Here is a 55,477-nt window from a genome sequence, read left to right as displayed (position 1 = left end):
CCTTCTATGAAGGCCTGTTCCAGTTCGACAAGGACCTGAAGGTGCAGAACGTGCTCGCCGAGAGCTACGACGTGTCGAAGGACGGCCTGGTCTACACCATCAAGCTGCGCACCGGCGTGAAGTTCCACGACGGCACCGATTTCAACGCCGAGGCCGTGAAGTTCACGCTCGACCGCGTGCTGAACCAGGACAACAAGCTGCTGCGCTACAACCAGTTCAACCGCGTGGGCAAGGTCGAGGCGCTGAACCCGACGACCGTGCGCATCACGCTGAAGGAGCCCTTCGGCCCCTTCATCAACTCGCTGGCCCACGCCTCGGCCGCCATGATTTCGCCCACCGCGCTGAAGAAGTGGGGCAACAAGGACATCGCCTTCCACCCCGTGGGCACAGGCCCCTTCGAATTCGTCGAGTGGAAGCAGACCGAAGCCGTCAAGGCCAAGAAGTTCGACGGCTACTGGAAAAAGGGCTACCCGAAGATCGACACGGTCTCGTGGAAGCCGGTGCTCGAGAACAACACGCGCGCCGCGATGCTGCAGACCGGCGAAGCCGACTTCGCGTATCCCATTCCCTATGAGCAGGCCGATCTGCTGAAGAAGAGCGACAAGCTCGAAGTGGTGGCCACGCCGTCGATCATCACGCGCTTCCTGGCATTCAACATGCTGCAGAAGCCCTACGACAACGCCAAGGTGCGCGAAGCCATCGGCTACGCCATCAACAAGGAAGCGCTGGCCAAGGTCGCGTTCGGCGGCTATGCCTTCCCCGCGCAGGGCATCGTGCCGCAGGGCGTGAAGTACGCCGAGAAGATGGCTCCCATTCCCTACGACCTGAAGAAGGCCAAGGAGCTGATGAAGGAAGCCGGCTACCCCGACGGCTTCGAGTCGGTGCTGTGGAGCGCCTACAACAACACGACCAGCCAGAAGACGATCCAGTTCGTGCAGCAGCAGCTCGCGCAGATCGGCATCAAGCTGCAGGTGCAGGCGCTCGAAGTGGGCCAGCGCACCGAGCAGGTCGATGCATGGCCCGATCCGAAGACGGCCAAGGTCCGCATGTACTACACGGGCTGGTCGTCGTCGACCGGTGAAGCCGACTGGGGCCTGCGCCCGCTGTTCGCCTCGGAAGCCTGGGCGCCCAAGCTGAACAACATGTCGTTCTACAAGAGCGAGGTGGTGGACAACGCGCTGGCCAAGGCACTGGTGACGGTCGACGAAAAGGAACGTACCGCCCTCTACAAGACCGCGCAGGACGAGATCCGCAAGGACCTGCCGCGCGTGCCGATGGTCACGGAGCAAAACCTGTCGGCGCATGCCAAGCGCCTCTCGGGCGTGTTCGTGATGCCCGACGGCAACATCAACATCGACGCAATCTCCGTAGCGAACTAAGCCTCGCCCCCTCACCCGCCAGGGTGAGGGGTTGACCGCCTGCACCCCATGCTGAATTACTTTCTCAAACGACTGTTGGGCCTGATCCCCACGCTGCTCATCGTGGCGGTGCTGGTGTTCCTGTTCGTCCACATGCTGCCCGGCGACCCGGCGCGCCTTGCCGCCGGCCAGGAGGCCGACGAGCAGACAGTGGCCATGGTCCGCGCGGAGCTCGGGCTCGACAAGCCGCTGCCGCAGCAGTTCGTGAGCTTCTTCACCCACATGCTGCAAGGCGACTTCGGCACCTCGATCCGCACGCGGCGGCCGGTGTCGATGGAGATCGGCGAGCGCTTCTTCCCGACGGTGATGCTGACCATCACCAGCATGGTGTGGGCGGTGATCTTCGGCATGGGCATCGGCATCGTCTCGGCGGTGTACCGCAACAAATGGCCTGACCGGCTGGGCATGACGCTGGCCGTGTCGGGCATCTCTTTTCCCGCTTTTGCCCTGGGCATGCTGCTGATGCAGATCTTCTCGGTACAGCTCGGCTGGCTGCCCACTGTGGGCGCCAGCACCTGGAAACACTACATCCTGCCCTCGATCACGCTGGGCGCGGCCGTGGCCGCCGTGATGGCGCGCTTCACGCGGGCCTCGTTCGTCGAGGTGATCCAGGAAGACTTCGTGCGCACCGCGCGCGCCAAGGGCGTGCGCGAATCCAGCGTGGTGTTCAAGCACACGCTGCGCAATGCGCTGATTCCGGTGGTCACCATGATGGGCCTGCAGTTCGGCTTCCTGCTGGGCGGCTCCATCCTCGTGGAGGCGGTGTTCAACTGGCCCGGCCTCGGCCGCCTGCTGGTCGATGCCGTGCAGATGCGCGACTACCCCGTCATCCAGACGCTGGTGCTGCTGTTCTCGCTCGAATTCATCCTGATCAACCTGGTGGTGGATGTGCTCTATGGCTACATCAACCCGACCATTCGCTACAAGTGAGCAAGCAGCCATGACGCAAGCTTCCGGCGTGCCTGCCGAAACCCTCATTCCCACGACACCTGTCGCGGCCGTCCAGATCGCGGGCAAGGTCCGCACGCCCTGGGGCGAATGCTGGCGCCGCTTCAAGAAGCAGCCGGTGGGCATCGTTGCCGCGCTCTTCGTGCTGCTGCTGGTGTTCGTCGCGGTGTTCGCGCCGTGGATCGTGCCCTTCGACGCGGAGAACTTCTTCGACTACGACATGCTGAACACGGGGCCTTCGGCCACGCACTGGTTCGGCGTCGATCCACTGGGCCGCGACATCTTCAGCCGCATCCTGATGGGTGCGCGCATCTCGCTGATGGCGGGCTTTCTTTCAGTGCTGGTGGGCGGCTTCGTCGGCACGGCCTTCGGCCTGCTGGCGGGCTACTACGAAGGCTGGTGGGACCGCATCGTGATGCGCGTCTCTGACGTGCTGTTCGCCTTTCCCGGCATCCTGCTGGCGCTGGGCGTGGTCGCCATCCTGGGCAGCAGCATGACCAACGTGGTGGTGGCTGTGTCGGTGTTCAGCGTGCCGGCGTTCGCGCGTCTCGTGCGCGGCAACACGCTGGTGCTGAAGCAGCAGACCTACATCGAGGCCGAGCGCAGCATCGGCGCTTCAGACTGGACCATCATCGTGCGGCACATCCTGCCGGGCACCATCTCGTCGATCGTGGTGTATTTCTCGATGCGCGTGGGCACCTCGATCATCACGGCCGCCAGCCTGTCGTTCCTGGGCATGGGCGCGCAGCCGCCAACGCCCGAATGGGGCGCGATGCTCAGCGAAGCCCGCGCCGACATGGTGACCTCGCCGCACGTGGCGCTGTTCCCCAGCCTGGCCATCTTCTTCACCGTGCTCGCCTTCAACCTGCTGGGCGATGCACTGCGCGACGCGCTCGATCCGAAGATCGACCGCCAGTAATTTCCGTTCTTCTCCTTCATGTCTTCCAGCAAGCAGCAAGCCCCTCTCCCCTTCATCGGCAACCTGCTCCAGGGCGAACGCAACACCATCACCGACGTCGCGGGCGTCACCGTGGGCCACCAGACGCTCAGCGACGGCCCCGTGCAAACGGGCGTGACGGTGATCCGGCCCCATGCCGGCGACCCGTTCCGCGACAAGGTGCCGGCCGCTGCCGTAGTGCTCAACGGCTTCGGCAAGAGCGTGGGTCTGGTGCAGGTGGCCGAGCTCGGCGTGCTCGAAACGCCGATTGCGCTGACCAACACTTTCTCGGTCGGCACGGTGGCCACGGCGCAGATCCGCCATTGCGTGGCCGACAACCCCGAGAGCGGACGCACGCTGCCCACGGTCAACCCGCTGGTGTTCGAGTGCAACGACGGCTTTCTGAACGACATCCAGCGCATGGCCGTGACCGAGGCCGACTACCTGCAGGCGCTGGCTGATGCCGGCGTCGACTTCGAGCAGGGCTCGGTCGGCGCGGGGCGCGGCATGTCGAGCTTCCAGCTCAAAGGTGGCATCGGTAGCGCATCACGGCGGGTGTCCGCTCGCGAAGGCGGCTGCCACACCGTAGGCGCACTGGTGCTGGCGAACTACGGACGCCAACCGCAACTGGTGCTGGCCGGGCATTCGGTAGGCGACCGGCTCGCGAAGCTTCAGGCCGCGCGCAGCCTGCCGGCGGTGGACGAGGCCGAGAAGGGCTCGATCATCATCGTGGTGGCCACCGACGCGCCGCTCGACGCTCGCCAGTTGCGCCGCCTGGCGCTGCGCGCGGGTGCCGGGCTGGCCCGCACGGGCTCGGTCTTCGGGCATGGCAGCGGCGACATCGTGCTGGCCTTTTCCACCGCCTACACGGTGCCCGACCGCGTCGAGCGACCGATGCCGGCCGTGGCGATGCTGCACGACGGGCTGCTCGACGGGCTGTTCCAGGCCGCGGCCGACAGCACCGAGCAAGCGATCATCCATGCCCTGTGGCGCGCAACGCCTGTCACCGGGCGCGACGGCAACCACCGCGCCGCGCTGGGCGACGTGCTGCCCGCCTCCGCCCTTCTTTCTACCCACGCCTGACTGCGAGCCGCTCCATGAAAGTCCTGATCTCCACCGACATCGAAGGCGTCGCCGGCGTCTATCACTCCGAGCAGGTGCGCCCGGGCAACCCCGAGTTCGAACGCGCGCGCCTGCTGATGACGCAGGAAGCCAACGCAGCGATTGCCGGCGCCTTCGACGCAGGCGCCACCGAGGTGCTGGTGAACGACTCGCACGGCGGCTTTCGCAACATGCCGCCCGACCTGCTCGATGCGCGTGCCCGCGTCGTGCAGGGCAAGCCGCGCTACCTGAGCATGGTGGCGGGCGTGGAAGAAGGCGTGGACGCTGTCTGCATGGTCGGCTACCACTCGCGCGCGCAGGGGCGCGGCATCCTGGCGCACACGATCAACAGCTTTGCCTTTGCCGGCATCTCGCTCGGCGGGCAGGAACTGGGCGAGGCCGGGCTCTATGGCGCACTGGCCGGGGAATACGGCGCACCGGTGGTGATGGGCAGCGGCGACGACGTGTTCATCGCCGAGAACCGGCCACTCTTTCCGCACGCCACCTTCGTCGAGACCAAGAAGGCCACGGGCTGCACCAGCGGCATTTCGCTGTCGCCCGAGCAGTCGCGCCGGGCGATTCGTGCGGGGGTGGAAGAAGCGCTGGCCGCGCGTTCGAACGCGAAACCGCTCGTTTTCAAGGGCCCGCAGACCGTGACGCTGCGCACCCAGTCGCCCGCGCTGGCCGACCTGTTCTGCCAGTGGCCGACCTTCGAGCGCATCGATGGCGTCACGCTGCGCTTCACGGCCGATACGGTGGAAGCGGCAGTGCGCATGCTGAACTGCTGCTCGGCGATGTCTTCGATGCTGCGCTGACGCGCCAGCCCCTCTTCAGGCCTGCATGGCGAAGCGGATGGCCGCGCGGCCAGGAACCCGCTCGCCCATCCGGGCCTTGTCCGGTTCCTAGAATTCCCGGGTCCGGCAACTCTTTTCCGGCCATCTCGCCTTATCCGGAATAAGCATCAAACCGTCCCGCAACCCGCATGGATGCTGGCGAATAAGCTTATCCGCATAAAGCGCGAACCAAAAAATAGTTTGTTTCCATAAGGCGGGCTTTCAGAATCTCGGCTTCTTGCTGGGGCGCTGGACGCACCGCACTTCAAGACATACGCACGCACGATGTACCAATACACAGAATTCGATCGCCAGTTCGTCCACCAGCGGGCTGCCCAATTCCGCGACCAGCTGGAGCGCTGGCAAAAGGGCAAGCTCGCCGAAGACGAGTTCCGCCCCCTGCGGCTGCAAAACGGCTGGTACGTGCAGCGCTACGCGCCGATGCTGCGCGTGGCCGTGCCTTACGGTGAGCTCTCGAGCCGCCAGATTCGCGTGCTGGCCCGCATCGCCCGCGAATACGACGAGCCCGAAGCCGAGGTCTACAAGAAGGCCATCGAAACGCAGGGCCTGCTCGGCAGCCACAAGCTCCCAACCCACTACGCCCACTTCTCGACGCGCCAGAACGTCCAGTACAACTGGATTCCGCTGGCCAAATCGGCCGACGTGATGGACCTGCTGGCTTCGGTCGACATGCACGGCATCCAGACCAGCGGCAATTGCATCCGCAACATCACGAGCGATGAGCGTGCCGGCATTGCCGTCGACGAAATCGCAGATCCGCGCCCGTTCGCGGAAATCATGCGCCAGTGGAGCACGCTGCACCCCGAGTTCGCGTTCTTGCCGCGCAAGTTCAAGATCGCCATCACGGGCGCCACCGAAGACCGCGCCGCCACCGGCTGGCACGACGTGGGCCTGCACGTGGTGAAGAACGAAGCCGGCGAAATCGGCTTTCGCGTGCAGGTGGGTGGCGGCATGGGCCGCACGCCCATCATCGGCACCGTGCTGCGCGAGTTCCTGCCGTGGCAGCAGATCATGAATTACCTCGAAGCGGTGATCCGGGTCTACAACCGCTATGGCCGCCGCGACAACATCTACAAGGCGCGCATCAAGATTCTGGTGAAGGCCGAAGGCCAGCGCTACATCGACGACGTGGACGCCGAGTACAAGCAGATCCTCGAACATGACGGCGCGCCGCACACCATCACGCAGGAAGAGTACGACCGCGTGGCCGCCTCCTTCGTGCCGCCGACGCTGGCCACCCGCGTGCTGCAAAGCGCCGAGAAGACCGACGCCGAACTGCGCGCCCACGCCGCAGACGACGTGCAGTTTGCCCGCTGGCTCGCCCGCAACGTGGCGCCGCACAAGAACCCTGCGCTGCGCGCCGTCACGCTGTCGTTCAAGCGCCTGAAGCAGGCGCCCGGCGATGCATCGGCCGACCAGCTCGACACGCTCGCCCAACTGGCCGACCGCTTTTCGGCCGGCGAAGCCCGCGTGACGCACGACCAGAACGTGGTGCTGCCCTGGGTGCATGCCGAAGACCTGCACGCGCTGTGGCTCGCCGCCCGCGCCGCCGGCCTCGCCAGCGCCAACGTGCACCTGCTGACGGACATGATCGCCTGCCCCGGCGGCGACTTCTGCGCGCTGGCCAATGCGCGCTCCATTCCCATCGCGGAAGCCATCACCGAGCGTTATCAAGACCTCGACGAGCTCGACGACCTTGGCGAGATCGATCTGCACATCAGCGGCTGCATCAACTCGTGCGGCCACCACCACAGCGGCCACATCGGCATTCTTGGCGTCGACAAGGACGGCAAGGAGTGGTACCAGGTCACCCTCGGCGGCTCCGACGGCTCCGCGCTCAGCGGCACGCCGCAGGCCGGCAAGGCTGTCGGCCCCTCGTTCTCGGCGGCCGAAGTGCCGGGCGTGATCGAGGCCGTGCTCACCACCTACCGCGACACCCGCGAAAGCGGCGAGAACTTCATCGACACGCTGCGCCGCGTGGGCCCGGACCCGTTCAAGGCCGCCGCCAACGGTGCGCGTTTCAAGGTGGAGGAAGCAGCATGAACAAGAAGCTCAACATCCTTTCCGCAGAGGAACACATCGACGACGGCGACCCGAAGGTGCTGCAACTCGCCAACGATGCCGACCCGCTCGCCATCGAGGTGTGCCTGGCCGATATCGAGCGCATCGACCTGAACTTTCCGAAGTTCACCGATGGCCGCGCCTACAGCCAGGCCTTCCTGCTGCGCCGCCGCCTCGGTTTCACGGGCGACATCCGCGCCACCGGCGACGTGCTGATCGACCAATTGGTGCAAATGGAACGCACCGGCTTCTCCAGCGCCGTGCTCAAGGAAGGCGTTGACGCCTCCGACGCGCAGCGCCAGTTCGACCGCTTTGCCGCCTTCTACCAGGGCGACGCAGTGCAGACCGCGCCGCACTTCGCGGCCGGCAACTGAGAGCGAATGGGAACCTTCGACATGAGCATTGCCACGGACATCGACTTCGCACGCATCAACACCGAGCTCGGCCGCAACGCCGAAGGCCTGGTGGACTGGGCGATCGGCCTGGGCCAGCCCGCGATCATCACCACCAACTTCCGCCCTTTCGAGGCCGTGATCCTGCACATGGTCACGCGCGCAAAGCGGAATGTTCCCGTGGTCTGGATGGACAACGGCTACAACACCGAGGCCACCTACCGCTTTGCCGACGAGGTGACGAAGCAGCTGGGCCTGGACCTGCACATCTACCTGCCGCGCCGCTCGCGTGCACATCGCGAAGCAGTCGAGGGCCCGACCCCGGCGCTCGACGATCCGCGCCATGCCGCCTTCACTGAAGAAGTGAAGCTGGAGCCCTTTGCCCGCGCATTGCGCGAGACGGCGCCGAAGGTCTGGTTCACCGCACTTCGGGCCACCGACACGGCCGTGCGCGCGCAGATGGACCCGGTCAGCGTCAATCCCGATGGCCTGATCAAGGTCGCGCCGCTGCTGCACTGGTCTTCCAAGGAGTTGTACGAGTACTGCGAGGCGCACGGCCTGCCGAACAACTTCGACTACGTGGACCCGACCAAGGGCGAAGACAACCGCGAGTGCGGATTGCATCTCTCGCACTGAGAGCCAACGGCTCACCCAACGCCTCACTGATCATCCGCACCCAGCACCTCATCCGATGAACGCCCGTACCGAAACCGAACTGCTGCTGTCGCCGGCGCACCTGTCCAACACGCACCTCGATGCGCTGGAGGAAGAAACCATCTTCATCCTGCGCGAAGTGGCGGCCGCCTTCGAGCGCCCCACCCTGCTGTTCTCGGGCGGCAAGGACTCGCTGGTGCTGCTGAAGTGCGCGGAAAGGGCCTTCGGCGTCGGCCGCATTCCCTACCCGCTGCTGATGATCGACACCGGCCACAACTTCCCCGAAGTAACGGCCTACCGCGACCAGCGCGCGAAGGAACTGGGCGCCGAGCTGATCGTGCGCAGCGTCGAAGATTCAATGAAGCGCGGCACCGTGCGCCTGGCCCATCCGGGCGAGTCGCGCAACGCGCACCAGTCGGTGACGCTGCTCGAGGCGATCGAAGAATTCCGCTTCGACGCGCTGATTGGCGGCGCCCGCCGCGACGAGGAAAAGGCGCGCGCCAAGGAACGCATCTTTTCGCACCGCGACAGCTTCGGCCAATGGCAGCCCAAGGACCAGCGCCCCGAGCTGTGGACGCTGTTCAACACCCGGCTCGCTCCGGGCGAACACTTCCGCGTGTTCCCGATCTCGAACTGGACCGAACTCGACGTGTGGCAATACATCGAGCGCGAGCATGTCGGCCTGCCGTCGATCTACTACACGCACAAGCGCGAAGTGGTGGAACGCCGCGGCCTGCTGGTGCCGGTGACCGAACTCACGCCGCCGCGCGACGGCGAAACGGTGCAGGTGCGCGACGTGCGCTTTCGCACCGTGGGCGACATCACGACCACCTGCCCGGTCGAGAGCCTCGCGGCCGACGCGGGTGATGTGGTGCTGGAGACGCTGTCGGTCGATGTCAGCGAACGCGGCGCTACCCGGATGGACGACATGACCTCCGAAGCATCCATGGAAAAACGCAAGAAAGACGGTTACTTCTGATGAGCGCGACGACGACTGCTACCCCTGTGAACACCGCTACCGCCAATGTGCATGGCGACACCGGCACCGCCCTGCGCTTCATCACCTGCGGCTCTGTCGACGACGGAAAGAGCACGCTCATCGGCCGCCTGCTGGTCGACAGCAAGACCGTGCTGCAAGACCAGCTGGCCGGCGTGCAGCGCGGCGGCGAAACCGACCTTGCCCTGCTGACCGATGGTCTCTCGGCCGAGCGCGAGCAAGGCATCACGATTGACGTGGCGTATCGCTACTTCTCGACCGCCAAGCGCAAGTTCATCATCGGCGACGCGCCGGGCCATGAGCAGTACACGCGCAACATGGTCACGGCCGCCTCGGCCGCCGACGCCGCCGTGGTGCTGGTCGATGCGACCAAGCTGGCCTGGGCTGCCGAAGTGGAAGACGGCACCGTGGTCAAGCGCGAACTGCTGCCGCAGACGCGCCGCCACACGCTGCTGTGCCATCTGCTGCGTGTGCAGTCGATCGTGTTCGCAATCAACAAGCTCGACGCCATCGACGACGCCGGCCTCGCCTTCGAACGCATCTCGACCGCGCTGAACGCCTTTGCCGAAGCGGCCGGCGTGCAGGTGGCAGGCATCGTGCCGATCTCGGCGCTCAAGGGCTGGAATGTGGCCACGCGCCATGCCGACTGGGTCGGCTACGAAGGCCCGAGCCTGCTCGAGCTGCTCGAAGAGCTGCCCGTCACGGCACAGGACGAGGACGTGCCTTTCGCCTTCCCGGTGCAGTGGGTCGAGAAGTTCTCTTCTTCCGCCGACACCTCGCAGGGCCGCCGCGTGTTCTGGGGCCGCGTCGCCTCAGGCCATGTGGAACCCGGCCAGCGCGTGACCGTGCTGCCGAGCAACCAGACCGCCACGGTCGCGCAGGTGCTGAGCCACACGCGCCAGCCGAAGGCGGTGCATGCGGGCCACAGCGCCGGCATCGTGCTCGACCGCGAGGTCGATGTGTCGCGCGGCGATTGGCTGCTGGCGCCCGGCGCCTTCGAGCCAGTGCGCGAGATCACCGCCACCGTGGCCTGGCTCGACGACGAGCCGCTGGTCGCGGGCCGCGTGTACTGGGCGCTGCAGGGCCACCGCTGGGTCAAGGCCAAGGTGGCGCGCATCGTCGATCGCGTGAATATCACGACGCTCGAATCGGAGCCCGCGACGCAGCTGGAAGCCAATGCCATTGGCGACGTGGTGCTGGCATTGCAGCAGCCGCTGGCCGTGCTGCCCTTCACGCAATCGCGTGCGCTGGGCTCCCTGGTGCTGGTCGATACCGCCTCCCACAAGACCGCTGCTGCCGTGCTTGTGCAGCCCGCCGCCGCAAAGGCCTAAAATCTCGGGTTTCCCCCGATCTCACACTGACGTTAAAAGACAAATGACTCACGTCGTCTCCGAAGCCTGCATCCGTTGCAAATACACCGACTGCGTGGACGTTTGCCCCGTCGACTGCTTCCGCGAAGGTCCCAACATGCTGGTGATCGACCCGGATGAATGCATCGACTGCGCAGTCTGCATCCCCGAATGCCCGGTCAACGCGATCTACGCCGAGGAAGACCTGCCGGCCAACCAGATCGCCTTCATCAAGATCAACGCCGAGCTGGCGCTGGCCGACGGCTGGAAGAGCATCACCAAGCGCAAGCCCGCCCTGCCTGACGCCGAAGAGTGGAAAGACAAGACGGACAAGATCGGGGAGCTGGTGCGCTGAGCACCTTGGCTACCCCCATCGAAACCGACGCCCTGATCGTCGGTGCCGGCCCCGTGGGGCTGTTTCAGGCCTTCCAGCTGGGCCTGCTCGAAATCTCCTGCCATATCGTCGACGCACTGCCCGCCGCGGGCGGCCAGTGCGTGGCGCTGTATGGCGACAAGCCGATCTACGACATTCCCGGCACGCCCGTGACCAGCGGGCGCGACCTGGCGCAGTCGCTGTTGCAGCAGGTGGCGCCGTTCAAGCCGCAGTTTCATTTCGGCGAGCAGGTTGCCACGCTGGAGCGCCAGGCTGACGAGCGTTTGCTGCTGACTACTTCGGCCGGCAAGGCGTTCCTTGCGAAGACGGTGTTCATTGCCGCCGGTGTCGGGGCCTTCGTGCCCAAGCGCATCGCAGTCGAAGGCATTGCGCAGTTCGAAGGCAGCTCGCTCTTCTATCACCCCGATTCGCTGGACCGCTTTGCCGGGCAGACGGTGGTGGTGAACGGCGGCGACGACATCGCGCTGGAAACCGCCATTGCGCTCACGGCCACGGCGAAGCAGGTCACGCTGGTCCATCGGCGCGATGGCTTCCAGGCCGATGAGGCCAATATTTCGGCCATGCGCGCCCTCGTGGCCGCGGGCAAGCTGGCCTTCAAGGTCGGCCAGCCCACCACCTTCGACGGCAAGCAACTGCAGATCACCACGCCTGACGCAACGACTGTCGATCTGCCGCTCGACGCGCTGATCGCCTGTCTCGGCATCTCGCCGCGCCTCGGCCCCATCGCCGATTGGGGCCTGGAGTTGGAGCGCAAGCAGGTGCCAGTCGACACCGAGAAGTACGAAACCCGCGAGCGCGGCGTGTTCGCGGTGGGCGACATCAACACCTATCCGGGCAAGAAGAAGCTCATCGTCTGCGGCTTCCACGAGGCCACACTGGCCGCCTGGGGCGCCACGGCCATCGTGTTCCCGGGCAAGGCTGTGCCGCTGCAGTACACGACCACCAGCACGCGGCTGCACGAGCTGCTGGGCGTCTCCGGCTCCCGTTAACGCGCACCGGGCAGCAGCGCCCGGTATTCGCCGATGAAGCTGCCGATGGCGGCAACGTAGCGGTCGATATCCGCATCCGTCAACGGCAGCGACAGCACGACGAAGCCGCGCGGCGAGGTGTAGATGCCTTCGCTCAGCAGGTGGAAAAAAAGCAGCTGGCGCAGGCGCCCATCGACTGGAGTCAGATCGTCGATGCTGCGCACCTCGCCAGCCACGAAATGCGCGTTCATCAGCGAGCCCAGCCCGGTGAACTGCATCGCGACGCCCTCTTTCGCGCACAGCGCATTGAGCCTCACCCTCATTGCATCGCCCCGCTCTGCCAGCGCACCGGCTGCCTCGGGCGTGAACAGCTTGGTGAGGCCTGCGTAACCGGCGGCCATCGTCAGCACGTTGTTGTTGAAGGTACCCGAGTGGGCCAGCGACCCGGTGCGCGGGTCGAACAGCGCCATCACGTCGGCACGCCCTCCGAAAGCGCCGAAGGACATGCCGCCGCCGATGTACTTGCCCAGCGTGGTGAGGTCCGAGCGGATGCCCAGCTTGTTTGCCAGCCCGTGCGGCGCCAGGCGCGAGGTCATCACCTCGTCGAAAACCAGCAGCGCGCCGACGCGCGTGGCCGATTCACGCAGTGCTTGCAGGAAGTCGAGGCGCCCCGGAATGCAGCCACTCGCGCCCTGCATCGGCTCGAGCAGAACTGCGGCGATCTCGGCGCCGTGCTTCTCGATCTGCTCGCGCGCCGTCTGCGCATCGTTGTAGGGCAACACGAGAAAGTCGAACGGCACCGTCGTCGGCAGCGGCTTTGCGCCGAAGCCCAGCACGCCGCCGTGATAGCCGCCCGCAAACACCACGATCTTGCGACGCCCCGTAAAGTGCAGCGCGGCAGTCAGCGCCATCAGGTTCGCCTCGGTGCCCGAGTTGGTGAAGCGCAATTGCTCGATCTGCGGAAAGCGCTCGCAGATGAGCCTTGCCAGCCGGCCTTCGAGCAGGTTGTGGCCCGTGAGGTTGATGCCGCTTTGCATCGCCTCGGTGACGGCTTCACGGATCTCGGGCGCGGAGTGGCCGTAGACGCCGGCCGTGTACTCGGCGATGAAGTCGGCATAGCGATGGCCGTCGGCGTCCCATAGCGCGGCCCCCTCGCCCTTCGCGATGGTCAGCGGAAACGGCGCGTAGAACAGCACCGAACGGCTGTTGGCGCCAGGCATGTAGCGCGCTTGCTCCTCGAACTGGCGGTGGCTGGCGGGGTTGCTCTCGGTGAAGCGCTGGTGGGCCCCGGCAAGGGCCTGGTCGATGGCGGCATGGGTCATGGCGGATGTCCTTCGGGTGGTGATGCGATCGTCGCTTGCAGCGCAATTTATTAGTCAGTGATCAATTAATATTATTTATACCGTCAATCAACCTGCAGCACAATGCCCGCAACCATGACGAAGAAATCGCCTCCCAAGCCCCGCACGGCCGGCCGCCCCGCTGGCGGCGGCGCCCTGACGAAACAGCGCATCGCCGAAGTCGCACTGGCGCAGATCGACGAATTCGGCCTAGGCGCCTTCAGCATGCGCGAGGTCGCGGCGCGGCTCGACGTCTATCCGGCCACGGTGCACTGGCACGTGAGCACGCGCGAGGCACTGCTGGCCGCGGTAGCCGCCACCGTCATGGCCGAAGTCACTCCGCCGCCCGGCAAGCTCGCCTGGCAGGCATGGATCGCCGAACTGTTCCGCCGCTGCCGCACCGCGGTGCGGCGCCACCCCAACGTGGCGCAACTGCTGGGCGCGCAGCTGGTGTCGAACGGCAGCCTGCCGATCGAGCTGGTCGAGGGCGTGCTGGCGGCGCTGACCGAGGCCGGCTTCGAGGGCGAGCCGCTGCTGGAGGCCTACAACTGCGTGATCGCGGCGATGCTGGGCTTCCTGACGATGGAGTTCTCGCCCCTGCCCGTGGACAACACCCAGGCCTGGGCCGAGGAGCTGCGCGAGCGCGTGCACACGATTCGCCCGCTCGACCACCCGGTGCTCACGCGCAACCTGGCGCAACTGGCCAACAAGGCCTTCATCCTGCGATGGGACAACGGCACCACCGTGCCGCTCGACAGCAGCTTCGAGCGGCACATCCAGATCACCATCGACGGGCTGGAGGCGTTCGCGCGCAGGGTCAGGGCTGCCTAGGCCCCAGCAGCTCGTACAGCACCATACGCGTCTGCCTGCCGCGCAGCTCGGCCATCTCCTCGATGCGGCGCGTGGCGAGCCGCCCGCCCAGTCCCTCGAATGTCGTCTCCGAGATCAGCGTGCGCGTGCCCAGTTCCTTGTTGGCGCCCTCGATGCGGCTTGCCGCGTTGATCGCATCACCGATGGCGGTGTAAGACAGCCGGTTGCTCGACCCGAGCACGCCGGCGATCACGTGCCCGGTGTGGATGCCTACGCGCGTGCGGAATTCGTGCAGGCCTTCGTCACGCCACTTGCCGTTGAGCACGTCCATTTCGGCATGCAGTTCGAGCGCCGCGATGCAGGCCCGGTATTCCGCATCTTCCAGATCGGAGGGCGCGCCCCACAACACCATGATGCCGTCGCCCATGAACTTGTCGACCACGCCGCCATGCCGCGCAAAGATGCCGGCCGCCAGGTTGAAGTACTCGGTCAATTGCCTCACGAGCACATCGGCTTCCATCGATTCGGAGATGGTGGTGAAGCCCTCCACGTCAGTGAACATCGCGGTGATGCGGCGCGGCGAGCCGCTGGGCGCCAGCGCGTGGCCCTCGGCAACGAGCTGGCGGATGATGTCCACCGGCACGAACTTGCGAAAGGCCTGCAGGCTGCGCGCCGATTCGTCCAACGCCTGGTTCAGATGCTGGATCTCCAGCACCCGGCTCGGCTCGAGCGGCAGGTTGTCGAGCTCCAGCCGCCCGATGCGGCGCGCGACGAGCGCGAGGTTTTCGATCGGCTGGGTCACGAGCTTCGACAGCCGCAGCGAGATGAACAGCGCGATGCCGAGAAAGCTCAGTGTCAGAAGCAATGACCACAGCACCATGCGCTGCAGGCCGCCCAGTAGTAGCTCTTCGGGCTCCCAGCTGACAAGTTGCCACCTGGTGTGCGGTATGTGCGACGTCTGTACGAGATAGCGGCGCCCTTCGTGCTCGATGGAAAAAGCCATGTCGTCAGCGCCGTCCGCCGTGCTGGCGGCGAGCATGTGTGCATGTAGGGCGCCGAGCACGCCGCTGTCGGGCGATTCCAGCCGGCGCACGGGGTCGGGGTGGTCGCTGCGCGCAATCACGTGATGGTCGGAGCTCAGCAAGGCGCTCTCGCCGGTCCCCAGCGCGCCGAAGATGCGCACGAGCTTCGACAGATGCCCCAGCGACACGTTGCCGTCGATTACCAGCTGGCGTGTGTGACCCTCGTCGTCGACACGTGCGCTGGGCAATGAATGGCCGATTGCGAGCTCCCGTGAGTCGCTCATCAGGAAAGGCTGGGTCCACACGGGTCCGTGCGCCTTCATAGCCTCGCGATACCAAGTGCGCTTTTCGGGATCGAAGTCGCTGCGGTAGGCCGAGATGGCCGTCGTAGCGAAGCGCTGTTTCGCATCGCCGCCCTCGGCGTCGGGCGAGCGCTTGTACTGCCAGGTTTCAGTGCTGAAGTCGGGGCCGCGCAGAACCTGCCGGATGGCCGGGGTCGGGTAGCGCACGGCCATCAGCACATGCCCGTCGTCGGTGGCCACGTTGATGCTATCGAGCTCGGGGGTCTGCTCGAGCATGGTCCAGAGCATTTCGGCGGTCTGTTCGCCATCTTCGCCGGTGGCGTGCACGCTGGGCGAGTCGGCGATCGAGCGGATGACTCCCTCGGTCTTGGCGAGGAAGGCGAGCACGTTGTCCTCGACCCGGTCGTGGTTGATCTTGTGCGAGGCCGTGCCCACCCTGGACACCAGCTTCTCCGCGGCCCAGTAGCCGAATGCCACCAGCAGCAGCGACTGCAACAGCGCGACGGCGCAGATGATGGTGCCTACGTCGACCCTGAAGCGGCGCAGGCCGGAGCCAGCGAAATCCCTATCTGCCATGCAAGTCTTTCTTCATTTCTTGTTCCTGCTCGCTTATCGGCGCGCGCTCCCGTTTCTTTGATTGGCAGTTCTTCTTTGGGCGCCGATTCTCTCGTGGCCTGCGCACGTTCTACGGGTTTTCCCTTCCTCGCAAAGGCACGCATGCTGTTGCGACTTCCCCGCAGGGGATAAACTCCGGCCCGCGCCGTGGGTTCCTCGCGGCGTACTTGCTAGGGGTGTTGGGCGGCTTGCCGTCCGGCTGAGAAAGTCCCTTTGAACCTGATTGAGGTAATCCTCGCGCAGGGAAGCTGGTCCGGTGGCCTCTCACGTTCTCTCGCGTGATGGCTGCGCCACTGGGGCCCCGCCCACCTGCCAAACCTTTTGCACTGGAGCAAATGGATGGCAAACGACAACAACAACGACGCGATCGTCTCGAACGAGGCGCTGACGCCGCTGCCCGCGTCCCAGCGCGTGTTTGGCTGGCACGACCATGCTTCGCTCTGGTTCAGCCTCGGCGTGGGCCTGCTGGTGATGCAGATCGGCGCCTACCTGGTGCCGGCTGTGGGCACGCGCGATGCGGTCATTGCCATCGTGCTGGGCTCCTGCGTCGGCGCCGGTCTGCTGGCCTGGACCGCGCGACTGGGCTGCGAGAGCGGCCTGGCCAGCGCCGGCCTGATGCACGCCACCTACGGCAGCGCCTTCGCGCGGCTGCCGGTACTGCTCAACATCGTGCAGCTGGTGGGCTGGACCACCTTCGAGCTGGTCATCATGCGGGAAGGCACGCAGGCCATCGGCCAGTCGGTGGTCGGCCCCTCGCTTGGCACCGCCTGGGGCGGCGTGCTGACCACGCTGCTGTGGGGCGCGGTGCTGCTGGCGCTGCTCGCGGGTTCGATGGTCAGGCTGGTGCGGCGCTTCGTGAGCCGCTTCGGCCTGCCGCTGGTGGTGCTGTCGCTGATCTGGCTCACATGGCAATTCGCGACGCGGCTTCAGGCCAAGGGCCTGGACGCCTTCTGGGCGCGCCTGGGCGACGGCACGATGGGCATGTTCAGCGCGCTCGACCTCGTGATTGCGATGCCGGTGTCGTGGCTGCCGCTGGTGGCCGACTACGCGCGACATGGCAAACGTAATGCCGGAGGGCTGGGCAGCGCGTTCAGCGGCACCTGGATCGGCTATGCGCTGGCGAACATCTGGTGCTACGCATTGGGCGTGATGGTGGTGAGCGTGGCCGAGCCCGGCGTGAGCCTCGTCACCGCGCTGCTGCTGGCGCAGGGCGGGCTGGTGGCGCTGGGCCTGATCCTGATCGACGAGCTCGACAACGCGTATGGCGATGTCTATTCGGGCTCGGTCTCCACGCACAGCCTGCTGCCGCGCTGGAGCGTGAAGCGCTGGGGCCTGCTGCTGGCCGCGCTGTGCATCGCATTGGCGCTGGTACTGCCGATGCACACGCTGGAGCCCTTCCTGCTGCTGCTCAGCTCAGTGTTCGTGCCGCTGTACGGCGTGATCATCGGGCGGCTGGGCAGCGGCCAGTCTGTGTCGCCGGCCGGCACGCGCCAGATCGATCTCGGTGCGGCGCTGATCTGGATCGCGGGCATCGCGGCGTACCACGCGCTCGCCAAGTGGGCGCCGCAGTTCGGCTCTGCCCTGCCGACGCTGGCGGCGACCTTCGTTCTGGCCTGGCTCAGCCGGCCGAAGCTGACAACGGCAGGCGGTGCGTCGGAACTGGCGCAAAGCCGTGGTTGAGGGGGCCATGACCCGCGCCGATCTTCACATCCGCACCGGCAGCCATCGCGCCGAGGATGTAGGCACGCGCCCGTTCGACCGCCTCGGGCAGCGCCGCACCCAACGCAAGGTGCGCGGCAATGGCGGACGACAGCGTGCATCCCGTGCCGTGCAGGTTGCGGCTGGCAATGCGCCTGGAGGCCAGCCGCCTTCTTTCGCCGCCCGATTGCAGGAGCACGTCGACCACTTCGTCGCCCGGCAAATGACCGCCCTTGAGCAACACGGCCTTCGCGCCGAGTGCGAGCAACTCGTTTGCCGCGCCATCGAGCGCATCGACGCCATCGATGGCATGGCCGATCAGCAAGGCGGCTTCGTCGAGATTGGGCGTGACGACCACGGCGCGCGGGAACAGTTCGCGCACCAGCACCTGCACCGTCTCGGCTGCGATCAGGCGGTCGCCGCTGGTGGCGACCATCACAGGGTCGAGCACCACGTTCTTCAGCTGGTAGCGGTCGATGGCCCAGGCCACCACTTCCACCACCTCGGGCGCATGCAGCATGCCGAGCTTGACGGCATCGACGCCGATGTCTTCCACCACGGCCTGGATCTGCGCCTTGAGGAAATCGGGCGGCACGCCGTGAATGCCCGAAACGCCGAGCGTGTTCTGCGCGGTGAGCGCGGTGATGGCCGTCATGCCGTAGCAGCCGAGGGCAGCGAAGGTCTTGAGATCGGCCTGGATGCCGGCACCGCCGCCGCTGTCGGAGCCGGCGATGGAGAGCACGCGTGCGTAGCGCTGGGTAGGTCCTTGGGTCATGCCGAAAATTATCGGCGGTATCGGCAATGCGAAGGAGCACGGCTGTGAGCCTTCCTTTTCAATCGGCCGCCATCCTCGGCGCGGGCCTCATGGGCCGGCTGATGGCGGTAACGCTCGCGCAGGCCGGCTGCAAGGTCGACGTGTTCGAAGCCGGCGGCCCCGATGCCGGAGGCGCTGCAGCACGTGTGGCAGCCGCCATGCTTGCGCCGCTTGCTGAATCGGCCGTGGCGCCGGCGTCGGTCGTGCGCATGGGGCAGCACGCGCTCTCGCGCTGGCCCGAACTGCTGGCCTCGCTGGCGCAACCTGTGTTCTTCCAGCGCGAAGGCACGCTGGTGCTCTGGCATCGGCAGGACAGCGCCGAAGCAGCGCGGCTTGCACGCGTGCTCGCCAGCACCGGCACGCAGGTGCCTGAACTCGCGCCGATGCAGACGCTCGACGGCCCGGCCATCACAGCGCTGGAGCCTTCGCTGGGCCAGCGCTTTGCGCAGGGCGTGTTCCTGCCGGGCGAAGGCCAGCTCGACAACCGCGCGCTGTTGGCGTCGCTTCTTGCGACGCTGCAAGACAACCCTCGTGTCACGCTGCACTGGCAATCGCCGCACGCACCATCAGACTTTTCGCCCGGCACGACGGGCCAGCCCGACTGGGTGATCGACTGCCGCGGCCTCGGCGCCAAGCCCCAGTGGAGCGCATTGCGCGGCGTGCGCGGCGAAGTCATCCGCGTGCATGCGCCCGAAGTGAGCCTGCAGCGCCCCACCCGCCTCGTTCACCCGCGCTACCCGCTCTACATTGCGCCCAAGCCCGGCAACCTGTTCGTGATCGGCGCGACCGAGATCGAGTCTGAAGACATGTCGCCCGCCAGCGTGCGCTCCACGCTCGAACTGCTGAGCGCCGCCTATGCCGTGCACAGCGGCTTCGCCGAAGCGCGCATCGTCGAGATCGCCACTCAGTGCCGACCCACGCTGCCCGACAACCTGCCCGCCATCCGCCAGCCGCAGCCGCGCGTACTGCAGATCAACGGCCTGTACCGCCACGGTTTCATGATCGCGCCCGCGCTGCTCGACGCCGCGATGGAGCTGCTCACGCAGGGCCACGCAGCCCTCGCAAGGAGCTTCGGCATGGAGACCTCCGACACATGAACATCCTGATCAACGACAAGCCTTTCGTGCTACCCGAGCACGCCACGCTCACCGATGCGTTGGCCGCGCTGAACGCCACGCCTCCCTTCGCGGTGGCCGTGAACCGCGAGTTCGTGCCGCGCTCGGCGTATGCCGCGCGCGCACTGCAGTCCGACGACCGCATCGAAGTGATCCGCCCCGTGACGGGCGGCTGAATGATGGAGACAAAGAACATGACGACCACGAACGACCCATTGGTGCTCTACGGCGAAACCTTCCAGAGCCGCCTGTTGCTCGGCACCGCGCGCTACCCCTCGCCCGACTTGCTCGAAGCCGCCGTGAAGCGAGCAAGGCCCGCGATGCTGACCGCATCGCTGCGCCGCCAGACGGCCAGCCAGGGCTCGGGAAACAGCGATCTCGGCAACGGCTTCTGGGAGCTGTTGCGCAAGCTCGACGTGCCAGTGCTGCCCAACACCGCCGGCTGCCACAGCGTGCAGGAAGTTATCGCCACCGCGCAGATGGCGCGCGAGCTGTTCGACACGCCGTGGATCAAGCTCGAGCTGATCGGCGACGACTACACGCTGCAGCCCGACACGCTGAACCTCGTCGATGCCGCGTCGCAGCTGATCCGCGACGGCTTCAAGGTGCTGCCCTATTGCACCGAAGACCTGGTGCTGTGCCAGCGGCTGGTCGATGTCGGCTGCCACGCGGTGATGCCCTGGGCCGCGCCCATCGGCACCGGTCGCGGGCCGGTCAACCCCTATGCGCTGCAGGTGCTGCGCGACCGGCTGAAGGTGCCGATGCTGGTCGACGCGGGCCTGGGCTTGCCGTCGCACGCCTGCCAGGTGATGGAATGGGGCTACGACGGCGTGCTGCTCAACACGGCCGTCGCGCTCGCACAAGACCCTGTCGCGATGGCCGGCGCTTTCGCCGACGCGGTGCAGGCTGGCCGCACCGCCTATCGCGCTGGCGCCATGGCCGCGCAGGACGCCGCGCAACCCAGCACACCCGTACTCGGCACGCCCTTCTGGCATCACGCACCATGAGCACCACGAACGACTCCCGCGCCATCGCGCACGCCGTCGTCGCGGCCCACGGGCTGCGCTTTGGTGCCATCACATCCGCGCCCATCAGTGCACCGAACTTCTCTTCGGACGATCTGGTCTACCGTGGCGCCAAGCAGGCCTGCACGGCCCTCGGCTTCATCGAGATCGATGCCGAATGCCTGGCCCATGCCTGGCGCGCGCAGACACAACGCCTGAGCAACTTCGACGCCACGCTGTGGCCCGACGCGCCCGAAGACTTCGGCATGCGGCCGTTTCCACCCACCGCGCGCGACGACGCATTTCCGACCTGCCCCGAACGGCTCGGCCTGTACGCCGTGCTGCCCGACGCGCAATGGGTCGGCCGCATGGCGCGTGCCGGCGTGCCGACGGTGCAGCTGCGCTTCAAGTCCGACGATGCTGCTGCCATCGAGCGCGAAGTGCAGGCGGCCGTCGAAGCGGTGCAAGGCACCGGCGCGCTGCTCTTCATCAACGACCACTGGCAGGTCGCCATCGTGGCCGGCGCCTACGGCATCCACCTCGGTCAGGAAGACCTGGACGCGCTATCGCCCGACGAACTGGCGCAATTGCGCGCTTCCGGCCTTCGCCTGGGCGTCAGCACGCACGGCTATGCCGAGATGGTGCGCGCCGACAAGGTAAGCCCGAGCTACATCGCGATGGGCGCGGTGTACCCGACCACGCTCAAGAAGATGGCGACCGCGCCGCAGGGCGTGGCCCGGCTTGGCGCCTATGCGCGCCTGCTGCGCGGCTATCCGCAGGTCGGTATCGGCGGCATCGATGCCGTGCGGCTGCCTGAAGTGCTGGCCACCGGCGTTGGCTCCATCGCCGTGGTGCGCGCGCTGGTCACCGCCGAAGACCCCGAGACCACGGCCGCGCAATGGATGACGGCCATGAGCGCCGCCACGGTCAGCAACTGAACAGAATGAAGCAACACACCCTCTCGCCTCTCTCGTGCGCCATTGCCGCCGCTTTTCTTGCCACCGCCTGGAGCGCCCACGCGCAACAGGCCGCGCTGCCTGAAGTCACCGTCAACGATGCAGCCGCCGCGCCGCAAGCCGACATCAGCGGCTTCGGCGACGTGCCGTTGCGCGAACTGCCGATTTCCGCCACGGTGATCGACAGCAAGCAGCTGCGCGACAGCGGCGCACGCCGGCTCGCCGACCTCACGCAGTTCGACGCCTCGGTCACCGACGCCTACAACTCCGCGGGCTACTGGGACTACCTCACGGTGCGAGGCTTCGTGCTCGACAACCGTTTCAACTACCGGCGCGAAGGCCTGCCGATCAGCGCCGAAACGTCGATTCCGCTCGACAACAAGGAGCGCGTCGAAATCTTGCGCGGCACCAGCGGCATCCAGGCCGGCACCAGCGCGCCGGGCGGGCTGGTCAACTATGTCGTGAAGCGGCCCACCGAACAGGACCTGCGCACGGTACGCATCGAGACGACGAGCCGCGGCAGCGTGCTGGGCGCGCTCGACCTCGGCGGGCGCTTCGGCGAGGACCGACAGTTCGGCTACCGGCTCAACGTGGCGAGCGAAAACCTCAAGCCGCTGACGCACAACCTCGACGGCAACCGCAACCTGTTCTCGCTCGCGGCCGACTGGCGCATCACGCGCGACTCGGTGCTGGAGTTCGAGATCGAGCAAAGCCGCAAGACGCAGCCGAGCCAGGCCGGCTACAGCCTGCTGGGCAGCGTGCTGCCGGCGCCGGTCGATCCGCGCATCAACCTCAACAACCAGCCGTGGTCGCAGCCCTCGGTGTTCAAGGCGCTCACGGGCACCGTGCGCTTCAGCCAGGCGTTGAACGCCGACTGGCGCTGGACCGCACAGATCGGCCAGCAGCGGCTGAAGAGCGACGACCGGCTGGCCTACGCCTTCGGCTGCAGCGCCGAAGGCAACTACGACCGCTACTGCTCGGACGGCACCTTCGACGTCTATGACTTCCGCAGCGACAACGAGCGGCGCACGCAGACCGCGGGCAGCCTCAACCTCAAGGGCAACGTGATGACGGGCAGCGTGCGGCACGAGCTCGGCTTCGGCCTGCTGCAAAGCCGCGTGCGCAACCGTTTCGACAACCAGGCCTACAACTACGCGGGCACCGGCAACATCTGGGGCACGGCTGTGGTGCCGGCGAACCCGGACGCCACCACGCCGCAGACCAACCGCGACGAGCGCTCGACAGAGCTGTCGGTGCAGGACGCAATCCGTTGGAACGATCGCTTCATCACCTGGCTCGGCGTGCGCCACACGCGGCTCGACCGCAGCAGCATCGGCAACGACGGCTCGAGCCCGACCGGGTACAAGCAGAACGTGACCACGCCGTGGATCGCGGCAAGCTACGCCATCCAGCCGGGGCTGCTGGCCTATGCAAGCTGGGGCAAGGGTGTCGAGTCGCAGGTCGTGCCGAACAGGATTTCGCAGTACAGCAACGCGGGGCAGGCACTGCCCGCGCTCACCTCGCGCCAATGGGAACTGGGCCTGAAGGGCGGCAGCGAGGCATTCAACTGGCAGGTCGCGTGGTTCGACATCTCGCGGCCGATGACCAACATCGACCTGTGCGGCGCTTACTGCGAAGTGCGCAACGACGGGCGCGCGGTGCATCGCGGCCTGGAGGCCGGTGCTCAATGGGTGCAGGGGCCGTGGCGCATTGGCGGCAGCGTCGCGGTGATCGATGCCAAGCGGCGCGGCAGCACCGCGAATCCGGCGCTCAATGGGCAATCGCCGACCAACGTGCCCAAGGAAGTGTTGCGTGCGCAGGCCGCATACCGCGTCGCATCGGTGCCGGGCCTTGAAGTGGCGGGGCAGCTCTCCTACGAAGGCCGGCGCAACGTGCTGCCCGACGGCTCGATCACGCTGCCTTCGTGGACACGCGTCGATGCAGTGCTGCGCTACGACACCAAGCTGCGCGGCGTGAACACAAGCTGGACGCTGGCCGTCGACAACCTGTTCGACCGCCGCTACTGGAAGGAATCGCCCTACCAGTTCAGCCACGTGTATCTGTTCCCGGGTGCGCCGCGCACGCTGCGTCTGGGCCTGAGCGTTGCGCTTTGAACGCACTCTTGAGAAGCCGTAAAAAAGCACGCTATAATCTAAGGCTTGTTCCTCGATAGCTCAGTTGGTAGAGCGCCGGACTGTTAATCCGTAGGTCCCTGGTTCGAGCCCAGGTCGAGGAGCCACTAAAAAGCCGCAAGGCAACTGGATGCCCCGCTACTCAAAAGGTAGCGGGGCATTTTCAATTGCGCTGTAGCGAAGGTGTTGCAGGCAGTCATCGCACCGACGCAAAAAATGCAGCCAGCCAGCCGGGATCGACAAATCCATTGCATATAATTTAAGGCTTGTTCCTCGATAGCTCAGTCGGTAGAGCGCCGGACTGTTAATCCGTAGGTCCCTGGTTCGAGCCCAGGTCGAGGAGCCAATACAAGCCGCAAGGCCTCTGGAAAGCCCGCTGTTTTTGGACAGCGGGCTTTTTCTTTGGCTGGGGTGAATGCGCCTCCCGCGCTACCAACGCGCACGCACACCAGCAGACCCTTGCAGCGACGACTTTGCCCGCGTGTCGCCGCCCATCGCATAGAGGCGGCCGATCTCGCCGTAGACACTGGTGGCCTGAGAAAGCGACAGGGTGAAGCCGCCCGCGAGTTCGGCGCTGCGGTAGGCAGTGGCGCTTGCGATGCGCGTGACGGCCGCCGCGTTGATGAACTGCGCGACGTCGGTGCCCGCGCTGGCGCTGTAGAGGTTCAGGCGTGCATAAGGCTGCAGCAGGCCGGCGGCCGTTGCAACTTCACCGCGCACGCGTACGCCAAGGCGCCCCAGCCAGCCACCACCAGTCTGCTGCGACACATTGGCGCCGGAGAGAACTGCATCGTCGAGCTTCAGCTTTTGATAGACGACCTGAGCTTGTGGCTCGATGCGCCAGCCCGGGGCGAGCCCGAAGGCCTGCCCGACCTCCAGCGACGCCAGCAGGCTGCGGCCCTTGCCCCAGCTGGCCTGGTTGCCCGTCGCTTCAACGCCGTAGCGGTGGCTGCCGCCCTGCAGGACGGCGTCGGCATAGCGATCGTTCTCATCGTCCTTCCACGTGGCGTAGGCCGCCAAGTAGCGCGAGCGCAGGTCGTTGTTGCCCACAGTGCCCTGTACGCCACGCGCAAAGCCTTGCACGCCGACACGGCCTTCGAGCTGGCCGACGTACACACCGGCGCGCCATGCCGAGCCCGTTGGCGCATACAGGTCCACACCGGTCTGGAAGCCGCGCAGGCGTCCGTCGCTTGAGGGCGCGACCGTGCCCTGCTGGCGCAGGTCGATGTCGGCGTACACCAGCCGACCCCATGCGGCACGCTGGCCCTGCGGCGCACTTTCATTCGACGCGATGCCATCGCCGTCGCCCATGCGCCGGTGCAGGTTGCCCAGCATCGCCAGGTCGGCCTGGCGAAGCTGCGACGGCAGTGCTGCGAACAGGGGAACCTCGGCGCGATAGGTTGGCAAGGTCACAGTGGCCGGGGTTGTCGGGCTCGCGGTCGCCGGCGCGGTCGAGCGCAAGTACCAGTTCTCGCCGGCCCCTGAGGCGTCCGCGCTGTAGAGGCGGTACTCGTAGGCGCCGGCGTCCACATGGCCACCGGCCAGGGAGAAGCCATTCTTCGTGGTCTGCGCAGTGGTCGTCGCTCCGTTGATGGCGCTCACGAGCATGATGCCGTCGCCCGTCGTCAATGCGCCGAGGCCGCCTGCATTGCTCACTTGCAGCGTGGTGGTGCCACTCACGGTGCCTGCGTTGATGACGATGCGATCAGTCAGTGAGCCGGAGTCCCCGAGGGCAGTGCGCATGCCCACGATGCCGCCCTGCCCCACCCAGTTGCCGTTGACGGTGAGCGTCTGCGGCACGAAGCCGGAGCCAGGCGGCTGGAAGTCGATGCGCCCCGCCAGCGTCAGGCTGCTCAGCGAAGAGCTGCCCGTCATCGCCCAGCGGCTCGTGGCATCGACGGTGAGGTCCACCGGATCGATGGCGCCCGTCAGGCTGGAGGCGTTCAACAGGCGCATGTCGACGGTGCTGGTGGCGTCCGTCACCACGTTGCCGCTCAGCGTGCTGCGATCAGCGGTGAAGATGAAGCTGCTGCCGTTCATTGCCTGCAGCAGGTTGCCGGAGCTGCTGGCGGTGGCGCTCGTGTTCTTCAATGTGAGCACCGCGCCCGTGGCCGCATCGACGCGCACGAGGTCGCCCGATGCGCTTGTGATTGCAAAGCCGTCGAAGCTTGCCGTCTGGCCCGAGCCCGAGAGAAAGCCCAGCGCACTGCCAGCGGCGGTGATGGAGCCGGTGCCGGTGGCGCTGATCGAAGGGCTGCTGGCGAGCATCGCGGCGCCGTAGCTGCTGGCGTCGGTAGTGGTGATCGCGAGCGAGCCCGTCGCGTTGATCGCGCCGCCGCCGGTGACCAGCAGGCCCGCGGCGTACGACTCCTGTGTGCCGCTTGGCGTGTTCGCCTGCGTGACGCCGGTGGCCTGGATCGTCACTGGGCCCGCGAGGTTCACCTGCGAGCCGGCATCGCGCACCGAAATGCCGATGCTGTTGATACCGCTCGAATGGATCGTGGTGCTCGACGATGCAGCGGCCGTTGCAATGCCGCCCGTGACGGCGCGGATGCCCGACCCGTTGAGGCCGGAGTTGTTCAGGCTTGCTGTGCCCGTGTAGGTGATGGTTCCGGCGCTGGTGATCTTGAGCGTCGAGGCCTGCTGGCCGCTCACGCTCAGGTTCAGGTTGCCGTTGAGTTGCGCAGTGCCGCCGAGATCGGTCGCGATCGCATCGGACCTCGAATCGCCTGCCGCGCTGATGACCATCGCACCGTTCGACACGAGGCTCGCCCCCGTAGTCATGCGAATGCCGGGAGAGTACGAAGCCCCGGCTCCCATGGTGATGCTGGTGTCGCCGTTCAGGATGACGCGGGTGTTCGCCAGCTCCGCGTAAATGCCGTAGTTGCTGGCCCCGTTGGACAGCGTGATCGACAACGGCCCGTTCACGGTGACGGTGCCCCCGCTCGCCGCGCGCAGGCCGCGAATGCCCGTGCTTGCGCCGGGGCGGTCCAGCGTCAGGCCACCGAGCAGGTTGATCTGCGAGCCGGTGCCCGTCGCGTACACGCCGTTGATGCCGCTCTGGGACATCATCATGGTGATGAGGCCCGCGGCATTGACGATGCCGCCACCCGATGCGCCCAGTGCTGATTGGCCTCCGGGCACGCCGCTGCTGCCGTAGCTGCCGGCCGCGCTGCACACGGAGCCCGCCGTGGCCTGCAGTCTCACGCCCGAAGTGCTGGTACAGGCCGCCATCGCGTCGCCCGCCGACCACAGCAGCAGCGCGCCGGAAAGGCATGTGCGGGGAAGGACGCCAGGGGCGAAGAAGTGCGAGTGCTTCAAAGACGGCTCCAGATGCACGCCATGACGATGGTGTGACATACCGCAACTCTAGATTAGCACCAATGTATTCAATTGTGAACAAATCCGCGTTTGGAGCCTTTCTTCGGGCAGATAGGCAAGCCCTGCCGTCTTTCTGGATATGCGCAAAGTCGGCTAAGTACCGGCCCGGCGAAGGATGCAAACTCCCGCGCATGGAAAGCCGTCGAACCGAGCAGGACTACCGGGCCCGCGTGGCGCGCGCGGTCGCGGCCATCGTCGCGGACCCGATGGCCGATCACCGGCTCGAAGACCTCGCGCGGCTCGCGCACTTCTCGCCCTTTCACTTTCACCGTGTCTACGCAAGCGTGGCCGGCGAAACGGTGGCCGCCACGGTCCGCCGCGTGCGGCTGGCGCTCGCCACCCGCCTGCTGGAAGCCGGCACCCAGAGCGTCACGCAGGTCGCGCTGGCCGTGGGCTACGAAAGCCCGCAAGCCTTCACGCGCGCCTTCGGCCAGTTCACCGGACAGTCGCCGCGCGCATTCCAGCAGCAGATGGCGCGGGCGATCCTCGACGTCGATGCGCTGCCGCGTTCCGGTGAGAACAACGAAGGCGCTGCACCGGCCGTGCGGATCGTCGAGTGCCCGGCGCAGCGGCTGCACGCGCTGCGGCACCAGGGGTCGTTCGCGACCATTCCCCATACCCATCGGCGGCTGCGCCTGCAGGCCGGTGGGCGAGTCATCTCGGACCGGTGGGGCGCCTCGTTCAACGAACCCGAAGACTCGGCCAGCTTCAGGTACTACGCCGCCGTCGCATCGCCCGACCCTTGGCCGGAAGACGCCGAGGTCCAGATGCTCGACATTCCCGGTGGCTGCTACGCCGTGCACCGCCTGGCCGGCCCCTACTCCCAGATCAACGCGGCCGTGCGCGCCCTCTATGTCCGGTGGCTGCCGGCCAGCGGCTACGAGCCGGACGACCGGCCCACGCTGGAGCACTACCTGAACTCGTCGCGCAAGGTCTCGCCGGCCGAACTGCGCACCGATCTGCTGATTCCCATCCGACGCGCGAGCACGTCATGAGCTCGTGGCGCCGCTGCCTCTTCCTCGTCGCCCTCTGCCTTTGCGCCGGCCTGGCGCACGCCGCGGGTTTCGGCCTCATCGAAGTGCCCGCCAGCAAAGACGGCCCGGCGCTGCTCGGTGCAGTGTGGACACCCTGCGATGCACCCGCAGGCAAGATCGCAGTCGATCCGCTGGTCATCGAGGGCACCAGGAACTGCCCGATCTCCGGCACGCAACTGCCGCTGGTCGTGGTCTCGCACAGCAAGGGTGGCTCATCCCTCCTTCACCACGACACAGCAGCCACGCTCGCCGACGCGGGCTTCGTCGTGGCTGCCATCAACCACCCGGGCCACAACTTTCAGGACATGAGCGGCGCGGCCCATCTGTCGGTCTACGCCACGCGGCCGGCTGACATGAAGCGGCTGGTCGACTACATGCTCGGCGCCTGGCCCGGACGCGCCGCGCTCGATGCGAATCGGATCGGCTTCTTTGGCTTCTCGGCGGGCGGCTACACCGGCCTCGTCTCGGTAGGCGCCGTTCCGGACTTCCGGTTGCGCGAAGACCTGTGCCCGCCAGCTTCCACGGTCCCGCTGTGCGGAGAAATCCGCCGCAACGAACTGCCGCAAATGCCGCCGCGGGACGACCGCATCAAGGCCGCAGTCATCGTCGATCCCCTGACTGCCTTCGACGCCAGCGGCCTGAAGGGCGTAACGCTTCCGATACAGCTGTGGGCCTCGGCCTTCGGAGGCGATGGCGTTGCCCCGCGCTACGTTGAAGAGCTTCGCCGCGACCTGCCCGTCAAGCCGGAATGGCACATGGTGCCAGGCGCCACGCACTTCGCCTTCGTGGCCCCCTGCCCGCCGACCATGGCGCAGGCAATGGCGCAGATCTGCCGCGATCGCCCGGATTTCGACCGCGCCGCCTTCCATGCCGACTTCAATGCACAGGTGCTGGCCTTCTTCAGGCAGCACCTCGGACCACACCGCGCTTATCGGCAAGGCACGTGAGGCCATTGCTTGATGGTCTCGCAGCACGTCCCTACACTCGTCCGGATGGCCCCCTCGTCCGTGTTCCGCAAACACCCTGCACGCGCAGCCCTGCCCCAGGCAGCGGCAGGCCATCGCGCGGATGTTGCCGCTGCGGCGACCACGGCGGTCTTGCGACACACCTCCGCACTTTCCTGAGCCCGGCGGTCCGCTACCTTCCTTCTTGATGCGCGAACCATTGACCGCCGGGCACCCGCCGCGCGGCAGCGACTTCGCCCTTCTCCTGTACAGGGCAAGGTCGCATTCAACTGGAGTGCTTCATGCTTGCAACCATTCACGGGGAGCGCACGCTCACCGAACTCGACTTCGTCCGCCTCGGCAAACTGCCGGGCCCCCAGCTTCCGCCCGCGCTCACCGAGCTTCTCGATGCGGCGGACGTGCTGCCCTCGCGCGAAGTCCCTCCGGACATCGTGACAATGAATTCCCAGGTGGAGGTGGAAGACCCGGCAACGCACCAACGGCAGAAGATCACCCTCTGCTACCCCGGCGACGCGCAGCCGGGTGAGGGCTTCGTCTCGGTGCTGTCGCCCGTAGGCATCGGCCTGCTGGGCGTGAAGACCGGAGCGCTCGCACGCTGGCAGATGCCCAACGGCGCGGAAGGCGCGGCGCGCGTGGTCGCAGTGCTGTTCCAGCCGGAGGCCAACGGCGAATACACGCGCTAGCGGTGCCCGTGCCTCCAAGTCGGTCGATCAGTGCTTCATGACGACGCCGGTGCGGTCCTTTGCGCTGTCGATGGTCGCGCTCACGGCGCTGGTGTTGACGGCCAGGGCCACCAGGATGGCGCCGACGAAGGCCGGGTCGGCGGGGCTGTTGAAATTCGAGGCCCCTGCAATGGCCAGGGCCTGCTGCACCTGCTGGCGGGTCAGTTCCGCTGCCGCTTCTCCAACGACGTTCTTCTTGGTTGCCATCTGAAAGCTCCTCGGAGTGAAGGCCCGACTGTAGCTGTCGGGTGGGCCACGCCCGCATGCCCATGACTTTCGGCACTGGTGCACCGGACATGCGGAATGTATGTTCGCGCGGGCGCCGGCGGCGCGTCGAATCGGGAGGTCGTACAGGCCATGGCAATTCCATCTTCGGTCTTGATCAAGCGACGTCCGCACCGGGCATCTCATTCTTTTCACCTGACAGATCGGACATGGCTTTTTCCAAACTCTCTCTCGCAAGTGCACTCGCGGGCCTGCTGGCCCTTTCAGGCTGCCAGACCATGGACATGCAAATGGGCAGCCAGTCGGCCAAGACCGTGGCCACCGGCAGCGCCGCAGGCAGCGCAACCTCCGGCGAAAGCAGCCAGCTCGAGCGCTGCGACTCGCCGCTCGGCACGGTCTCGCTGATCGAGAACGTGAATGCGGGCTGGTACACCATCCTCACCGGCGAATACAAGCTGCCTCCCACCGCCAACCTGCTGCGCCTGCTGGTGCAGCAATCGAACTGCTTCGTGGTGGTCGAGCGCGGCGCGGCCGGCATGAACGCCATGACGCGCGAGCGCGCGCTGATGCAGTCGGGCGAAATGCGCGGCGGCAGCAACTTCGGGCGCGGCCAGATGGTGGCTTCGGACTACGGCCTGTCGCCCGAGATCGTGTTCAGCAACAGCGACGCCGGCGGCCTGGGTGGCGCGCTCGGCGGCCTGGTGGGTGGCGGCCGTGGCCGCGCCATCGCCCAGCTCGGCGCGAGCATGCAGACCAAGGAAGCCAGCGCGCTGCTGACCCTCATCGACAACCGCTCCGGCGTGCAGGTTGCGGCCGCCGAAGGCAGCGCCTCCAAGACCGACTTCGCGGGCTTTGCCGGCCTGGGCGGTCTTTCCGCCGCGGGCGGCATTGGCGGCTACACGCGCACGCCGCAGGGCAAGGTGATTGCCGCGGCCTTCATGGACGCGTTCAACCAGATGGTCCGTTCGCTGCGCAACTACAAGGCGCAGACGGTGCGCGGCCAGGGCCTCGGCGGTGGCGGTCGCCTGGGCGTGGACGGCGGCGCGGCGCCCTCGCAGACCTCGGCGCCGGGAGCGGCAAAGCAGCCGCGCCGCAGCAGCAAGCAGGCGCAGTAGCGCACATCGCCGGCCGGCCCGCCTCGCTCAGAGGTAGCGCGTTTCGGCCGGCGGCTCGAACCAGTTGTTGTTGCGCCCGTCCATGTACCGGACGGGTGCCTTTGACAGATCTTCCGGCGTGACGTCGTCCAGGCAGCTCACGTTCACGCTGACGTAGGCACCACCGATCTCGGGCACATTGCCGCGCCCGAACGACCGGATGCCGCAGTGCCTGCAGAACAGGTGCTCGGTGCTGTGCGTGTTGAACTGGTACAGCGACAAATCTTCTTCTCCCGACAGCAGCGTGAAGGCCTCCGGCTTCACGATCGCGCCCCATGCGCGGGCCTTGGTGCAGATCGAGCAATTGCATTTGCCCGTGCCCTCGGCGAGATCGATCAAGGCCTGGAAGCGAACCTTGCCGCAATGGCAGCTGCCGTTGTATGTCTTCTTCATGGGTCTGTGTCCTGGGGTTGAGATGAAAGCCAAGGCTACGACCCATTGCGGACAGATCCTGTCCTCGATCGCGGGCATCATGCGCACATGCTGTCTGCCTCCGCACGCCTGATCCGGCTTCTTTCGTTGTTCCAGGCACAACGCTCCTGGACGGGCGCCGAACTCGCCGCCCGGCTCGACATCACCGAGCGCACCTTGCGCCGCGACGTGGACCGCCTGCGCAGCCTCGGCTACACGGTCGACTCCACCTCCGGCGTGGCGGGCGGCTACCGGCTGGGCGCGGGCACCGCCCTGCCACCGCTGCTGCTGGAAGACGAAGAAGCCATCGCCGTCGCGCTCGGCCTGGGCAACCCGGTCGGCGCCGCGGGCGACATCGAGAACGCCTCGATGCGCGCGCTGGCCAAGCTCGAACAGCTGATGCCGCCGCGCCTGCGCCGTCGGCTCGACAGCGTGCGCGCGTCGGTGGTGCCGGTTATGCGCGGCAAGTCGTCCGTGCGGCTGAAGGCCGTGTCCTTGCTTGCCGAAGCCTGCACCGACCGGCTCGAGCTGCGCTTCGGCTACCGCGACCACCACGACGCCGTCACCGAACGCACGGTAGAGCCGCATCGCGTGGTGCAGACGGGGCAGCGCTGGTACCTGCTGGCCTGGGACACGACGCGGCAGGACTGGCGCACCTTCCGCCTCGACCGCATCGTCGAACCCGCGCCCACCGGTGCCCGATTCACGCCGCGCCGACTGCCCCACGGCGACGTCGCTGCCTACATGGAACACGCGCTGCAGGTGTCGCCTTACCTGCACCATGCGCAGGTCGTGGTGCATGCATCTGCCAAGGCGCTGGAGCCCTACCTCGGCTGGGTCAGCGGAACGCCTCAGGCCATCGACGAAGGCTCTACGCGCATCGCCACCGGTGCCAATTCGCTTGACGCGCTGGCTGTCTGGCTTGGCTGCCTGCCGCATGACTTCGAGGTCGAATCGCCGAAGGAACTGGTCGAGCACCTGGCGCTCGTGGCCGAGCGGCTAGGCAAGGCCGCGCGCAAGCCACGGAAAGCGGTGGGCCGCCTCCCCCGTATATAGGATGGGCGGCACGTGGGCCGCCCTCTACTCTTTGCGCCATCCAGCAGCAACCCAGAACCTTCTCCATGCGCCTCGCCCCCACGTCCTGCATGAGCGCATACAGCCTCCCCGGCCCGGCGCGCGCATGACCGCAGAAACACAGGTTGCCCTCGTCGAAGACGACACCGGCATGCGCGAGCGCATCTCGCGCGTGGTCGATGCCGACCCGTCGCTGAGCCTGGCCTATAGCGCCTCCAACGCCGCCGACATCCTCGGCTGGCTGGTCGACAACCCCATCGACGTGCTGCTGGTCGACCTCGGCCTGCCCGACCGCCCCGGGCTGCAGGTGATCAGCCAGTGCCGCAACATGCAGCCGGCCTGCGCGGTGATGGTGCTGTCGATCTTCGGCGACGAGGCCAACATGGTCCAGGCCTTCGAGGCTGGCGCCAGCGGCTATCTGCTGAAGGACGGCACCGAGGCCGACCTCGCCACCCACATCCGCCACCTGCGCGCCGGCGGCTCGCCGATGTCGCCGGTGATCGCACGCAAGCTGCTGCGGCGCTGGCAGGCTCATTCGGGCGGAGCGCCACGGCAACAGCAGCCGGCAGCCGGCAGCCGCCAAGCCGGCCAGCACCGCGCCGAGCGCTTCGGCGATCGCTCCCGAACGCCTGTCGCCACGCGAGTTCGAGGTGCTCGACCTGGTCTCTCGTGGTTTCACCTATGTCGAAGTCGGAACGCAGATGGGAGTCTCCGCATCGACGGTCCAAACCCATATCCGCAATATCTACGGCAAGCTGGATGTGCACAACAAATCGGAAGCGGTGTTCGAGGCACGCAACCTCGGTTGGCTTCCCTAGTGTGGCCAGCGGCGTTCATCGCCAGTTCCTTGCGGCGCTGCTGTGCCTGTGGCTTGCGCTGGCAGGCGTCCACGCCCACGCCGCCGGGACGCCCGGCTCCATCGACATAGGCTCGGCCGAGGCCACGCTCGAACCCGATGGCCTGCCGGCGCAGAGGCGCCAGGTGCAACTGCCCTTTCGCTGGGACCACGAGTTTCCCGGCCTCGGGGGCAAGGCGACCTACCGCATCGACCTGCCTGCTGCCGCCGTGCCGGCCGACGAACCCGCGGCCCTGCTGATGTCGGGCGCGGGCAATCAGGTGACGATTTCGTTCAACGAGGCGCTGGTGGCCAGTTTCGGCACGCTGGGCGTGCCGAAGCACGACGCGACCAAGAGCAACCTGCTGGTTCCGGTTCCGGCCGTGCTGCACCGTACGGGCCAGCCGCAGTCGCTGGTCGTGCGCACGACCATCCAGCGCCAGCGTGGCGCGGGGCTGGCCAGCGTCCAGTACGGCACCGAGGCCTCGCTCGCGGTGCTCTATCGCGAGCGGCAAGGCTGGCGTAACACCTCGGCCATCGTGTATGCCGTCAGCCTGCTGCTGATGGGCGGCATTGCCGGTGGCCTGTGGCTGCGCCAGCGCGATGCGCTCTACGGCTGCTTCGCGCTGGCCGCGCTCTCGGGCGTGGCGCGCAACCTCGACCGCGTGTGGCCCGACGTGCCGATTCCCTGGCCGCTGTGGGGCGCGGTGGTGGCGGTCTGCTACGCCTGCCACATCGGGCTGATCGCTCGCTTCGTGCTGCTGGTGCTCGAGCGCAACCCGCCGTGGCTGGTGCGATCGATCCACGCAGCGCTCGCGCTGTCGGTCACGCTGGCCTGCGCCTCCTTCGCGTTTGCGCGGCCTTCGCTGTGGACTGCCGGCCTGGTCGTCCTGCAGCTGACCAGCATCGTCTGCCTGCCCTACGTGGTGTACGGCGCGCTGGTGGATCGGCGGCGCATTGCGGGCGTGCTGATGGCAGCGGGCACGCTGGCCATCCTGGCCGGCGCGCACGATCTGCTGCTGGTGCGCATGGGCCTTTTCGGCGGCGCCGACTTCACCCTGACGGCGCACGCGATGTTCTTCTTCGTGATGATCCTGGCCGGCCTCGTGGTCGAGCGCTACAGCCGCACCGTGGCCGACTACCGCGCGCTCAACACCAACCTCGCGGCCCGCGTGGCGGAGCGCGAAGATCAGCTGCGCAACGCTTTCGAGACCGTGCGCCAGCAGCATCAGGAGCAGGCCGTGCTGCTGGAGCGCCAGCGCATCATGCGGGAGATCCACGACGGCGTGGGCTCGCAGCTCGTGGGCCTGCTCAACGTGGTGACGCAGGCCAAGCCGGACCGCGCCGTGATCGAGGAGCACGTGAAGCTCGCGCTCGACGAAATGCGCATGGCCGTCGATTCGCTGCAACCCACGCACGACGACCTGCCGACCGTGCTGGCCACCCTGCGCTACCGCCTGCAGCCGCGGCTCGACGCAGCCGGCATCGAACTGGTGTGGGACGTGGAGGTCATTCCGCCGCTGGAGCCCTTCGCCGCACGGGCAGCCCTGCAGCTGCAGCGCATCCTGCTCGAAGCCTTCACCAACGTGCTCAAGCACGCAGCCGCCACGCGCATCGTGATGCATGCGAGCTGGCATGGCAACGAGAAGCCGTCGCTGGTGCGCATCGTCCTCACGGACAACGGACGCGGCCTGCCGACGGCACCAGCCGGTGGTGGGCACAGGGGACACGGCATTGCGAACATGCATGCGCGAGCCCAGTCCATCGGCGCGCGGCTGCAGATCGAAACGGTGGACCCCGCAACCGGGGGAGCGCGCATGCAGCTCGACTGGCCCTGCGCACGGGCCTGAGGAGCGCCTTCTTTCAGCGCAGCGCGAACGCCAGCGTCACCGCCCCCAGCGCCAGCAGGCCGAGGCCGGCGATGAAGACCATCTCGCCCCAGGCTTCGAGCCGCGCACCCGACCTGCGGGCGCGCATCGAGATGAAAGACAGCAACGCGCTGGCCAGGAAGACCAGCGCGTCGACGGCCAGCAGACGATCGATCAGCAGCCGCATGTCGTCGCGCGGCCCGAGGTGCCCGATAGACATCACGGTCATGCACACGCCGATCATGGTGGCCGACGTGGGCAGGATGTGCGCCGAGAGGCCGCCGACCGGCGAGCGTTCGTGGACCACTTCCAGCTGCAGCTTGCCTGGCGGCTTCATCGGGCCGTCGTCCCTTCGATCAGCCGATGCGAACCGGCACGAAGATCTTGTCTTCGCCGCGCTGGATCAAGAGCGCCACCGACTTGTTGCTGGCCTTGGCCACCACCTCGCGCACCTGCTCCACGCTCTGCGCCGGCGTGCCGTTGATGGCCAGCAGCACGTCACCCGCCTGCACCCCGGCCTGCGCCGAGGGACCGGCCGCGTCTTCGATCAGCAGCCCGTTCTCGACAGCGGCCTCGCGCTTTTCCTGCGGCTGCAGCGGACGCAGCGCCAGGCCCAGCTTGCCCTGGCCCACGTCGGCATCTGCCTTCGCGACCTTGGCGGGCTTCTCGCTCGCATCGCCCAGCTTGGCCTGCAGCTCCTGGCGTTCGCCCTGGCGCCACACTTCGAGCGTGACCTTCTTGCCCGGCGCCTGCTGGCCGATCACCGCGGGCAAGTCGCCCGAGGACACGATGGCCTGGCCATCGACCTTGCGGATCACGTCGCCCGCCTTCAGGCCCGCCTTGTCGCCGGGGCCGCCCTTCTCGATGTTCGAGACCAGCGCGCCTTCGGGCTTGTCGAGCTTGAACGAATCGGCAAAGGCCTGGTTCACTTCCTGCACCGCCACGCCGAGCCGGCCGTGCGTGGCCTTGCCGGTCGCGACGATCTGGTCCTTCACCTGGATCGCCACGTCGATCGGAATGGCGAACGACACGCCCTGGTAGCCGCCGCTGCGGCTGTAGATCTGAGAGTTGATGCCGACCACCTCGCCGCGTGTGTTGAGCAGCGGGCCGCCGGAGTTGCCGGGGTTCACGGCCACGTCGGTCTGGATGAAAGGCACGTAGCTGTCGTCGGGCAGCGAGCGGCCCTTGGCGCTGACCACGCCGGCCGTCACGGTGTTCTCGAAGCCGAAGGGCGAGCCGATGGCCAGCACCCATTCGCCGACCTTCAGGTCCTTGGTGTTGCCGAGCGCGAGCACGGGCAGATTCTTGGCGTCGATCTTGAGCACTGCGATGTCGGTCTTGGCGTCGGCGCCCAGCACCTTCGCTCGGAATTCGCGGCGGTCGGTCAGCTTGACGGTGACTTCCTTCGCGTCCTTCACGACGTGGGCGTTGGTGATGATGATGCCGCTGGGGTCGACGATGAAGCCCGAGCCCTGCGCGCGCACCGGCACCTCGCGCTGCTGCTGTTGCTGGCCGCGCGGATTGATCTGGCCCTGGAAGCGGCGGAAGAACTGGAACATCGGGTCATCGGGGTCGACGCCCTGGATCTCGGCGGCAGCCTCGTCGTCGGAAGCCTTCATGGTGCCGGTCACGCTGATGTTGACCACGGCCGGGCCGTCGCGCGAGGTGATGGTCGAGAAGTCGGGCAGCGTGACCATGGCTGCAGGCGCCACGGCGGTGGCATTGGTGGTCGGCGTGCCCACGGCACGGGCGCTGGTGTAGGCACCGGCACCAACGGCACCGATCACACCCGCGCTCGCCAGGGCAATCACCAGGGCGCGGGGCGAAGTCAGACGGGAGTTCATTTGTCGGTTCCTTTCAGGGCGCTTGGGCGCCAAAACGATGAAAGGAATGTCGTCGGTCTGACTTAAGCGCCGCTTAAACGCCCCGGCCCGCGGGAAAGCGCACGAGCACGCGCAGGCCCCCGAGGCCAGGTGACTGGTCGAGCGCTACCGTCGCCCCGTGCAGGTCGGCAATCGACTTGACGATGGCCAGGCCCAGGCCGCTGCCGGGCGCCTGCGTTTCGCCCGAGCGATAGAAACGGTCGAGCACGCGCTCGCGTTCGTCGGGCGGCAGGCCCGGCCCGCTGTCGTCCACGGTGAGCTCGGCCGCGTCGCCCTGGCGGGCTATGCCGATGTCGACCCGGCCCTCGATGGGCGTGTACTTGATCGCGTTTTCGAGCAGGTTGCGCAGCAGCATGCGCAAGGCCTCTGACTGGCCGTTGACCACGGCCGCATCGGCATGCGCGATGCCAATGTCGATGCCACGCGCCTGCGCGGCCGCAACCGCATCGGACACCGCGAGCCGCGCAACCTCGGACAGGTCGACCGGCTCGGGCTTGGCGCCGGCCGCCATGCTGGCCTCGTGCCGGGCCAGCGCGAGCATCTGCTCGACCAGCCGCGTGGCTCGGTCGATGCCCGCCACCAGGCGGCTCACGGCGAGGTCGCGCGACGCATCGTCAGGCGCGCGCTGCAGGCCCTGCACCTGCAGCTTCAATGCGGCCAGCGGCGAGCGCAACTCGTGCGCGGCATCGGCGACGAAGTGCTTCTGCGCATCGAAGGCGTGGCGCACGCGGTCGAAGAGCAGGTTCAGCTCCTGCACCAGCGGGCGAACTTCCTCGGGCAGGTTCTCCTCGCTCACCGGCGACAGATCGTCGGCCTGGCGCGATGCCACCTGTTTGCGCACGCGCGCCACGGGGGCAAGCGACCGACTCACGACCCACCACACGACCAGCATCAGCAGCGGCGCCATCAGCGCCACCGGCGCGATGGTGCGCAAGGCCAGCGTGCCGGCCATGTGGCGCCGCGCCGCCATGTCCTGCGCTACCTGGATCACCAGTCCGCGCGTCTGCATCGAGAACACGCGGTAGGTGGTGCCGCGCGCGTGCACGTCGGCAAAGCCGAGCACCGCGAGCTGCGGCAGCGCGGCCTCTTCGGCGGATTCGAAGATGCGCACACCTTCAGCGGTCCACACCTGCACGACGAAATCGAAGTTCTGTTCCCCCGTGCCGATGCCGCCTACCGCCGCACTCGGCGGAAGGCCCGCACGCAACGAGAGCGCCATCTGCTGCATGTGGTAGTCGAAGATGTCGTCGGCCTCGGCGAGCACGGTGCGGTAGGCCACCAGCGCCTGCGCGCCCGCGGCGAGCACGATGGCAGCAAGAAGGAACCACAGCAGCCGCGCGCGCAGCGATCCGGTCAGCGCCCTCTTCATACCTTCGGCACCATGTAGCCGACGCCTCGCACATTGCGAATGAGTTCGGCGCCGAGCTTCTTGCGCAGGCCGTGTACATAGACCTCGACCGCATTGCTGCTGATCTCGTCTTTCCAGCTATAGAGCTTTTCCTCGAGCTGGGCGCGCGACAGCACCATGCCGGGCCGCGCGAGCAGGGGCTCCAGCACGGCCCATTCGCGCGCCGACAGCACCACCGGCTGGCCGGCCACCGTGACCTCGCGCGTGGCCGGGTTGATGCTCACGCCCATGTGCTCGTACACCGGCTCGGCGCGCCCTGCCGCCCGGCGCAGCAAGGCGCGGATGCGGGCCAGCAGTTCGTCGAGGTCGTAGGGCTTGAGCACGTAGTCGTCAGCGCCGGCATCGAGGCCTTCGATGCGTTGTTGCACCGAGTCGCGCGCGGTGGCAATCAGCACCGGCATGCGCTGCTTGCGTGCGCGCAGGTTGCGCAGCACTTCGAGGCCGTCGCGCCGCGGCACGCCAAGGTCGAGCATCACGAGGTCGTATTGCTGGGTGCGCAAGGCCGATTCGGCGGCTTCGCCGTCTTTTACCCAGTCCACTGCGTACTGCTCAGCGCGCAGCAGGTCGAGTACAGCCTCGCCGATCATCACGTCGTCTTCTAGAAGGAGGAGTCGCATGGTTGTGTCCGTTTCGGGGGTTCGAGGCGCGGGCCACGGCCAAAGTTCAGATCAGAGCAACGAACGCACTTCACGCGCGGCCTCGAAGAGCAGCGGCAGCATGTCCCGCTGCAGGGTCTCTTCCTGATAGCGCGTGCCCGACAGCACCACATTGAGCGCGGCCACCGTGTGGCCCTGCATGTCGCGCAGCGGCACCGCCAGCGCCTGCACGCCGAGCTCGTGTTCCTCGCTGGCAAAACAATAGTCGTCCTTGCGCGCGCGGGCAATCAGCTGCCGCAGGCCGCGTGCCTGCGTCACCGTGTTGGGCGTGAGCCGCGCGAGGTGACGGCCCTTGAGCCACTGCGTGAACTGGGTCGGCGCCAGCGCCGCCAGCAGAACACGGCCGGTGGAGGTGGCATGCGCAGGCAGCCGTGCACCGAGGTGCAGGCCATAGGCCAGCACGCGCGTCGGCGTGCCGTAACTGCCGCTGCGAGCGACGATGACCACCTCTTCTCCGTCGAGCACCACCGCCGAGAACGACTCGCCGGTCTGCGCCGCGAGCCGGTTCAGCGTGGGCTGCAGCGCGCGCGGCAGACGCGACGATGCGAGATAGCTACCCGAGAAGCGCAGCACCTTCGGCGCCATCCAGAAATAGCTGCCGTCGGTTTCCAGGTAGCCCAGGTGGGCCAGCGTCAGCAGATGCCGGCGAGCCGCGGCGCGCGTGAGGCCGGCGCGCTCGGCGGCCAGCGTGGCATTGAGGCGCTGGCGCTCGGTATCGAAGCTTTCGAGAACCGCCATTCCCTTGGCGATGCCCTCGATGAAGTCGGCTTTGGCGATGGTCATGCGTCGGTGGTTCGTCGTCCGGTCGAAGTGTTGCGCGATCATCGCGCACGCGTTCGCATGATCGCACAGAGCCTCGCGAGCGGCCGCCACAGACGCCCGCATGCGCCCTACGCTCCACGAAACCCTCTCGGAGACACGAACATGCGCACCCAGGTCGCGATCATCGGCGCCGGCCCCGCCGGCTTACTGCTCGGGCAGCTTCTGCACAAGGCTGGCATCGACAACGTCATCGTCGAACGCCAGAGCGGCGACTATGTGCTGGGCCGCATTCGCGCCGGCGTGCTGGAGCAGGTCACGATGGACCTGCTGGCGCGTGCCGGCGTCGATGCCCGCGCCAAGGCCGAAGGGCTGCCGCACGAAGGCATTGAGCTGTTGTTCAAGGGCGCGCGCCATCGCATCGACATGCACGGCCTCACGGGCGGCAAACAGGTGACGGTGTACGGCCAGACCGAGGTGACGCGCGACCTGATGGAAGCGCGCACGGCCGAGGGGCTCACCACCATCTACAGCGCGGCGAACGTCAGCCTGCACGACTTCGATTCGGGCAAGCCGCGCGTGCGCTACGAGAAGGACGGCCAGACGCACGAGATCGAATGCGACTTCATCGCCGGCTGCGACGGCTACCACGGCGTGAGTCGCGCGAGCGTGCCGGCCGATGCGATCCACACCTACGAGAAGGTCTACCCCTTCGGCTGGCTCGGTGTGCTGGCCGACGTGCCGCCGGTGTCGCACGAGCTGATCTACGCGAATACCGAACGCGGCTTCGCGCTGTGCAGCATGCGCAGTGCCACGCGCAGCCGCTACTACGTGCAAGTGCCAACTGAAGAGCGCGTGGAAAACTGGAGCGACGAGGCCTTCTGGAACGAACTGCGCGCGCGCCTCGACCCCGAAGCACGCGAACGGCTGGTGACGGGACCTTCGCTCGAAAAGAGCATTGCGCCACTGCGCAGCTTCGTCGCCGAGCCGATGCGCTTCGGCTCGCTGTTCCTGGCAGGTGACGCGGCGCACATCGTGCCGCCTACCGGTGCCAAGGGGCTGAACCTGGCGACTGCCGACGTGGGCTATCTCTCGCGCGCTTTCGAGATCTTCTACAGCGAGAAATCAGCCTCAGCGCTGGACCGCTACTCCGACCTGTGCCTGCGCCGCGTCTGGAAGGCCGAGCGCTTCTCGTGGTGGTTCACCTCGCTGATGCACCGCTTTCCGGAAACGGGCGCCTTCGGCCAGAAGATCCAGGAGGCTGAGCTCGACTACCTGGTGCATTCGACCGCTGCCTCCACCGCGCTGGCGGAGAACTACGTCGGCCTGCCGCTGGAAGACTTCTAGGCGGCCGCCGAAACGGTGTGCCCTTCGAGCGTGGCCTTCATGGCCGCCCCGCCCTGCTCCATCATCGGCCCGATGTAGGCCGCCATGGCGTCGGGCAGCACGTCGGTGATCCAGACGAAGCGCGAACGGCCCGCGCCTTCCTCGAACACCTGCGCCGTTGCGTGGTGATGCGCGGCCTGCCCGCCGGTGACGGTATAGGCCAACCGGCGATGAGCATCGTCGATGCCGACCAGCACCTCGCGCGCAACGAGGCCGTTGGCAAAAGTGAGGATGCGGGCACCCTCGGCATCGATCATGCAGCCGGTGAGAAAGCCCGGCGCCAGCCGCGTATGCACTGCGCTGAAGTCGCGCAACGCATCCCACACATGGGCTGCATCCGCCTCGACGATGAATTCCTTGTAAACCGTGGCCATGGCGAGCCTCGCTTCAGGGGCAGACAGCTTCGACGTTGTTGCCGTCGGGGTCGATGAGAAAGGCCGCGTAGTAGGTCGGGCTGTAGTCGGGTCGCGGGCCTGCGCCGCCGTTGTCGGTGCCGCCCGCCTTCAGGCCGGCCTTGTGGAAGGCCGCCACGGCCTCGTGGTTCGACGCGCGGAAGGCGATATGGGTGCCGGGCCCTTTCGCTCCCTTGGCCGCATAGAGCCACAGCGCGGGCTCGTCGGCCGGGCCGATGCCGGCATAGCTGTCGTCGTGCGGGCCCGGCACGTGGCCGAGCGGTGCGAGCGCGGCTTCGTAGAAGCGGCGGCTCGCGGCGAGGTCTTTGACTTTCAGTCCGATGTGGTCGTACATGATGGCTTCCTGCTCGATGGATGGATCAGGCGGTCATCATGGAAGAGCGCGGCAATGCGGTCTTGGAAAATCTTGCGGTCACCCTGGGCCGCCTTGCGGAAGCTCCCCGGCGATACGCCGGCTGCGCGGTGAAAGGTGCGCACGAAATTGCTGAGGTCGGCAAAGCCCACATCGAGCGCAACCTCGGTCACGGGCCGGCTGTCGTCGTCGGCCAGCAGGCGCGCGGCATGCCGAAGGCGCGAGCGCACGAGGTACTGGTGCGGCGTGACGCCCAGCACCTGCGAGAACAGCCGCAGGAAATGGAAGGAACTCAGGCCGGCCTCGGCAGCCGCGCCGTCGAGGCCGATGTCGTGCTGCGAGTGGGCGTCGATCCACATCGCGGCATCGACCGCGCGGCGGCGGTCGCGTGGCACAGCGACAGGTGCTGTCTTGGGCTTGGTCTGATCGGACACGACTTCAACGAAACGGCTCGCGAACCACATGCCCAGTTCGTCCAGGCCCACGTCGCTCTGCCCATCGGCCGCGGCCTGCGCGAGCTCGCCGATGACCACGAGCTCGGCCAGGGGCGGCAGGCCGCCGGTGCGCCAGGTCTTCCGGTCACCGCCGATCAGGTCGACGAAGCCCGGCGACAGGTGAAAAGCCAGGCACTCGTCGCCGCAGACATGGTGGTCGTGCGTGCAGACGTATTCGTCGCCCGGGCAACCGACCAACACCGAACCGGCGACCAACTCGTAGGCATGGCCCCGCGTGCGGTAGCCGAAGCTGCCCTTGCGCACGTATGAGACCGAATAGCCTTCGTGCAGCTCGGTGAAGGGCTGCGCGTCGGGACCCGCGTCGCAGCGGTAGCTGGAGACGCGGATCGGGTCGGTCTGCAGTTCGGTGGTGACGAGCATGGACGGCGCCTTTCTGTCCCACGGAAACGATTGCTCAATCGACCGTTTGCATGGCCTGCCAGACACGCGCAGGACTCAGCGGCATGTGCAGGCGCGGTGCGCGCGTGGCGAGGCCGTTGCGCGCGAAGGCGTCGGCCACCGCATTCACGATGGCCGGCGTGGCGCCGATGGTGCCGAGCTCGCCCACGCCCTTCACGCCCAGCGGGTTGTTCTTGCAAGGCGTCGATTCGTCCATCTCCATGTTGAACATGGTGTCGACGATGTCGGCACGCGGGGCCGCGTAGTCCATCAGGCTGCCGGTGACGGGCTGGCCGGTTTCGTGGTCGTACACCACCTGCTCGTAAAGCGCCTGCCCGATGCCCTGCACCGCGCCGCCTTCGAGCTGGCCGCGCACGATCATCGGGTTGATGACGCGGCCCACGTCGTTGACCGAGCTGTAGGCCACCACACTGATTTCGCCGGTGGGCGGATCGATCTCGATCTCGCAGATGTGGCAGCCATTGGGCCAGGTCGGACCGGCCACGGTGCTGGTGGAGTCGACGAAGATTTCTCGCTCGGGCTGCTTGGCGGCGAGCGCGAAGAGGTCGAGTTCGAGGTCGGTGCCGGCCACGTTGAAGATGCCGCGGCTGTAGACGATGTCGTCGATGGAAGCTTCGAACTCCTGCGCGGCCAGTTCGCGCGCCTTGTCGATGGTGCGCTCGGCGCCGATGCGCACGGCCGAGCCGCCGGTGAACAGCGAGCGCGAACCGGCGCTGCCGAAGCCGTCACCGCGGTCGGTGTCGCCGAGCACAACACGCACCTTCTCGATGGGCACGCCGAAGGCATCGACCGCCAACTGAGCCAGCGAGGTCGCAATGCCCTGCCCCATGGCATTGACGGCGGAGAACACCTCGATCACGCCATCTGCCTGCACCGAGACCGTGACGCGCTCTTCGAACACGTTGCCACCGGTCCATTCGAGAAACGTGGCAATGCCCAGGCCGCGGTGCTTGCCCTTGCTGGCCGACTCGGCCGCGCGGGTCTCGAAGCCCTGCCAGTCAGCGAGCGTCAGCGCCTGGTCCATCACCGACTCGAAGTTGCCGGTGTCGTAGGTCTGCGCCATCGGGTTCTTGTACGGCATCTGCTCGGGGCGGATGAAGTTGCGGCGGCGCAGCACGATGCGGTCGATGCCGGTCTGGCGCGCGGCCTCGTCCATCAGCCGCTCGATGGTGAAGATGGCCTCAGGGCGGCCAGCGCCGCGGTAGGCGCCGGTGGGCGCGGTGTTGGTGAGCACCGCCTTGAAATGGAAGTCGATGGTCTGGATGTCGTAGACGCTGGTCTGCACCCAAGGGCCAATCAGCAGCTGGATCGCGACGCCGGTGCCAGTGGCGTACGCGCCGACGTTGGCGAGGGTCTTGATGCGCAGGGCCAGGATCTTGCCGCTGGCGTCGAGCGCCATTTCGGCGCGCGCCTCGATGTCGCGGCCGTGCGCACTCGAAAGAAATTCCTCGCTGCGGTCGGCCACCCACTTCACCGGCCGGCTGACTTGCAGCGCGGCGAAGGCGACGGCGATGTCTTCGGGGTAGGCGCCGGTCTTCATGCCGAAGCCACCGCCGACGTCGCCCACCACCACGCGCACCTTTTCCTTTGCAAGGCCGATGGCGGCGCAGACGGAATCGCGAACGCCGGAGGGCATCTGCGTGCTCATGCGGATCATGAGGCGGCCAGTTTCGCCGTCGCGCACCGCAAGCACGGAGCGCGGCTCGATCGTGAGAGCGACCACGCGCTGGTTGTTCACGTCGAGCGCAACGACGTGGCTGGCCTTGGCGAAAGCGGCGATCGCGGCCTCGCTGCTGCCGTGGCGCATTTCGGCGGCTACGTTGCCGGAGGCCTCTTCGCACAACTGCGGCGCGCCATCGGCGGTGGCGCTTGTGAGGTCGACGACCATGGGCAGATCTTCGTAGTCGACCACGATGGCTTCGGCCGCATCGCGTGCCTGCTGCACCGTGTCGGCCACCACGGCGGCCACCGCCTCGCCTACGAAGCGCGTGCGCTCGTGCGCGATGGCGTAGCGTGGCGGGCTGGCGCTGTCGCTGCCGTCCGCACGCTTGAAGCCCGCGGCGCCCGGCATGGGCTTGACGCCAGCCTCGGCCATTTCCGCGCCCGTGATCACACGCAGCACGCCGGGCATGGCGGCGGCGGCACTGGTGTCGATCGAGACGATGCGTGCGTGCGGGTAGGAGGATCGGAGGAAAACGAGATGCGCCTGATCGGGAAGCGTAACGTCGTCGGTGTAGCGGCCGGCGCCTGACAGCAGGCTTTCGTCTTCGAGGCGGCGTACCGCCTGGCCGCTGCCGAAGCGCGTGGGATTGGGTTCAGTGGTCAACGTACGTGGTCCTCTTGTGCTCATCCCCGGCGTATGTGCGGGCCTGCCTGATTTGCGTGGGTCTGCGAATGCAAGCTGCGCACTATAGGGTTTCCGGCGGGTTTTGTGGTGCCGTGGTGTGTGAGCCGAACCCTTGTGGCGGTGTCGGCAGTGTGCGATTTTCGCCCAACTGGATTGGAATTTGCGAAGCCGTGTATACCTACGCCCATGCGACAACTGCCCTGGCTCGAACCCGGAGATGCCCTGCCCGATCCTGCATCGGCCTGGGGCGTGACCGACCCCGTCCCCGGCTTGCTGGCGGCCGGCGGCGCACTCGATGTCGATACTTTGATGCAGGCCTACGGCAACTGCGTCTTCCCGTGGTTCAGTGAAGACCAGCCGATCCTCTGGTGGAGCCCGGACCCTCGCATGGTGCTGCAGGTGGCGCAGTTCAAGCTGCACCGCTCGCTTCGCAAGACCCTCACGCGCTTTGCACAGACGCCGGGTTGCGAGGTGCGCGTCGACCACGATTTCGCGGCCGTCATCAAGGCCTGTTCGGGCTCGCCGCGCGTGGGCCAGTCGGGCACGTGGATCGTGCCGGACATGGTGAAGGCCTATACGAATTTGCACCGCGCCGGCCACGCCCACAGCGTCGAAACCTGGATCGACGGCGAACTCGCGGGCGGGCTCTACTGCGTTTCGCTGGGCTGCGCGGTGTTCGGCGAGTCGATGTTCACCCGCCGGCCGGACGCTTCGAAGATTGCGCTGGCCGCGCTGGTGTCGCTGTGCCGGCATTCCGGCGTCCAGATGATCGACTGCCAGCAGAACACCGCCCACCTCGCGAGCCTCGGCGCCCACGAGATGGCGCGCAGGCGCTTCGTCGCGCACGTGGCCAGGGCGCGACAACAAGAGGGCCCACGGTGGCGATTCGACCCCGTATACTGGTCTGAACTCCTTTCCGCGCGACCTCTTTCCCCGACGTGACGCACCTCAAGGACCTCCCGCTTCACACGCTGCAGTTCTACGCGACGGCGCCCTACCCCTGCAGCTATCTGCCGGACCGGCAGGCCCGCTCGCAAGTGGCCACGCCCAGCCACCTGATCCACAACGACGCCTACTCCGACTTGGTGCTCAGCGGCTTCCGGCGCAGCGGCATGTTCACCTACCGGCCCTATTGCGACGGTTGCCGCGCGTGCATCCCGCTGCGCGTGCTGGCCAACGACTTCCGTCCCACGCGAAGCCAGCGGCGTGCGGTGAAGCAGCATGCCGACCTGCAAGCCCGCGTGCTCAAGCTGTGCTTCATGCCCGAGCACTACCAGCTCTACCTGCGCTACCAGAACGGTCGCCATGCGGGCGGCGGCATGGATCACGACAGCATCGACCAGTACACGCAGTTCCTGCTGCAGAGCCGGGTCAACTCGCGGCTGGTGGAGTTTCGCGAAACGCTGCCCGACGGCAGCGCCGGTGCGCTCAAGATGGTGTCGATCCTCGATGTGCTGAACGACGGCATCTCGGCCGTCTACACCTTCTACGAACCCGAGACCAGCGCGGGCTACGGTACTTACAGCGTGCTCTGGCAGATCGAACAGGCCCGCAAGCTGGGGCTGCCGCACGTCTACCTCGGGTACTGGATCGAGCACAGCCCGAAGATGAACTACAAGGCGCGCTTCTCCCCGCACGAAGTGTTGGTGGATGGACATTGGCAGGCGCCGAGCAATTTCACAAGGTAAAATGGCGCCCGGTCATCACCGCAAAGCGCCATGAGAAAAAACCAATCCGACATTCCCGCCGTTCCCGTGATCCAGGTGATCGAGCGCATGTTCGCGCTGATCGATGTCCTGGCATCCCGCGAGGAGGCCATTTCGCTGAAGGAGATCAGCGAAAAAACCGGGCTGCACCCGTCGACCACGCACCGCATCCTCAACGACCTGGCGGTCGGCCGTTTCGTCGACCGGCCCGAAGCCGGCAGCTATCGGCTGGGCATGCGTTTGCTGGAACTGGGCAATCTGGTCAAGGGCCGGCTCAACGTGCGCGACGCCGCCCTGGGCCCGATGCGCGAGTTGCACAAGCTGACGCAGCAGCCCGTCAACCTGAGCATGCGCCAGGGCGACGAGATCGTGTACATCGAGCGCTCCTATAGCGAACGCTCAGGCATGCAGGTGGTGCGCGCCATCGGCGGCCGAGCTGCCCTTCACCTCACCTCGACCGGCAAGCTGTTCCTGGCGGCGGACGATCCGCAGCGCGTGCGCAGCTACGCCACGCGCACGGGCCTTGCCGGCCACACGCGCAACAGCATCACCCAACTGCCGGCACTGGAGCGCGAACTGTCGAAGGCGCGCCAGTACGGCATTGCCCGCGATAACGAGGAGCTGGAGCTGGGCGTGCGCTGCATGGCCGCCGGCATCTACGACGACCAGGGCAAGCTGGTAGCGGGCCTGTCGATCTCCGCACCGGCCGACCGGCTGGACGAGGGCTGGCTGCCCAAGCTGCAGGCCACGGCCAATGAAATCTCGGGCGCGCTGGGATTCAAGGACGGTACGGCTGCGACGCCGTCGCCTTCAGGCAGCACCCCGCCAGCGGGCGCCTGACCCGGGACCCACGCCCAAAAGCAAACAGGCCCTGTGAAGGGCCTGTTTTCGTTACAGCCTGCGGTTGACCAATCAGCCTGCGACCTGATAGGCAGCATTGCGCGACGAAGCCGCCGGCGAACCGACGGAATGCGTAGCCTCAACCCAGCGGCGAACCCGCTCGGCGTCTGCGATGCGGCTGAACTTGCCGGCCGAATCCAGGAACACCATGATCAGCTTGCGCCCGGCGACCTTCGCCTGCATCACAAGGCATTGGCCAGCTTCAGAGATGTAGCCCGTCTTCTGCACGCCGATTTCCCAATCGGGGCTCTTCACGAGGCGGTTGGTGGTGTTGAACTGCAGCACGCGGTTGCCGACTTCGACCTGGTATTCAGGCGATGTGGACAGCGAACGCACCGTGGCATCGGAGTAAGCGGCATTGACCAGCAGCGCCAGGTCTTGCGCGCTCGACTGGTTGCTGCTCGACAGGCCGGTGGGCTCCACGTAGCGCGTGTCCTTCATGCCAAGCATCTTGGCCTTGGCGTTCATGATGCTCACGAAAGTCGTCAGGCCACCTGGGTAGGTGCGGCCCAGCGCATGCGCGGCGCGGTTTTCGCTCGACATCAGCGCCAGGTGCAGCAGTTCGCCGCGCGACAGCGTGGTGCCGACCGTCAGGCGCGAGCTGCTGCGCTTTTCGGTGTCGACGTCGTCCTGCGTGATCGTGATGAGCTCGTCGTTCGGCAGATGGGCTTCGCTGATGAGCAGGCCGGTCATGAGCTTGGTGAGCGACGCGATCGGCAGCACGGCATGGTCGTTCTTGCTGAACAGCACTTCGTGGGTGTCCTGGTCGATGACCAGCGCGACGCTCGACTTCAAGTCGAGCACGTCTTCGGTGCCATGCAGGCCGGCCATCTGGCCGAAGGACTGACGCGGGGACGCCTCGACGACGCGAACCACCGAGCGGCGCTGCACGGCCACCACGGTCTTGCCATTCTTCTTGTGGATGGTGGCCACTACATTGCGGCCACCGCGAACGACCTTCTCGGCGCGCTCAGTCTTCTCGGCACGGCCGCCGCGCTTGGCGACAACAACGGGAACAGGGCCGCGCGCGGTCTTGGATGAAGCGGCGTTGCGCTTGACTTCCACCGGCACCGGACCCTTCGCCTTCTTGGCGACGGTGGTCTTGGCGGCAGCGGGCTTTTCCTTCTTGGCTGCCTGGGCGCCAGGCAGCAAAAACGCCGTGGCGCACAGCGCGACGGCGATGAATTTGAACGCGGGTAGAAACCGCTGGCTGGAAACTCGGCGTAGACGGGCTTCGGGCATTAATAAATCTCCAGCGGCGACAAACGAGGACCGCAGTGTATCCAAATCAAAAAAAGCACGCAATATCAGTTACTTGCATCCTCTTCTTCAATCGAATACCAAGGATCGCCTGAAAACCTAACCTTGTGCTGCAACTCTCTCAGCTTGGCTCTGTAACTTATTGAGCGCACTCAAATAAGCCTTTGCCGAAGCAACCACGATGTCCGGGTCTGCACCCACACCGTTGACCACCCGCCCTGCGTTTTGTAACCGGACTGTAACTTCTCCTTGGCTTTCCGTCGAGCCGCTGATGGCATTTACAGAGTAAAGAACCATCTCGGCGCCGCTTTTTACATGCGACTCGATGGCCTTCAGGGAAGCATCAACCGGGCCATTCCCGTCGGATTCACCGGTGACTTCCTTGCCCTGGACGGTGAACACGACCTTCGCCTGGGGGCGCTCGCCGGTTTCGCTGTGCTGGGAGAGAGAGACGAAAGCAAACTGCTCACCAACGTTCGACACCTCTTCCGCGCTGACGAGCGCGAGGATGTCCTCGTCGAAAATTTCGGACTTGCGGTCGGCCAGCTCCTTGAAGCGCAGGAACGCGGCATTGATGTCGCCTTCGCTGGCCATGGTCACGCCCAGTTCCTGCAGGCGCTGCTTGAATGCATTGCGACCGCTGAGCTTGCCCAGCACGATCTTGTTGGCCGTCCAGCCCACATCCTCGGCACGCATGATCTCGTAGGTGTCGCGCGCCTTGAGCACGCCGTCCTGGTGAATGCCCGAGGCATGCGCGAAAGCATTGGCGCCCACCACTGCCTTGTTGGGCTGCACCACGAAACCGGTGGTCTGGCTGACCATGCGGCTCGCGGCCACGATGTGCTGCGTGTCGATCCTCAGGTCGAGCCCGAAGTAGTCCTTGCGGGTCTTCACCGCCATGACGACTTCTTCGAGCGAGCAGTTGCCCGCGCGCTCGCCCAGGCCATTGATGGTGCATTCGACCTGGCGCGCGCCGCCGATCTTCACGCCAGCCAGCGAGTTGGCCACGGCCATGCCGAGGTCGTTGTGGCAATGCACCGACCAGATCGCCTTGTCGCTGTTGGGAATGCGCTCGCGCAGCATCTTGATGAAGTTGCCGTAGAGCTCGGGAATGGCATAGCCGACGGTGTCGGGCACGTTGATGGTGGTGGCACCCTCGTTGATCACGGTTTCGAGCACGCGGCACAGGAAGTCCGGGTCGCTGCGGTAGCCGTCTTCGGGGCTGAACTCCACATCAGCCATCTGGTTGCGTGCGAAGCGCACGGCCAGCTTGGCCTGTTCGTGCACCTCGTCGGGCGACATGCGCAGCTTCTTTTCCATGTGAAGCGGCGAGGTGGCAATGAAGGTGTGGATGCGTCCGCGGGCCGCGCCCTTCAGGGCTTCAGCCGCGCGAGCGATGTCGCGGTCGTTGGCGCGCGAGAGGCCACACACCGTCGAGTCCTTGATGGCATTGGCAATCGCCTTCACAGCCTCGAAGTCGCCATTCGAGCTGGCGGGAAAGCCGGCCTCGATGACGTCGACCTTCAGCCGCTCCAGCAGCTTGGCAATACGCAGCTTCTCGTCGCGCGTCATCGAGGCGCCGGGCGATTGCTCGCCGTCGCGCAGGGTAGTGTCGAAAATAATAAGTTGGTCGGTCATCGTGGGTCTCCGTTGTTCATCCCCCACGCGCACCCGACCAAGGTCGGCGCGGCAGCGTCAGGCGACTTCAACCGCCGATTGTGCTCCGTGCGCGCCCCGGGTCCGTGCACGCTGCACGCCCGAAACAATCGCTTTCAGCGACGCCGTGATCACGTTCGCATCGATACCCACGCCGAACAGCGTCTGGCTTTCATCGACGCGCAGCTCCAGGTAGGCCACCGACTTCGCGTCGGCACCGGCGCCAATGGCGTGCTGGTGGTAGTCCATCACGCGCACCGTGTGGCCGGTGGCCTTGCTCAGTGCCTGCGTGAAGGCATCGATGGGGCCATTGCCGCGGCCTTCGATGGTGTGGACTTCGGCATCCCACGGCAGATCGCCGCGCAGCACCACGGAGGCGTTGGCGCCCTCGCCTTCTTCCTCGATCACGCGGTTCTGCAAGGACTGCGCGGTTTCAATGCCGTACTCGCGCACGAACAGCTGCCAGAGGTCAGCGGCCGTGAGCTCCTTGCCAGCGACGTCCATCACGCGTTGCACGGTCTGCATGAACTCCATCTGCAGGCGGCGCGGCATCTCGATGCCGTACTCACTCTCGAGCAGGTAGGCCATGCCGCCCTTGCCGGACTGGCTGTTCACGCGGATCACGGCTTCGTAGCTGCGGCCCACGTCCTTCGGGTCGATGGGGAGGTAGGGCATGTCCCAGATATCGCCTTCCTTGCGCGCGGCGAAGGCCTTCTTGATCGCGTCCTGGTGCGAGCCCGAGAACGAGGTGTAGACGAGGTCGCCTACATACGGATGGCGCGGATGTACCGGAATCTGGTTGCAATGCTCGACCGTGGCGCGGATCTCGTCGATGTTCGAGAAGTCGAGCTCGGGCGAGACGCCCTGCGTGTAGAGGTTGAGCGCAACGTTCACGAGGTCGAGGTTGCCGGTGCGCTCGCCATTGCCGAACAGGCAGCCTTCGATGCGCTCGGCGCCAGCCATCAAGGCCAACTCGCCAGCGGCGGTGCCGGTGCCGCGGTCGTTGTGCGGGTGCACGCACAGCACGATGGAGTCGCGGCGCGCGAGGTTGCGGTGCATCCACTCGATCATGTCGGCAAAGATATTCGGCGTGGAATGCTCGACCGTGGTTGGCAGGTTGACGATGCACTTGCGCTGCGGTGTCGGTGCCCAGACCTCAGTCACCGCATCGACCACGCGCTTCGAGAACACGACGTCGGTGCCCGAGAACATTTCGGGCGAGTACTGGAAGGTCCACTGCGTGTTCGGCTGCTTGGCGGCGAACTCGTTGAACATGCGCGCGTGGCTGCTGGCGAGTTCGACGATCTGGTCTTCGTCCATGTTGAGCACCACGCGGCGCATCACCGGCGCGACGGCGTTGTAGAGGTGCACGATGGCGCGCGGAGCGCCCTGCAGCGATTCAAAAGTACGCGCAATGAGGTGGTCGCGCGCCTGCGTCAGCACCTGGATCGTCACGTCGTCGGGAATGCGGTCTTCCTCGATGAGCTTGCGCACGAAGTCGAATTCGACCTGCGAAGCCGAGGGAAAGCCGACTTCGATTTCCTTGAAGCCGATGGCCACGAGGGTTTCGAACATGCGCATCTTGCGCGCGATGTCCATGGGCTCGACCAACGCCTGATTGCCATCGCGCAGGTCGGTCGACAGCCAGATCGGCGCCTTGGTCAGCACGGCATCGGGCCAGGTGCGGTCCTTGAGGCCGATCGGGGCGAATGCGCGGTATTTGCTTTGAGGTTGCTTGAGCATGTCGATTTCTCTGAGATGGTTGGTGATCAACCAGCAACCCCAAAAACAAACGGCCCGTTGCTGGTGCGAACGGGCCGTGGTGAGGGATTTGCGCGTGCGCTACCGTCTCCGCCCGTGAGGGAGGGCTAGTAGAGCCAGCAGCGAAATCTTGGTCATGAGGGATGCGAATGTAGCACAAGCCACCGGGTCAGTTGTGCAAACCCCGTTCGTCGGGCTCTTCCGTCGAGGTGCTGATCACACTGACCGGCTGCCCCTTGGCCTTGCGCCATGCATAGACCACGTAGCCGCTCAGGCCGTAGATGACGAACAGGCTGAAAAGCACGGTCGGCGGATGGATGTTGATGACGGCAATGCCCAGCGCGATCAGCACGATCACCGCGAAGGGCACGCTCTTCTTCATCTGAATGTCCTTGAAGCTGTAGAACGGCGCGTTGGTGACCATCGTGAGGCCCGCGTACAGCGTGAACCCGAAAGTGACCCAGGTGATCTGCGTCCACGAGAGATACAGCACCTCGCCGCCGCGCTTGCCCCATTCGTTCACGAGCCAGATGAAACCCGCCACGAGCGCAGCGGCCGCGGGCGACGGCAGGCCCTGGAACCAGCGCTTGTCGACCACGCCGGTGTTGACGTTGAAGCGCGCGAGCCGCAGCGCCGCGCAGGCGCAGTACACGAAGGCCGCAATCCAGCCCCAGCGGCCCAGGCCCTTGAGCGACCATTCGTAGGCGATGAGCGCGGGCGCCGCACCGAACGACACCATGTCGGACAGCGAATCCATCTGCTCGCCGAACGCGCTCTGCGTATTCGTCATGCGGGCCACGCGCCCATCCAGGCTGTCGAGCACCATCGCGGCGAACACACCGAGCGCCGCGAGGTCGAAGCGCGCGTTCATGGCCATCACGACCGAATAGAACCCGCCGAACAACGCCGCCAGCGTAAACAGGTTCGGCAGGATGTAGATGCCTTTGCGGCGTTTGCGCGGCTGCACATCGTCGGGGAGCGTGTCGTCATGCATTGAATTTGCCTCCGTCCCTCATGGGCACTGCGCGAGCAGCTATCCATTCGATAGCATCTTGATCTTTGAATCGCATGGCTCGCAGTGTAGTTCAGGGGCTGCGTCGCCCCCGTCAAACAAAAGGGCCACCGCAACGGGTGGCCCTTGGGAAACGGGTGCCGAAGCACCCTCCTGGCTCGCAGATCAGTTGCGGGTCTGGTCGACCAGCTTGTTCTTCTTGATCCAGGGCATCATCGCGCGCAGCTTTTCGCCAACGACTTCGATCTGGTGCTCGGAGTTCAGGCGGCGGCGGCTGATCAGCGTGGGAGCGCCGGCAGCGTTTTCCAGCACGAAGCTCTTGGCGTATTCGCCGGTCTGGATGTCCTTCAGCACTTGCTTCATGACCTTCTTGGTCTCTTCGGTCACGACGCGCGGGCCGGTGACGTACTCGCCGTATTCGGCGTTGTTCGAGATCGAGTAGTTCATGTTGGCGATGCCACCTTCATAGATCAGGTCGACGATCAGCTTGAGCTCGTGCAGGCATTCGAAGTACGCCATTTCGGGCGCGTAGCCGGCTTCCACCAGCGTTTCGAAACCAGCCTTGATCAGCTCGACCGTGCCGCCGCACAGAACCGCTTGTTCGCCGAACAGGTCGGTCTCGGTTTCTTCGCGGAAGTTGGTCTCGATGATGCCGGCCTTGCCGCCGCCGTTGGCGGTGGCGTAGCTCAGCGCGAGGTCACGCGCCTTGCCGGTCTTGTCCTGGTGCACGGCCACGAGGTGGGGCACGCCGCCACCCTGGGTGTACGTGCTGCGCACGGTGTGGCCCGGGGCCTTGGGAGCGACCATCCACACGTCGAGGTCGGCGCGGGGCTGGACGAAGCCGTAGTGCACGTTGAAGCCGTGCGCAAAGACCAGCGAAGCGCCTTCCTTGATGTTCGGCGCGACGTCGTTCTTGTAGACGTTGGCGATCTGCTCGTCGGGCAGCAGGATCATCACGACGTCGGCGGCCTTCACGGCATCGGCGACTTCAGCGACCTTCAGGCCGGCCTTCTCGACCTTGGGCCACGAAGCGCCACCCTTGCGCAGGCCGACCACGACCTTGACGCCGCTGTCGTTCAGGTTCTGCGCGTGCGCATGACCTTGCGAGCCGTAACCGATGATTGCCACCGTCTTGCCCTTGATGAGGCTCAGGTCCGCGTCTTTGTCGTAGTAAACCTTCATGTGTATCTCTCCTAAAAAATCTCGAGCACCCGTAGCGGGATGCATTTCACTCAGAGGCCGGAGGAATTCCGGTCCTTCATTTGCTGGTTGATGGACACGAGGCTGTCGTGGATGCGGAACAGCACGATGAGCAATTCGCTGTAGATGCGAACGCCGATGGTGCCGAAGATCAGGACCGTGAAAGCCGGCAGGTACTGACGCTGGTACAGCGCCGCCACCGCAAGGACGATCACACCCAGCAGGCCGAGAAAGTAGAGCCCCCGGACGATCGCCGGAGTCACCATCTTGTCGAAACCGAGCAGACCTCGCATCACTCTTGCCTCATGTGTGGA

Annotated in this window: 51 protein-coding genes, 2 tRNA genes and 1 riboswitch (1 of these 54 only partly in view); of the genes, 32 read left to right on the top strand and 21 right to left on the bottom strand. The window is 66.4% G+C overall.

All coding sequences use genetic code 11. From position 1 onward, the window contains the following. The 12 genes from gsiB to ACSFCA_RS13215 all read left to right on the top strand — a co-directional run. Positions 1–1,379 carry the 3' portion of a glutathione ABC transporter substrate-binding protein GsiB gene (gene gsiB, locus ACSFCA_RS13270; protein ID WP_093054515.1) on the top strand. It extends 175 nt beyond the left edge of the window, so the window shows 1,379 of its 1,554 coding nt (coding positions 176–1,554); the start codon falls outside the window, past its left edge; it ends in the stop codon at positions 1,377–1,379. A gap of 48 nt (positions 1,380–1,427) precedes the next feature. Next, a complete protein-coding gene (gene gsiC, locus ACSFCA_RS13265) occupies positions 1,428–2,348 on the top strand; it encodes a glutathione ABC transporter permease GsiC (protein ID WP_435459825.1) in 921 nt (306 codons plus the stop codon). Between the two features lie 10 nt (positions 2,349–2,358). Beyond that, entirely contained in the window at positions 2,359–3,285 is a 927-nt protein-coding gene (gene gsiD, locus ACSFCA_RS13260) for a glutathione ABC transporter permease GsiD (RefSeq protein WP_093054511.1), read from the top strand. 18 nt (positions 3,286–3,303) lie between these two features. Further along, on the top strand, positions 3,304–4,386 hold the full coding sequence (locus ACSFCA_RS13255) for a P1 family peptidase (protein ID WP_435459824.1): 1,083 nt from the start codon (positions 3,304–3,306) through the stop codon (positions 4,384–4,386). A gap of 14 nt (positions 4,387–4,400) precedes the next feature. Next, a complete protein-coding gene (locus ACSFCA_RS13250) occupies positions 4,401–5,219 on the top strand; it encodes a M55 family metallopeptidase (RefSeq protein WP_258355174.1) in 819 nt (272 codons plus the stop codon). 303 nt (positions 5,220–5,522) lie between these two features. Beyond that, positions 5,523–7,301, top strand: a complete 1,779-nt coding sequence (locus tag ACSFCA_RS13245; RefSeq protein ID WP_258355175.1) for a nitrite/sulfite reductase — start codon at positions 5,523–5,525, stop codon at positions 7,299–7,301. After that, complete coding sequence (locus tag ACSFCA_RS13240; protein ID WP_435459823.1) at positions 7,298–7,693, top strand: DUF934 domain-containing protein; 396 nt, start codon at positions 7,298–7,300, stop codon at positions 7,691–7,693. The genes ACSFCA_RS13245 and ACSFCA_RS13240 overlap by 4 nt, the downstream gene beginning before the upstream one ends. A gap of 21 nt (positions 7,694–7,714) precedes the next feature. Beyond that, positions 7,715–8,347, top strand: coding sequence for a phosphoadenosine phosphosulfate reductase domain-containing protein (locus ACSFCA_RS13235; RefSeq protein WP_258355177.1), 633 nt, complete (start codon positions 7,715–7,717; stop codon positions 8,345–8,347). 55 nt (positions 8,348–8,402) lie between these two features. After that, positions 8,403–9,344: a sulfate adenylyltransferase subunit CysD gene (gene cysD / locus ACSFCA_RS13230; protein ID WP_435459822.1), complete on the top strand. Its 942-nt coding sequence runs from the start codon at positions 8,403–8,405 to the stop codon at positions 9,342–9,344. Continuing rightward, positions 9,344–10,693 (top strand): sulfate adenylyltransferase subunit 1, encoded by a 1,350-nt coding sequence (locus ACSFCA_RS13225; protein ID WP_258355178.1) that lies wholly within the window; start codon positions 9,344–9,346, stop codon positions 10,691–10,693. The genes cysD and ACSFCA_RS13225 overlap by 1 nt, the downstream gene beginning before the upstream one ends. Positions 10,694–10,736: 43 nt before the next feature. Then, the gene (gene fdxA, locus ACSFCA_RS13220; RefSeq protein ID WP_056599092.1) at positions 10,737–11,066 is read left to right on the top strand and encodes a ferredoxin FdxA; all 330 of its coding nucleotides are present in this window, start codon (positions 10,737–10,739) and stop codon (positions 11,064–11,066) included. Continuing rightward, positions 11,024–12,094, top strand: a complete 1,071-nt coding sequence (locus ACSFCA_RS13215; RefSeq protein ID WP_435459821.1) for an NAD(P)/FAD-dependent oxidoreductase — start codon at positions 11,024–11,026, stop codon at positions 12,092–12,094. Before fdxA ends, ACSFCA_RS13215 begins: the two co-directional genes overlap by 43 nt. Here ACSFCA_RS13215 and ACSFCA_RS13210 read toward each other — a convergent pair. Next, positions 12,091–13,395, bottom strand: coding sequence for an aspartate aminotransferase family protein (locus ACSFCA_RS13210; RefSeq protein ID WP_435459820.1), 1,305 nt, complete (start codon positions 13,393–13,395; stop codon positions 12,091–12,093). The two genes, ACSFCA_RS13215 and ACSFCA_RS13210, sit on opposite strands and share 4 nt — an antisense overlap. 114 nt (positions 13,396–13,509) lie before the next feature. Between ACSFCA_RS13210 and ACSFCA_RS13205 the strand changes: the two genes are divergently transcribed. Beyond that, a complete protein-coding gene (locus ACSFCA_RS13205; protein ID WP_435459819.1) occupies positions 13,510–14,244 on the top strand; it encodes a TetR/AcrR family transcriptional regulator C-terminal domain-containing protein in 735 nt (244 codons plus the stop codon). Here the strand turns inward: ACSFCA_RS13205 and ACSFCA_RS13200 are convergent. After that, positions 14,231–16,123 (bottom strand): adenylate/guanylate cyclase domain-containing protein, encoded by a 1,893-nt coding sequence (locus tag ACSFCA_RS13200; RefSeq protein ID WP_435459818.1) that lies wholly within the window; start codon positions 16,121–16,123, stop codon positions 14,231–14,233. The two genes, ACSFCA_RS13205 and ACSFCA_RS13200, sit on opposite strands and share 14 nt — an antisense overlap. Before the next feature lie 201 nt (positions 16,124–16,324). Next, a riboswitch (TPP riboswitch) is annotated at positions 16,325–16,425 on the top strand. Positions 16,426–16,501: 76 nt separating this feature from the next. Here ACSFCA_RS13200 and ACSFCA_RS13195 point away from each other — a divergent pair. Then, positions 16,502–17,842 (top strand): purine-cytosine permease family protein, encoded by a 1,341-nt coding sequence (locus ACSFCA_RS13195; RefSeq protein ID WP_435459817.1) that lies wholly within the window; start codon positions 16,502–16,504, stop codon positions 17,840–17,842. Here ACSFCA_RS13195 and thiD read toward each other — a convergent pair. Continuing rightward, positions 17,781–18,635, bottom strand: a complete 855-nt coding sequence (gene thiD, locus ACSFCA_RS13190) for a bifunctional hydroxymethylpyrimidine kinase/phosphomethylpyrimidine kinase (RefSeq protein WP_435459816.1) — start codon at positions 18,633–18,635, stop codon at positions 17,781–17,783. The genes ACSFCA_RS13195 and thiD overlap by 62 nt on opposite strands. Positions 18,636–18,679: 44 nt before the next feature. Here thiD and ACSFCA_RS13185 point away from each other — a divergent pair, with 44 nt between their 5' ends. The 7 genes from ACSFCA_RS13185 to ACSFCA_RS13155 all read left to right on the top strand — a co-directional run bounded on the left by ACSFCA_RS13185 (position 18,680) and on the right by ACSFCA_RS13155 (position 24,227). Then, positions 18,680–19,771 carry an FAD-dependent oxidoreductase gene (locus tag ACSFCA_RS13185; protein ID WP_435459815.1) on the top strand — a complete coding sequence of 364 codons (1,092 nt, stop codon included), beginning with the start codon at positions 18,680–18,682 and terminating at the stop codon, positions 19,769–19,771. Further along, entirely contained in the window at positions 19,768–19,965 is a 198-nt protein-coding gene (gene thiS / locus ACSFCA_RS13180) for a sulfur carrier protein ThiS (RefSeq protein ID WP_435459814.1), read from the top strand. Before ACSFCA_RS13185 ends, thiS begins: the two co-directional genes overlap by 4 nt. 18 nt (positions 19,966–19,983) lie before the next feature. Further along, positions 19,984–20,796, top strand: a complete 813-nt coding sequence (locus ACSFCA_RS13175) for a thiazole synthase (RefSeq protein ID WP_435459813.1) — start codon at positions 19,984–19,986, stop codon at positions 20,794–20,796. Continuing rightward, positions 20,793–21,731 (top strand): thiamine phosphate synthase, encoded by a 939-nt coding sequence (locus tag ACSFCA_RS13170; protein WP_435459812.1) that lies wholly within the window; start codon positions 20,793–20,795, stop codon positions 21,729–21,731. The genes ACSFCA_RS13175 and ACSFCA_RS13170 overlap by 4 nt, the downstream gene beginning before the upstream one ends. Positions 21,732–21,736: 5 nt before the next feature. Then, positions 21,737–23,863, top strand: a complete 2,127-nt coding sequence (locus ACSFCA_RS13165; protein WP_435459811.1) for a TonB-dependent siderophore receptor — start codon at positions 21,737–21,739, stop codon at positions 23,861–23,863. A 49-nt stretch (positions 23,864–23,912) separates the two neighbouring features. Beyond that, positions 23,913–23,988 (top strand) — tRNA-Asn (locus ACSFCA_RS13160). Positions 23,989–24,151: 163 nt separating this feature from the next. Next, a tRNA-Asn gene (locus tag ACSFCA_RS13155) sits at positions 24,152–24,227 on the top strand. Between the two features lie 83 nt (positions 24,228–24,310). Here the strand turns inward: ACSFCA_RS13155 and ACSFCA_RS13150 are convergent. Then, the gene (locus ACSFCA_RS13150; protein WP_435459810.1) at positions 24,311–27,241 is read right to left on the bottom strand and encodes an autotransporter family protein; all 2,931 of its coding nucleotides are present in this window, start codon (positions 27,239–27,241) and stop codon (positions 24,311–24,313) included. Between the two features lie 152 nt (positions 27,242–27,393). On the opposite strand from ACSFCA_RS13150, the gene ACSFCA_RS13145 reads away from it, so the two are divergent. From ACSFCA_RS13145 to ACSFCA_RS13135, 3 genes are all read left to right on the top strand, one after another. Then, entirely contained in the window at positions 27,394–28,257 is an 864-nt protein-coding gene (locus tag ACSFCA_RS13145) for an AraC family transcriptional regulator (RefSeq protein ID WP_435459809.1), read from the top strand. Continuing rightward, complete coding sequence (locus ACSFCA_RS13140) at positions 28,254–29,243, top strand: alpha/beta hydrolase family protein (protein WP_435459808.1); 990 nt, start codon at positions 28,254–28,256, stop codon at positions 29,241–29,243. Before ACSFCA_RS13145 ends, ACSFCA_RS13140 begins: the two co-directional genes overlap by 4 nt. A 299-nt stretch (positions 29,244–29,542) precedes the next feature. Then, positions 29,543–29,944 (top strand): GreA/GreB family elongation factor, encoded by a 402-nt coding sequence (locus ACSFCA_RS13135; protein ID WP_435459807.1) that lies wholly within the window; start codon positions 29,543–29,545, stop codon positions 29,942–29,944. 27 nt (positions 29,945–29,971) lie between these two features. Here ACSFCA_RS13135 and ACSFCA_RS13130 read toward each other — a convergent pair whose 3' ends face one another. After that, positions 29,972–30,190 (bottom strand): hypothetical protein, encoded by a 219-nt coding sequence (locus ACSFCA_RS13130; RefSeq protein WP_258355194.1) that lies wholly within the window; start codon positions 30,188–30,190, stop codon positions 29,972–29,974. 227 nt (positions 30,191–30,417) lie between these two features. Here ACSFCA_RS13130 and ACSFCA_RS13125 point away from each other — a divergent pair, with 227 nt between their 5' ends. Further along, complete coding sequence (locus ACSFCA_RS13125) at positions 30,418–31,323, top strand: CsgG/HfaB family protein (protein WP_258355195.1); 906 nt, start codon at positions 30,418–30,420, stop codon at positions 31,321–31,323. Positions 31,324–31,350: 27 nt separating this feature from the next. On the opposite strand, the gene ACSFCA_RS13120 is transcribed toward ACSFCA_RS13125, so the two are convergent. Continuing rightward, on the bottom strand, positions 31,351–31,755 hold the full coding sequence (locus ACSFCA_RS13120) for a GFA family protein (RefSeq protein WP_435459806.1): 405 nt from the start codon (positions 31,753–31,755) through the stop codon (positions 31,351–31,353). Positions 31,756–31,842: 87 nt separating this feature from the next. Here ACSFCA_RS13120 and ACSFCA_RS13115 point away from each other — a divergent pair, with 87 nt between their 5' ends. From ACSFCA_RS13115 to ACSFCA_RS13105, 3 genes are all read left to right on the top strand, one after another. Continuing rightward, the gene (locus ACSFCA_RS13115; RefSeq protein ID WP_435459805.1) at positions 31,843–32,829 is read left to right on the top strand and encodes a helix-turn-helix transcriptional regulator; all 987 of its coding nucleotides are present in this window, start codon (positions 31,843–31,845) and stop codon (positions 32,827–32,829) included. Between the two features lie 124 nt (positions 32,830–32,953). After that, positions 32,954–33,775: a response regulator gene (locus tag ACSFCA_RS13110; RefSeq protein WP_435459804.1), complete on the top strand. Its 822-nt coding sequence runs from the start codon at positions 32,954–32,956 to the stop codon at positions 33,773–33,775. Beyond that, positions 33,667–35,532, top strand: coding sequence for a sensor histidine kinase (locus ACSFCA_RS13105; RefSeq protein ID WP_435459803.1), 1,866 nt, complete (start codon positions 33,667–33,669; stop codon positions 35,530–35,532). Before ACSFCA_RS13110 ends, ACSFCA_RS13105 begins: the two co-directional genes overlap by 109 nt. Before the next feature lie 13 nt (positions 35,533–35,545). On the opposite strand, the gene ACSFCA_RS13100 is transcribed toward ACSFCA_RS13105, so the two are convergent. The 5 genes from ACSFCA_RS13100 to ACSFCA_RS13080 form a co-directional block, all read right to left on the bottom strand. After that, positions 35,546–35,887 (bottom strand): hypothetical protein, encoded by a 342-nt coding sequence (locus ACSFCA_RS13100; RefSeq protein ID WP_435459802.1) that lies wholly within the window; start codon positions 35,885–35,887, stop codon positions 35,546–35,548. A gap of 19 nt (positions 35,888–35,906) precedes the next feature. Then, a complete protein-coding gene (locus tag ACSFCA_RS13095) occupies positions 35,907–37,394 on the bottom strand; it encodes a DegQ family serine endoprotease (protein ID WP_258355199.1) in 1,488 nt (495 codons plus the stop codon). Between the two features lie 73 nt (positions 37,395–37,467). Next, positions 37,468–38,802 carry an ATP-binding protein gene (locus tag ACSFCA_RS13090; RefSeq protein WP_435459801.1) on the bottom strand — a complete coding sequence of 445 codons (1,335 nt, stop codon included), beginning with the start codon at positions 38,800–38,802 and terminating at the stop codon, positions 37,468–37,470. Further along, a complete protein-coding gene (locus ACSFCA_RS13085) occupies positions 38,799–39,458 on the bottom strand; it encodes a response regulator (RefSeq protein ID WP_093054459.1) in 660 nt (219 codons plus the stop codon). Before ACSFCA_RS13085 ends, ACSFCA_RS13090 begins: the two co-directional genes overlap by 4 nt. A 51-nt stretch (positions 39,459–39,509) precedes the next feature. Further along, positions 39,510–40,280 carry an IclR family transcriptional regulator domain-containing protein gene (locus tag ACSFCA_RS13080; protein ID WP_093054457.1) on the bottom strand — a complete coding sequence of 257 codons (771 nt, stop codon included), beginning with the start codon at positions 40,278–40,280 and terminating at the stop codon, positions 39,510–39,512. Positions 40,281–40,421: 141 nt separating this feature from the next. On the opposite strand from ACSFCA_RS13080, the gene pobA reads away from it, so the two are divergent. Beyond that, positions 40,422–41,603: a 4-hydroxybenzoate 3-monooxygenase gene (pobA, locus tag ACSFCA_RS13075; RefSeq protein WP_258355201.1), complete on the top strand. Its 1,182-nt coding sequence runs from the start codon at positions 40,422–40,424 to the stop codon at positions 41,601–41,603. Here pobA and ACSFCA_RS13070 read toward each other — a convergent pair. The 4 genes from ACSFCA_RS13070 to ACSFCA_RS13055 are packed head-to-tail and all read right to left on the bottom strand — an operon-like array spanning position 41,600 to position 45,647. Continuing rightward, positions 41,600–42,016, bottom strand: a complete 417-nt coding sequence (locus ACSFCA_RS13070; RefSeq protein ID WP_435459800.1) for an SRPBCC family protein — start codon at positions 42,014–42,016, stop codon at positions 41,600–41,602. The genes pobA and ACSFCA_RS13070 overlap by 4 nt on opposite strands. 13 nt (positions 42,017–42,029) lie before the next feature. After that, complete coding sequence (locus tag ACSFCA_RS13065) at positions 42,030–42,389, bottom strand: VOC family protein (RefSeq protein WP_258355203.1); 360 nt, start codon at positions 42,387–42,389, stop codon at positions 42,030–42,032. After that, positions 42,368–43,282, bottom strand: coding sequence for an AraC family transcriptional regulator (locus ACSFCA_RS13060; protein ID WP_258355204.1), 915 nt, complete (start codon positions 43,280–43,282; stop codon positions 42,368–42,370). Before ACSFCA_RS13060 ends, ACSFCA_RS13065 begins: the two co-directional genes overlap by 22 nt. A 34-nt stretch (positions 43,283–43,316) precedes the next feature. Further along, positions 43,317–45,647 (bottom strand): xanthine dehydrogenase family protein molybdopterin-binding subunit, encoded by a 2,331-nt coding sequence (locus tag ACSFCA_RS13055; protein ID WP_258355205.1) that lies wholly within the window; start codon positions 45,645–45,647, stop codon positions 43,317–43,319. Between the two features lie 207 nt (positions 45,648–45,854). On the opposite strand from ACSFCA_RS13055, the gene aat reads away from it, so the two are divergent. The 3 genes from aat to ACSFCA_RS13040 are packed head-to-tail and all read left to right on the top strand — an operon-like array spanning position 45,855 to position 48,214. Continuing rightward, complete coding sequence (gene aat / locus ACSFCA_RS13050) at positions 45,855–46,610, top strand: leucyl/phenylalanyl-tRNA--protein transferase (RefSeq protein WP_435459799.1); 756 nt, start codon at positions 45,855–45,857, stop codon at positions 46,608–46,610. Then, positions 46,607–47,356, top strand: coding sequence for an arginyltransferase (locus tag ACSFCA_RS13045; RefSeq protein ID WP_258355207.1), 750 nt, complete (start codon positions 46,607–46,609; stop codon positions 47,354–47,356). Before aat ends, ACSFCA_RS13045 begins: the two co-directional genes overlap by 4 nt. A 30-nt stretch (positions 47,357–47,386) precedes the next feature. Then, positions 47,387–48,214: an IclR family transcriptional regulator gene (locus tag ACSFCA_RS13040; protein ID WP_093054436.1), complete on the top strand. Its 828-nt coding sequence runs from the start codon at positions 47,387–47,389 to the stop codon at positions 48,212–48,214. A 72-nt stretch (positions 48,215–48,286) separates the two neighbouring features. On the opposite strand, the gene ACSFCA_RS13035 is transcribed toward ACSFCA_RS13040, so the two are convergent. From ACSFCA_RS13035 to ACSFCA_RS13010, 6 genes are all read right to left on the bottom strand, one after another. After that, positions 48,287–49,516 (bottom strand): serine hydrolase, encoded by a 1,230-nt coding sequence (locus tag ACSFCA_RS13035; RefSeq protein WP_435459798.1) that lies wholly within the window; start codon positions 49,514–49,516, stop codon positions 48,287–48,289. A gap of 117 nt (positions 49,517–49,633) precedes the next feature. After that, positions 49,634–51,172 (bottom strand): 2-isopropylmalate synthase, encoded by a 1,539-nt coding sequence (locus tag ACSFCA_RS13030; RefSeq protein WP_093054432.1) that lies wholly within the window; start codon positions 51,170–51,172, stop codon positions 49,634–49,636. A 57-nt stretch (positions 51,173–51,229) separates the two neighbouring features. Further along, a complete protein-coding gene (gene leuA, locus ACSFCA_RS13025) occupies positions 51,230–52,933 on the bottom strand; it encodes a 2-isopropylmalate synthase (RefSeq protein ID WP_435459797.1) in 1,704 nt (567 codons plus the stop codon). 187 nt (positions 52,934–53,120) lie between these two features. Beyond that, complete coding sequence (gene pssA / locus ACSFCA_RS13020; protein WP_093054430.1) at positions 53,121–53,945, bottom strand: CDP-diacylglycerol--serine O-phosphatidyltransferase; 825 nt, start codon at positions 53,943–53,945, stop codon at positions 53,121–53,123. Positions 53,946–54,128: 183 nt separating this feature from the next. Beyond that, positions 54,129–55,145 (bottom strand): ketol-acid reductoisomerase, encoded by a 1,017-nt coding sequence (gene ilvC, locus ACSFCA_RS13015; RefSeq protein ID WP_093054428.1) that lies wholly within the window; start codon positions 55,143–55,145, stop codon positions 54,129–54,131. Between the two features lie 50 nt (positions 55,146–55,195). Further along, positions 55,196–55,456 carry a DUF4282 domain-containing protein gene (locus ACSFCA_RS13010; RefSeq protein ID WP_093054426.1) on the bottom strand — a complete coding sequence of 87 codons (261 nt, stop codon included), beginning with the start codon at positions 55,454–55,456 and terminating at the stop codon, positions 55,196–55,198. Between the last annotated feature and the right edge of the window lie 21 nt (positions 55,457–55,477).

The sequence above is a fragment of the Variovorax multivorans genome, assembly GCF_051216835.1.
In the GTDB taxonomy this organism is placed as follows: domain Bacteria; phylum Pseudomonadota; class Gammaproteobacteria; order Burkholderiales; family Burkholderiaceae_C; genus Variovorax.
The sequence above is the reverse complement of the archived record's forward strand: the minus strand, read 5'-3'. Positions and strand labels throughout refer to the sequence as shown.

What these genes read in the sequence shown, in the direction of transcription:
- ACSFCA_RS13085 (WP_093054459.1), bottom strand. Translation starts at nt 39,458, where the DNA reads ATGCGACTCCTCCTTCTAGAAGACGACGTGATGATCGGCGAGGCTGTA.
- ACSFCA_RS13200 (WP_435459818.1), bottom strand. Translation starts at nt 16,123, where the DNA reads ATGGCAGATAGGGATTTCGCTGGCTCCGGCCTGCGCCGCTTCAGGGTC.
- ACSFCA_RS13165 (WP_435459811.1), top strand. Translation starts at nt 21,737, where the DNA reads ATGAAGCAACACACCCTCTCGCCTCTCTCGTGCGCCATTGCCGCCGCT.
- ACSFCA_RS13140 (WP_435459808.1), top strand. Translation starts at nt 28,254, where the DNA reads ATGAGCTCGTGGCGCCGCTGCCTCTTCCTCGTCGCCCTCTGCCTTTGC.
- thiD (WP_435459816.1), bottom strand. Translation starts at nt 18,635, where the DNA reads ATGACCCAAGGACCTACCCAGCGCTACGCACGCGTGCTCTCCATCGCC.
- ACSFCA_RS13195 (WP_435459817.1), top strand. Translation starts at nt 16,502, where the DNA reads ATGGCAAACGACAACAACAACGACGCGATCGTCTCGAACGAGGCGCTG.
- pssA (WP_093054430.1), bottom strand. Translation starts at nt 53,945, where the DNA reads ATGCATGACGACACGCTCCCCGACGATGTGCAGCCGCGCAAACGCCGC.
- ACSFCA_RS13240 (WP_435459823.1), top strand. Translation starts at nt 7,298, where the DNA reads ATGAACAAGAAGCTCAACATCCTTTCCGCAGAGGAACACATCGACGAC.
- ACSFCA_RS13250 (WP_258355174.1), top strand. Translation starts at nt 4,401, where the DNA reads ATGAAAGTCCTGATCTCCACCGACATCGAAGGCGTCGCCGGCGTCTAT.
- ACSFCA_RS13040 (WP_093054436.1), top strand. Translation starts at nt 47,387, where the DNA reads ATGAGAAAAAACCAATCCGACATTCCCGCCGTTCCCGTGATCCAGGTG.
- ACSFCA_RS13135 (WP_435459807.1), top strand. Translation starts at nt 29,543, where the DNA reads ATGCTTGCAACCATTCACGGGGAGCGCACGCTCACCGAACTCGACTTC.
- ACSFCA_RS13175 (WP_435459813.1), top strand. Translation starts at nt 19,984, where the DNA reads ATGACGACCACGAACGACCCATTGGTGCTCTACGGCGAAACCTTCCAG.
- ACSFCA_RS13035 (WP_435459798.1), bottom strand. Translation starts at nt 49,516, where the DNA reads ATGCCCGAAGCCCGTCTACGCCGAGTTTCCAGCCAGCGGTTTCTACCC.
- cysD (WP_435459822.1), top strand. Translation starts at nt 8,403, where the DNA reads ATGAACGCCCGTACCGAAACCGAACTGCTGCTGTCGCCGGCGCACCTG.
- thiS (WP_435459814.1), top strand. Translation starts at nt 19,768, where the DNA reads ATGAACATCCTGATCAACGACAAGCCTTTCGTGCTACCCGAGCACGCC.
- fdxA (WP_056599092.1), top strand. Translation starts at nt 10,737, where the DNA reads ATGACTCACGTCGTCTCCGAAGCCTGCATCCGTTGCAAATACACCGAC.
- aat (WP_435459799.1), top strand. Translation starts at nt 45,855, where the DNA reads ATGCGACAACTGCCCTGGCTCGAACCCGGAGATGCCCTGCCCGATCCT.
- ACSFCA_RS13130 (WP_258355194.1), bottom strand. Translation starts at nt 30,190, where the DNA reads ATGGCAACCAAGAAGAACGTCGTTGGAGAAGCGGCAGCGGAACTGACC.
- ilvC (WP_093054428.1), bottom strand. Translation starts at nt 55,145, where the DNA reads ATGAAGGTTTACTACGACAAAGACGCGGACCTGAGCCTCATCAAGGGC.
- ACSFCA_RS13235 (WP_258355177.1), top strand. Translation starts at nt 7,715, where the DNA reads ATGAGCATTGCCACGGACATCGACTTCGCACGCATCAACACCGAGCTC.
- ACSFCA_RS13145 (WP_435459809.1), top strand. Translation starts at nt 27,394, where the DNA reads ATGGAAAGCCGTCGAACCGAGCAGGACTACCGGGCCCGCGTGGCGCGC.
- ACSFCA_RS13255 (WP_435459824.1), top strand. Translation starts at nt 3,304, where the DNA reads ATGTCTTCCAGCAAGCAGCAAGCCCCTCTCCCCTTCATCGGCAACCTG.
- ACSFCA_RS13125 (WP_258355195.1), top strand. Translation starts at nt 30,418, where the DNA reads ATGGCTTTTTCCAAACTCTCTCTCGCAAGTGCACTCGCGGGCCTGCTG.
- ACSFCA_RS13100 (WP_435459802.1), bottom strand. Translation starts at nt 35,887, where the DNA reads ATGAAGCCGCCAGGCAAGCTGCAGCTGGAAGTGGTCCACGAACGCTCG.
- leuA (WP_435459797.1), bottom strand. Translation starts at nt 52,933, where the DNA reads ATGCTCAAGCAACCTCAAAGCAAATACCGCGCATTCGCCCCGATCGGC.
- ACSFCA_RS13110 (WP_435459804.1), top strand. Translation starts at nt 32,954, where the DNA reads ATGACCGCAGAAACACAGGTTGCCCTCGTCGAAGACGACACCGGCATG.
- gsiD (WP_093054511.1), top strand. Translation starts at nt 2,359, where the DNA reads ATGACGCAAGCTTCCGGCGTGCCTGCCGAAACCCTCATTCCCACGACA.
- ACSFCA_RS13095 (WP_258355199.1), bottom strand. Translation starts at nt 37,394, where the DNA reads ATGAACTCCCGTCTGACTTCGCCCCGCGCCCTGGTGATTGCCCTGGCG.
- ACSFCA_RS13080 (WP_093054457.1), bottom strand. Translation starts at nt 40,280, where the DNA reads ATGACCATCGCCAAAGCCGACTTCATCGAGGGCATCGCCAAGGGAATG.
- ACSFCA_RS13205 (WP_435459819.1), top strand. Translation starts at nt 13,510, where the DNA reads ATGACGAAGAAATCGCCTCCCAAGCCCCGCACGGCCGGCCGCCCCGCT.
- gsiC (WP_435459825.1), top strand. Translation starts at nt 1,428, where the DNA reads ATGCTGAATTACTTTCTCAAACGACTGTTGGGCCTGATCCCCACGCTG.
- ACSFCA_RS13065 (WP_258355203.1), bottom strand. Translation starts at nt 42,389, where the DNA reads ATGTACGACCACATCGGACTGAAAGTCAAAGACCTCGCCGCGAGCCGC.
- pobA (WP_258355201.1), top strand. Translation starts at nt 40,422, where the DNA reads ATGCGCACCCAGGTCGCGATCATCGGCGCCGGCCCCGCCGGCTTACTG.
- ACSFCA_RS13070 (WP_435459800.1), bottom strand. Translation starts at nt 42,016, where the DNA reads ATGGCCACGGTTTACAAGGAATTCATCGTCGAGGCGGATGCAGCCCAT.
- ACSFCA_RS13245 (WP_258355175.1), top strand. Translation starts at nt 5,523, where the DNA reads ATGTACCAATACACAGAATTCGATCGCCAGTTCGTCCACCAGCGGGCT.
- ACSFCA_RS13225 (WP_258355178.1), top strand. Translation starts at nt 9,344, where the DNA reads ATGAGCGCGACGACGACTGCTACCCCTGTGAACACCGCTACCGCCAAT.
- ACSFCA_RS13210 (WP_435459820.1), bottom strand. Translation starts at nt 13,395, where the DNA reads ATGACCCATGCCGCCATCGACCAGGCCCTTGCCGGGGCCCACCAGCGC.
- ACSFCA_RS13120 (WP_435459806.1), bottom strand. Translation starts at nt 31,755, where the DNA reads ATGAAGAAGACATACAACGGCAGCTGCCATTGCGGCAAGGTTCGCTTC.
- ACSFCA_RS13010 (WP_093054426.1), bottom strand. Translation starts at nt 55,456, where the DNA reads ATGCGAGGTCTGCTCGGTTTCGACAAGATGGTGACTCCGGCGATCGTC.
- ACSFCA_RS13030 (WP_093054432.1), bottom strand. Translation starts at nt 51,172, where the DNA reads ATGACCGACCAACTTATTATTTTCGACACTACCCTGCGCGACGGCGAG.
- ACSFCA_RS13150 (WP_435459810.1), bottom strand. Translation starts at nt 27,241, where the DNA reads ATGTCACACCATCGTCATGGCGTGCATCTGGAGCCGTCTTTGAAGCAC.
- ACSFCA_RS13090 (WP_435459801.1), bottom strand. Translation starts at nt 38,802, where the DNA reads ATGAAGAGGGCGCTGACCGGATCGCTGCGCGCGCGGCTGCTGTGGTTC.
- ACSFCA_RS13170 (WP_435459812.1), top strand. Translation starts at nt 20,793, where the DNA reads ATGAGCACCACGAACGACTCCCGCGCCATCGCGCACGCCGTCGTCGCG.
- ACSFCA_RS13060 (WP_258355204.1), bottom strand. Translation starts at nt 43,282, where the DNA reads ATGCTCGTCACCACCGAACTGCAGACCGACCCGATCCGCGTCTCCAGC.
- ACSFCA_RS13115 (WP_435459805.1), top strand. Translation starts at nt 31,843, where the DNA reads ATGCTGTCTGCCTCCGCACGCCTGATCCGGCTTCTTTCGTTGTTCCAG.